The 54,263-nt window shown below is 72.1% G+C and carries 42 protein-coding genes, 1 tRNA gene and 1 pseudogene; 19 read left to right on the plus strand and 25 right to left on the minus strand.

Annotated elements, in window-relative coordinates; genetic code table 11:
* A partial coding sequence (gene repSA / locus ACWD5Q_RS26735) for a replication initiator protein RepSA (protein WP_451429591.1) occupies positions 1–1,235 on the plus strand: 1,235 nt, incomplete at its 5' end.
* Positions 1,232–1,429, plus strand: a complete 198-nt coding sequence (locus ACWD5Q_RS26740; RefSeq protein WP_215121325.1) for a helix-turn-helix transcriptional regulator — start codon at positions 1,232–1,234, stop codon at positions 1,427–1,429. The genes repSA and ACWD5Q_RS26740, both read left to right, overlap by 4 nt.
* Here the strand turns inward: ACWD5Q_RS26740 and ACWD5Q_RS26745 are convergent.
* Together ACWD5Q_RS26745 and ACWD5Q_RS26750 are read right to left on the minus strand one after the other, a co-directional pair.
* Positions 1,396–1,986: a hypothetical protein gene (locus ACWD5Q_RS26745; protein WP_451429592.1), complete on the minus strand. Its 591-nt coding sequence runs from the start codon at positions 1,984–1,986 to the stop codon at positions 1,396–1,398. The genes ACWD5Q_RS26740 and ACWD5Q_RS26745 overlap by 34 nt on opposite strands.
* Positions 1,987–3,002: 1,016 nt before the next feature.
* Positions 3,003–3,078 (minus strand) — tRNA-Arg (locus ACWD5Q_RS26750).
* Between the two features lie 306 nt (positions 3,079–3,384).
* On the opposite strand from ACWD5Q_RS26750, the gene ACWD5Q_RS26755 reads away from it, so the two are divergent.
* The 4 genes from ACWD5Q_RS26755 to ACWD5Q_RS26770 all read left to right on the plus strand — a co-directional run bounded on the left by ACWD5Q_RS26755 (position 3,385) and on the right by ACWD5Q_RS26770 (position 9,609).
* Complete coding sequence (locus tag ACWD5Q_RS26755; protein WP_451429593.1) at positions 3,385–4,992, plus strand: dynamin family protein; 1,608 nt, start codon at positions 3,385–3,387, stop codon at positions 4,990–4,992.
* Positions 4,993–4,997: 5 nt separating this feature from the next.
* Positions 4,998–7,166, plus strand: coding sequence for a GTP-binding protein (locus tag ACWD5Q_RS26760; RefSeq protein ID WP_451429594.1), 2,169 nt, complete (start codon positions 4,998–5,000; stop codon positions 7,164–7,166).
* A gap of 269 nt (positions 7,167–7,435) precedes the next feature.
* Complete coding sequence (locus tag ACWD5Q_RS26765) at positions 7,436–7,924, plus strand: single-stranded DNA-binding protein (RefSeq protein WP_451429595.1); 489 nt, start codon at positions 7,436–7,438, stop codon at positions 7,922–7,924.
* A gap of 275 nt (positions 7,925–8,199) precedes the next feature.
* Positions 8,200–9,609, plus strand: coding sequence for a Cys-Gln thioester bond-forming surface protein (locus ACWD5Q_RS26770; protein WP_451429596.1), 1,410 nt, complete (start codon positions 8,200–8,202; stop codon positions 9,607–9,609).
* A 183-nt stretch (positions 9,610–9,792) separates the two neighbouring features.
* Here the strand turns inward: ACWD5Q_RS26770 and ACWD5Q_RS26775 are convergent, their stop codons facing one another.
* Positions 9,793–11,304, minus strand: a complete 1,512-nt coding sequence (locus ACWD5Q_RS26775) for an FAD-binding oxidoreductase (RefSeq protein WP_451429597.1) — start codon at positions 11,302–11,304, stop codon at positions 9,793–9,795.
* A gap of 1,197 nt (positions 11,305–12,501) precedes the next feature.
* On the opposite strand from ACWD5Q_RS26775, the gene ACWD5Q_RS26780 reads away from it, so the two are divergent.
* Both ACWD5Q_RS26780 and ACWD5Q_RS26785 read left to right on the plus strand, forming a co-directional pair.
* Positions 12,502–12,666 carry a hypothetical protein gene (locus ACWD5Q_RS26780; protein ID WP_451429598.1) on the plus strand — a complete coding sequence of 55 codons (165 nt, stop codon included), beginning with the start codon at positions 12,502–12,504 and terminating at the stop codon, positions 12,664–12,666.
* 7 nt (positions 12,667–12,673) lie between these two features.
* Entirely contained in the window at positions 12,674–14,209 is a 1,536-nt protein-coding gene (locus ACWD5Q_RS26785) for a helix-turn-helix domain-containing protein (protein ID WP_451429599.1), read from the plus strand.
* A 68-nt stretch (positions 14,210–14,277) separates the two neighbouring features.
* On the opposite strand, the gene ACWD5Q_RS26790 is transcribed toward ACWD5Q_RS26785, so the two are convergent.
* On the minus strand, positions 14,278–15,747 hold the full coding sequence (locus tag ACWD5Q_RS26790; RefSeq protein ID WP_451429600.1) for an ATP-binding SpoIIE family protein phosphatase: 1,470 nt from the start codon (positions 15,745–15,747) through the stop codon (positions 14,278–14,280).
* 484 nt (positions 15,748–16,231) lie between these two features.
* Between ACWD5Q_RS26790 and ettA the strand changes: the two genes are divergently transcribed.
* Genes ettA through ACWD5Q_RS26805 form a run of 3 tightly spaced genes read left to right on the plus strand, consistent with a single transcriptional unit; the run spans position 16,232 to position 18,992 of the window.
* Positions 16,232–17,896 carry an energy-dependent translational throttle protein EttA gene (gene ettA / locus ACWD5Q_RS26795; RefSeq protein ID WP_451429601.1) on the plus strand — a complete coding sequence of 555 codons (1,665 nt, stop codon included), beginning with the start codon at positions 16,232–16,234 and terminating at the stop codon, positions 17,894–17,896.
* A 2-nt stretch (positions 17,897–17,898) separates the two neighbouring features.
* A complete protein-coding gene (locus ACWD5Q_RS26800; RefSeq protein ID WP_451429602.1) occupies positions 17,899–18,309 on the plus strand; it encodes an acyl-CoA thioesterase in 411 nt (136 codons plus the stop codon).
* Positions 18,306–18,992 (plus strand): hypothetical protein, encoded by a 687-nt coding sequence (locus ACWD5Q_RS26805; protein ID WP_451429603.1) that lies wholly within the window; start codon positions 18,306–18,308, stop codon positions 18,990–18,992. The genes ACWD5Q_RS26800 and ACWD5Q_RS26805 overlap by 4 nt, the downstream gene beginning before the upstream one ends.
* 60 nt (positions 18,993–19,052) lie before the next feature.
* Here ACWD5Q_RS26805 and ACWD5Q_RS26810 read toward each other — a convergent pair whose 3' ends face one another.
* On the minus strand, positions 19,053–19,466 hold the full coding sequence (locus ACWD5Q_RS26810) for a globin (protein ID WP_451429604.1): 414 nt from the start codon (positions 19,464–19,466) through the stop codon (positions 19,053–19,055).
* A gap of 164 nt (positions 19,467–19,630) precedes the next feature.
* Between ACWD5Q_RS26810 and ACWD5Q_RS26815 the strand changes: the two genes are divergently transcribed.
* The gene (locus ACWD5Q_RS26815; protein ID WP_451429605.1) at positions 19,631–20,611 is read left to right on the plus strand and encodes a methyltransferase domain-containing protein; all 981 of its coding nucleotides are present in this window, start codon (positions 19,631–19,633) and stop codon (positions 20,609–20,611) included.
* Positions 20,612–20,679: 68 nt separating this feature from the next.
* On the opposite strand, the gene ACWD5Q_RS26820 is transcribed toward ACWD5Q_RS26815, so the two are convergent.
* From ACWD5Q_RS26820 to ACWD5Q_RS26885, 14 genes are all read right to left on the minus strand, one after another.
* Complete coding sequence (locus ACWD5Q_RS26820; protein ID WP_451429606.1) at positions 20,680–22,317, minus strand: FHA domain-containing protein; 1,638 nt, start codon at positions 22,315–22,317, stop codon at positions 20,680–20,682.
* A 93-nt stretch (positions 22,318–22,410) separates the two neighbouring features.
* Positions 22,411–23,751 (minus strand): VWA domain-containing protein, encoded by a 1,341-nt coding sequence (locus ACWD5Q_RS26825; protein ID WP_451429607.1) that lies wholly within the window; start codon positions 23,749–23,751, stop codon positions 22,411–22,413.
* A 116-nt stretch (positions 23,752–23,867) separates the two neighbouring features.
* Complete coding sequence (locus ACWD5Q_RS26830) at positions 23,868–25,214, minus strand: PP2C family serine/threonine-protein phosphatase (protein ID WP_451429608.1); 1,347 nt, start codon at positions 25,212–25,214, stop codon at positions 23,868–23,870.
* Positions 25,215–25,217: 3 nt separating this feature from the next.
* Positions 25,218–27,866, minus strand: coding sequence for a tetratricopeptide repeat protein (locus ACWD5Q_RS26835; protein WP_451429609.1), 2,649 nt, complete (start codon positions 27,864–27,866; stop codon positions 25,218–25,220).
* A complete protein-coding gene (locus ACWD5Q_RS26840; RefSeq protein WP_451429610.1) occupies positions 27,863–29,185 on the minus strand; it encodes a hypothetical protein in 1,323 nt (440 codons plus the stop codon). The genes ACWD5Q_RS26835 and ACWD5Q_RS26840 overlap by 4 nt, the downstream gene beginning before the upstream one ends.
* 85 nt (positions 29,186–29,270) lie before the next feature.
* Entirely contained in the window at positions 29,271–30,275 is a 1,005-nt protein-coding gene (locus ACWD5Q_RS26845; protein ID WP_451429611.1) for a glutamate ABC transporter substrate-binding protein, read from the minus strand.
* A 14-nt stretch (positions 30,276–30,289) separates the two neighbouring features.
* On the minus strand, positions 30,290–31,699 hold the full coding sequence (locus ACWD5Q_RS26850) for a hypothetical protein (RefSeq protein WP_451429612.1): 1,410 nt from the start codon (positions 31,697–31,699) through the stop codon (positions 30,290–30,292).
* 223 nt (positions 31,700–31,922) lie between these two features.
* Positions 31,923–32,915, minus strand: coding sequence for an N-acetylglucosamine kinase (locus tag ACWD5Q_RS26855; RefSeq protein ID WP_451429613.1), 993 nt, complete (start codon positions 32,913–32,915; stop codon positions 31,923–31,925).
* Positions 32,906–34,171, minus strand: a complete 1,266-nt coding sequence (locus ACWD5Q_RS26860; RefSeq protein ID WP_451429614.1) for a 6-phospho-beta-glucosidase — start codon at positions 34,169–34,171, stop codon at positions 32,906–32,908. The genes ACWD5Q_RS26855 and ACWD5Q_RS26860 overlap by 10 nt, the downstream gene beginning before the upstream one ends.
* Before the next feature lie 4 nt (positions 34,172–34,175).
* Entirely contained in the window at positions 34,176–35,069 is an 894-nt protein-coding gene (locus ACWD5Q_RS26865; RefSeq protein ID WP_451429615.1) for a carbohydrate ABC transporter permease, read from the minus strand.
* Positions 35,070–35,071: 2 nt separating this feature from the next.
* Positions 35,072–36,013, minus strand: coding sequence for a carbohydrate ABC transporter permease (locus ACWD5Q_RS26870; protein WP_451429616.1), 942 nt, complete (start codon positions 36,011–36,013; stop codon positions 35,072–35,074).
* A 2-nt stretch (positions 36,014–36,015) separates the two neighbouring features.
* Positions 36,016–37,347: an ABC transporter substrate-binding protein gene (locus ACWD5Q_RS26875; protein ID WP_451429617.1), complete on the minus strand. Its 1,332-nt coding sequence runs from the start codon at positions 37,345–37,347 to the stop codon at positions 36,016–36,018.
* A 76-nt stretch (positions 37,348–37,423) separates the two neighbouring features.
* Positions 37,424–38,635: an ROK family transcriptional regulator gene (locus ACWD5Q_RS26880; protein ID WP_451429618.1), complete on the minus strand. Its 1,212-nt coding sequence runs from the start codon at positions 38,633–38,635 to the stop codon at positions 37,424–37,426.
* A gap of 352 nt (positions 38,636–38,987) precedes the next feature.
* Positions 38,988–40,085 carry a mechanosensitive ion channel family protein gene (locus ACWD5Q_RS26885; RefSeq protein WP_451429619.1) on the minus strand — a complete coding sequence of 366 codons (1,098 nt, stop codon included), beginning with the start codon at positions 40,083–40,085 and terminating at the stop codon, positions 38,988–38,990.
* A gap of 329 nt (positions 40,086–40,414) precedes the next feature.
* Here ACWD5Q_RS26885 and ACWD5Q_RS26890 point away from each other — a divergent pair, with 329 nt between their 5' ends.
* The gene (locus ACWD5Q_RS26890) at positions 40,415–40,951 is read left to right on the plus strand and encodes an HNH endonuclease (RefSeq protein ID WP_451429620.1); all 537 of its coding nucleotides are present in this window, start codon (positions 40,415–40,417) and stop codon (positions 40,949–40,951) included.
* 161 nt (positions 40,952–41,112) lie between these two features.
* Here ACWD5Q_RS26890 and ACWD5Q_RS26895 read toward each other — a convergent pair whose 3' ends face one another.
* The 3 genes from ACWD5Q_RS26895 to ACWD5Q_RS26905 are packed head-to-tail and all read right to left on the minus strand — an operon-like array spanning position 41,113 to position 43,672.
* Complete coding sequence (locus ACWD5Q_RS26895) at positions 41,113–42,459, minus strand: ABC transporter permease (protein ID WP_451429621.1); 1,347 nt, start codon at positions 42,457–42,459, stop codon at positions 41,113–41,115.
* Positions 42,456–43,142, minus strand: a complete 687-nt coding sequence (locus tag ACWD5Q_RS26900) for an ABC transporter ATP-binding protein (RefSeq protein WP_451429622.1) — start codon at positions 43,140–43,142, stop codon at positions 42,456–42,458. The genes ACWD5Q_RS26895 and ACWD5Q_RS26900 overlap by 4 nt, the downstream gene beginning before the upstream one ends.
* Positions 43,139–43,672: a PadR family transcriptional regulator gene (locus ACWD5Q_RS26905; RefSeq protein WP_451429623.1), complete on the minus strand. Its 534-nt coding sequence runs from the start codon at positions 43,670–43,672 to the stop codon at positions 43,139–43,141. Before ACWD5Q_RS26905 ends, ACWD5Q_RS26900 begins: the two co-directional genes overlap by 4 nt.
* A gap of 203 nt (positions 43,673–43,875) precedes the next feature.
* Here ACWD5Q_RS26905 and ACWD5Q_RS26910 point away from each other — a divergent pair, with 203 nt between their 5' ends.
* The 4 genes from ACWD5Q_RS26910 to ACWD5Q_RS26925 all read left to right on the plus strand — a co-directional run bounded on the left by ACWD5Q_RS26910 (position 43,876) and on the right by ACWD5Q_RS26925 (position 48,290).
* Positions 43,876–44,112, plus strand: coding sequence for a hypothetical protein (locus tag ACWD5Q_RS26910; RefSeq protein WP_451429624.1), 237 nt, complete (start codon positions 43,876–43,878; stop codon positions 44,110–44,112).
* Positions 44,113–46,275, plus strand: coding sequence for a 4-alpha-glucanotransferase (gene malQ / locus ACWD5Q_RS26915; RefSeq protein ID WP_451429625.1), 2,163 nt, complete (start codon positions 44,113–44,115; stop codon positions 46,273–46,275). It abuts the gene before it with no gap.
* Between the two features lie 81 nt (positions 46,276–46,356).
* Positions 46,357–46,596, plus strand: coding sequence for a hypothetical protein (locus tag ACWD5Q_RS26920; protein WP_451429626.1), 240 nt, complete (start codon positions 46,357–46,359; stop codon positions 46,594–46,596).
* A gap of 221 nt (positions 46,597–46,817) precedes the next feature.
* Positions 46,818–48,290, plus strand: coding sequence for an FAD-dependent monooxygenase (locus ACWD5Q_RS26925; protein ID WP_451429627.1), 1,473 nt, complete (start codon positions 46,818–46,820; stop codon positions 48,288–48,290).
* Here the strand turns inward: ACWD5Q_RS26925 and ACWD5Q_RS26930 are convergent.
* Positions 48,268–48,783 (minus strand): MarR family winged helix-turn-helix transcriptional regulator, encoded by a 516-nt coding sequence (locus ACWD5Q_RS26930; protein ID WP_451429628.1) that lies wholly within the window; start codon positions 48,781–48,783, stop codon positions 48,268–48,270. The two genes, ACWD5Q_RS26925 and ACWD5Q_RS26930, sit on opposite strands and share 23 nt — an antisense overlap.
* A gap of 164 nt (positions 48,784–48,947) precedes the next feature.
* On the opposite strand from ACWD5Q_RS26930, the gene ACWD5Q_RS26935 reads away from it, so the two are divergent.
* Positions 48,948–49,910 (plus strand): EamA family transporter, encoded by a 963-nt coding sequence (locus ACWD5Q_RS26935; protein ID WP_451429629.1) that lies wholly within the window; start codon positions 48,948–48,950, stop codon positions 49,908–49,910.
* A 124-nt stretch (positions 49,911–50,034) separates the two neighbouring features.
* On the opposite strand, the gene pepN is transcribed toward ACWD5Q_RS26935, so the two are convergent.
* Together pepN and ACWD5Q_RS26945 are read right to left on the minus strand one after the other, a co-directional pair.
* A complete protein-coding gene (gene pepN, locus ACWD5Q_RS26940) occupies positions 50,035–52,623 on the minus strand; it encodes an aminopeptidase N (RefSeq protein ID WP_451429630.1) in 2,589 nt (862 codons plus the stop codon).
* Positions 52,624–52,805: 182 nt separating this feature from the next.
* Entirely contained in the window at positions 52,806–53,822 is a 1,017-nt protein-coding gene (locus ACWD5Q_RS26945) for an aspartate-semialdehyde dehydrogenase (RefSeq protein ID WP_451429631.1), read from the minus strand.
* Between the two features lie 184 nt (positions 53,823–54,006).
* Here ACWD5Q_RS26945 and ACWD5Q_RS26950 point away from each other — a divergent pair.
* A pseudogene (locus tag ACWD5Q_RS26950) lies at positions 54,007–54,161 on the plus strand (RNA polymerase subunit sigma-70); the annotation flags it as partial.
* Positions 54,162–54,263: the final 102 nt, after the last annotated feature.

Here is a 54,263-nt window from a genome sequence, read left to right on the forward strand (position 1 = left end):
GCCCAACAAGGAAAACGCCCTGCCTGCGACCAAGAAGCCGCAGGCGAGAGCCATCTACGCCCCTTGACAGGCCCGGCCCTCATGGGTGCGGAAACCGCCGCGCCTCCCGCTGCCCGTCCTGCGCCTGGACCTACGCGGGCGACACCTATCACCTGATCCGCGCCGGCCTGGCCGGGGACGACCGCCGAGACGTCCCCTCCACCGTCCGCGATCACCCCCGTGTCTTCGCCACCCTCACGGCCCCCTCGTTCGGCCCGGTCCACAACCGCCCCGATCAGAGCACCTGCCGCTGCGGCACCCCGCACGCGCCCGATGCTCCAGAGCTGGGCAGCGCCCTGGACCCGGACAGCTACGACTACGCGGGCGCCGTGCTGTTCAACAACCACGCCGGACAGCTCTGGCAGCGCTTCACCATCCGACTCCGACGGGAACTCGCCGCCCGCGCCGGCCTGTCCCGTCGGGAACTCGCCGCACACTTTCGCGTCTCATATGGCAAGGTCGCCGAGTTCCAGAAGCGCGGGGCCGTGCACTTCCATGCCGTCGTACGCCTCGACGGCCCGGAGGGGCCCGGGACGCCACCGCCCGCGTGGGCGACGGTCGACCTCCTCACGGACGCGCTACGCGCCGCCGCCGCGCACTCGTACACATCCGTCTCGGTCCCGGCAGCGGGTGACCAGCCGACTCGGACCTTCCGCTGGGGCCAGCAACTCGATGTCCGCCCGGTCAAGGCCTTCGGTGACGGCTCCGACATCACCGAACAGGCCGTCGCCTCGTACGTGGCCAAGTACGCCACCAAGGCCGGGGAAAACACCGGCACCCTGGACCGCCGCATTGGCGAACTCGCCGAACTCGACCGCCATCAGGTCCCCGACCATACCCGGCGGCTCATCACCGCGTGCCGCGACCTCGACAGCCTGTACCCAGATCGGCGCCTCTGGGCCTGGGGGCACATGCTCGGCTTCCGCGGGCACTTCTCGTCCAAGTCGCGCACTTACTCCACCACTCTCGGCGCCCTCCGCCAGGAACGCGCCGACTACCGCGCCGCCCAAGAGGCATCCGTCCTCGGCCTCGACGACCGCGAGCCGGACACCGTCCTCGTGCTGGCGGACTGGCAATACGCCGGCCACGGCCATACGCCGGGCGAAGCCGCCCTCGCCGCGACGATCGCCCGCGACCTCCAGACCAACCGCGAGACGGCTCGCGAAGCCCTCCTGACCGAAGGGAGCACGGAATGACCACGGCCATCCGGTCACGCACCATGCTCACGCTTGCGGAGGTCTGCGAGGAACTGGCCGTCTCGCGCTCGACCTTCTACGACTGGCGGGCCAAGCGTCGTGCGCCGCGCTGCATCAAGCTCCCGAACGGCGACCTCAGGATCCGGCGGAGCGATCTCGATCACTGGCTCGACGACCGCGAGGACGCCGCCTGATGGAGACGACGTACGACGTGAAGATCTACAAGATCCTCGCTTACAAGGGCGCCCGGAAGAACACGTACACCGTGCGCTGGGTGGTCGCGGGGAAGCGCTGGCGCGAGCCCTTCGACACCGTCGCGCTCGCTGAAGGCTTCCGCTCCGAACTCATCCAGGCCACAGGCAAGGGCGAAGCCTTCGTCGTCGCCACCGGCCTTCCGGTGTCCCATCGTTCCAAGGCGGCTGCCATGAGCTGGTACAAGTTCGCCGTCGAGTACGTGGATGCCCGTTGGCCTCAACTCGGCGGCAACAGCCGCAAGAACATCGCCAAGACCCTGACCGCGACCACCATCGCGCTGTTGCGAGCCAATCCCACCCAGTTCGGACCTGCTGCCGTGCGGACGGCTCTTCGTGAATGGGCGTTCAACACCAACCGACGCCCGGACGCGCCCCGAGATGTGGTGGCCATCCTCAAGTGGGTGGAGCGGAACTCCCTTCCCGTCTCGGCCTGGGAGGACCCGCAGAAGGTCGACCAGGTTCTGCAGGCCATCGACACGCGCCTCGACGGCAAGCAAGCGGCGGCCTGGTCCCGGAAGCGCAACCGCCGGATCCTCAACGTCGCTATGAAGTACGCGATCCGGCGGCGCATCCTGCGGGCCAACCCCCTTCCCAAGGGCAAGGAGTCGACGGCTGTCACGAAGACCACGAACGCCGTGGACAAGCGGTCCTTGCTGAATCCCGAACAGGCGGCGGCGATCCTCGACTGGATATGGCGCCGGCCGCGCGGTGGCAAGCGGCTCCGTGCCTTCTTCGCCACGCTGTACTACTGCGGGCCGCGGCCCGAGGAAGCCGTGGCCATGCGCGTGGCGGACGTGACGCTGCCCGAGCCCGACGCCGACGACCAGTGGTGCGAGCTGCTGATCCACACGGCGACCCCGGAGGTCGGGAAGCAGTGGACCGACACGGGGGAGATCCACGAACAGCGTGACCTCAAGGGCCGCGCGGAGGGCGAGACACGCACAGTGCCTGGGCATCCGGCCCTGACACGCATCCTGCGGCAGCACATCGCGGACGAACTGCTCCAGCCGGGTGACCTGCTCTTCCAGGGTGAGTCCGGTGGCATCCTCGCCGGTTCCGTCATCCGTCGGGCGTGGCGCAGCGCGCGTAAGGCCGTGCTACCTCCGCACGTCTTCGATTCGCCCACCGGGCGGCGCGTGTACGACAACCGGAACACGCGCCTCACCAAGTGGCTCAACGACGGAATTCCGCCCGCCCAGGTGGCGGAATGGGCCGGGAACAGCGTCGCCGTGCTCCTCGCCACCTACGCCCGCTGGATCGACGGGCAGCTGCCGGACTTGAAGCGACGGCTGGAAGCCGCGGGCGATCTCCCGGAGGTCAAGGTGCCGGGCACGACTGATCTCCGGCCGAGAACTTCGACACGTATTCGACACGGCCACCCGCGAAAACCCGGTGACAGCCGGACAGCCCCGGAATCTTCCCTTGATCGCCGGGGGAGTGCCCGGGGCCTCACTGTGTTGGGCTGCACCCGCTCTGACCAGCAAAAAAGCCCTCCCGTGGGGAGGGCTCTCAGTGGCGCCCCCGGCAGGACTCGAACCTGCGGCCAAGCGCTTAGAAGGCGCCTGCTCTATCCACTGAGCTACGGGGGCCGGTGTGGTGGCCTGTCGTGGTTCCCGGTGTGGGCCGATCCGTGACCATACCGGGGACAAGGATAGGACTCCCGGCCCCTTGCCCCTGGTGCTTCCCCTCCGTGGCTCGATGTGGAGGTTCGGTGAAGCGGTCCTGATAATCGCAGGCAGGTACGAATCGCGCATCGCTTTTGACGTCTCACGCCCCGGGTGTTGTGCACTCGTTATGCCTGCGCCCCAGTCGTCCCGTCCGCCCCATGTGTCCTGTCGGCGCGCAGACATCTCCATATGCTTCAGAAAGCCTCCAAAATTGGGCATTCTTCGCATGTGGTGACCTTGGACGTACGGCCTCAGCTGCTCGACGCACTTTCCGCCCTGCGCGACCGTGTCGCCGCCGCACGCTTCCCGCTGCCCCTGGCGGGGGCTCCACGGGCGCGTGCCAACCGCGACGAGCTTCTTGCACAGCTCGACGACTATGTGGTGCCCCGGCTGAGAGAGCCTGAAGCGCCGCTTCTGGCCGTCGTCGGCGGATCGACCGGCGCCGGAAAGTCGACCCTCGTCAACTCCCTCGTGGGCCGCAGGGTCAGCGAGGCGGGCGTGCTGCGGCCCACCACCCGCACGCCGGTACTCGTCTGCCACCCCGAGGACCACCACTGGTTCAGCGGGATGCGCGTCCTGCCCGACCTCGCGCGCGTGTGGGTGCCCCATCAGGACGGCAGCGACGATCTTCACCCCCTCGTCGGGCGCGAGGAGCGGGTCCTGCGCATCGAGACCGCCGACACGCTGCCGCGCGGGCTCGCCCTCCTCGACGCGCCCGACATCGACTCCCTGGTCGCCGAGAACCGCGTCCTCGCCTCCGAGCTGATCTGCGCCGCCGACATCTGGATCCTGGTCACCACCGCCGCCCGGTACGCCGACGCCGTGCCCTGGCATCTGCTGCGGACCGCCAAGGAACAGCGGGCGACCTTCGTCACCGTGCTGGACCGGGTGCCTCACCAGTTCGTGTCCGAGGTGTCACGGCAGTACGGTGCCCTGCTCACCAAGGCCGGGCTCGGCGACGTCCCCCGCTTCACCGTGCCCGAGCTGCCCGAGTCCGCGTGGGGCGGGGGGCTGCTGCCCGCCACGGCCGTCGCACCGCTGCTCGCCTGGCTCACGTACCAGGTACAGGATCCGGCCGCCCGCGAGGCGTCCATGGCGCGTACGGCGTACGGCGTTCTCGACTCGCTGAGGTCCCGGATGCCCGAGCTGGCCGGGGCGGCAGCCGCCCAGTACGCCGCCGCCCTGCGGCTGACGGCCGCCGTCGACACCGCGTACGACAGCGAGTACGCGCGCGTGCGGAGCCGGCTGGAGGCTGGAGCCGTCCTCGCCGGCGACGCGCTGACGCGGTGGCGTGGCTACCCCCGGGACTGCACCCCAGGGGAACTGCTGGGCGCCCTCGTGGAGAGCCTGGGCGCCCTGCTGCTGTGCGCCGTCACGGCCGCCGACGAACGCATCGACGAGGCCTGGCGGAGCGAGCCGGCCGCGGACGCTCCCGGGCTGACCCACCGTGATCCGGCCCTGGACGGCGCCGAGCACCGGATCGGAATGACCGTACGGCGCTGGCGGCGTGTGCTCGAGGAGTACGCCGAGGAGTCGGTGCGCGACCTCGACCGGAGCGGTGCCGCGGACGCCGAGGCGGTGGCCGCGCTCGTCGCCACGGAGCTGCTCGGCGGTCGCCGTGCCGAGGGTGCGGGGGAGGCGCTCGCCGAGCGGATCGGGGCCCAGGCGGCCCTCCGGCTGCGCGACCGCGCCGCGCGACTGCTCTCCGAGTATCTGGACCGGGCGCTGCGCGCGGAACGCGAGCGCCGTATCGCTCCGCTCGACGCCCTCGACGTCCAGATCGACCCTCAGGCCGAACTCATCGCCGCGCTGTCCGTACTGCAGAAGGAGAGGTGACCGCGGTGACTGCTGTCACTGACCGCACGGATCACGTCGAGCACCCGGAGGAGCCGGGGGGCCCTGAGCGCCCCGCGCGTGCCGAGCGGCCGGAGCGTGCCGAGCGATCCGAGGGGCGCGGCTCGGAAGCCGATGACCAGCCGTCGGGCCACGCGTCGATCCCGTCGTCGGACCGGCAGACGGACCGGCCGTCGGACCGGTTCTCCGAGGGGGCGGGCGTCGTGGCCGGGGAGCAGCCGCGCGGGGAGGGCGTATCCGGGCGTCCCGGCGGGGGCCGCGGCGGGCGTGCGGAGACGGCCGGGCGCGGGGACGGGGATGAGGACGCGGGGACCGGGACCCGGGGCGGGACCCCGGCTCCGGCTGCCCGCCCCCAGGAGAAGGTCCCGCACGCGCGCGTGGAGGACGACGCCCGCCACGCGCGCGTACGGCGCGACGACCCGGCGGAGCGCTCCGAATCCGAGGCGGTCTGGGACGACGGGCTGATCGCCAGGCGCGTGCCCGAGACGGGGCCCTGTGTGCCGCAGGCGGCCACGGTCGTGGAGCCCCGCGGTACGACCGAACGAGAGCCCGCGCCGCTCGCGTACGACGGAGCCCTGCGGTCACGGCTGGACGCGCTGCGCGAACTGGTGGCGCTGTCGCGGACCCGGCTGGACGGCGGCACACTCGCCGAGGCGGGCCGCGTCCTCGACGAGGCGGCCACGCGCCGCAGGCTCTCCGGGGAGCACACCGTGGTCGCCCTCGCGGGCGCCACCGGCAGCGGCAAGTCGACGCTCTTCAACGCGCTCGCCGGGGTGAACCTGTCGGAGACCGGGGTACGCCGGCCCACCACGGCCGCGCCGGTTGTGTGCGGCTGGAGCGACGGCGCGTCCGCCCTCGTCGACCGGCTCGGCGTTCCCGGGCGGCTGCGCCGACGACCCCCGCAGAGCCCCGACGGCGACGCGCAGCTACGCGGACTCGTCCTGGTCGATCTGCCCGACCACGACTCCGCGGCCGTGGAGCACCGGGAGCAGGTCGACCGGGTCCTGGCGCTCGTCGACGCGGTCATCTGGGTGGTCGACCCCGAGAAGTACGCCGACGCGGTCCTCCATGAGCGCTATCTGCGGCCCCTCGCGGGGCACGCCGAGGTCATGTTCGTCGTTCTCAACCAGGTCGACCGGCTGCCCGGGGAGGCCGCCGAGCAGGTCCTCGACGATCTGCGACGGCTGCTCGACGGGGACGGGATCGCGCTGGGCGAGTACGGCGAGCCGGGCGCGAGCGTGCTCGCGGTCTCCGCGCTCACCGGGGAGGGCGTGGGGGAACTGCGGGAGATGCTCGGGCAGTTCGTCGCCGAGCGGGGGGCGGCCGCGCGCCGTGTCTCCGCGGACGTGGACGCGGCCGCCGCCCGGCTGCGGACGGTCTACGCGACCGGCCGCGGTATCGGGCTCAGCGAGGAGGCGCGCGAGGAGTTCGCCGGGCGGCTCGCGGACGCGGTCGGCGCGAGGGCCGCGGGTGAGGCCGCCCAGCGCGCGTGGCTGCGCAACGCGGGCCGCGCGTGCGGCACGCCCTGGCTGCGGTTGTGGCGGTGGTCCCGGGCGCGGCGCCAGTCCGCCGCGGGAGGGCCGTCGCTGCCCGCGACGACGGGCGAGGAGGCGACCGCGCGGCAGAGCGTCGAGCAGGCGGTGCGGACGGTGGCGGACCGGGCCGCGGCCGGACTGCCCGCCCCCTGGGCCCAGGCGGTGCGGGAGGCCGCGGTACGCGGTGCGCAGGGGCTGCCCGAGGCGCTGGACCAGCTCACCGTGAGCGGCGCCGAGCCGCCGGGACGGCCGCCCCGGCCTGGCTGGTGGCCGGCCGCCGTGATGGCCCAGACGGTGATGACGCTCCTTCAACTCCTCGGAGTGCTGTGGCTGCTCGGGCAGCTCGTGGGGTTCATGACGCCGCACCTCGCGGCCCCTGTGCTGCTGGTCGCGGCGGGTGTCGTGGGAGGTCCCGTCATCGAGTGGAGCTGCAGGATGGCGGCGCGCGGACCGGCCCGCAGATACGGACTCGAGGCGGAGCGGCGGCTGAGAGAGGCGGCGGCCGGATGCGGGCGGGCCCAGGTGCTGGATCCGCTGGCGGCGGAGCTGCTGCGGTACCGGGAGGTGCGGGAGCAGTACGTGAAGGTCGTGGGGGCCGGCGCGGTGGCGCGACTGGGCTGAGGGCTGGGCTGAGCGGCCCCGGGACCCACAGGGCGGAGGTGCTCGTTCGGGTGGCGGGGTTTTCCACAACCGGGGGACGGTCCACAGCGCGCAGCGGACTCGGGCCCGGCGAGGCAGTCTGATCTCGCGGCGACTGCGGCGGACGCGGTCACCGCGACGGCGGCGGCATGCCACAGGGCGTGACCGCCGCGCCAGACACAGCCGTACGGGACGGGCCCGTACGCGTTCGGTCCCGGTGCGGCAGGCCGGGACGAGGGAGGGGTTTTCGCATGAACGAGACGACGGTGTGCGTGGTCGGCAACGTGGCTACGCAGCCGGTCTACCGGGAGTCGTCGGCAGGTCCCACGGCCCGCTTCCGGCTGGCGGTGACGGCACGGTATCTGGACCGCGAGAAGAACGCCTGGACGGACGGGCACACGAACTTCTTCACGGTGTGGGCCCGGCGCTCACTGGCCACGAACGTCGCCGCGTCGGTGTCCGTCGGTGATCCGCTGGTCGTTCAGGGGCGGCTCAAGGTGCGCACCGAGCAGCGGGACGGACAGGGCTGGCTGTCGGCGGACCTCGACGCGGCGGCCATCGGCCACGACTTGTCGCGCGGCACCTCGGCCTTTCGGCGGTCCTCGAAGCCCGAGGCGCGGACCGGGCCGGCGGCGCCGCCGGAGCCCGCCTGGGAGACCGATCCGCCGAGTCGACCCGAGGGAGCGGAGCCATCCGGGCAGATCTCCCAACCCCAGTCACAGCCAGCAGGAGTGACGTAACGTCAGTTCGCCTATGTCCCGCGCTGACTGGACTGCCGTCATTCGTCGGATAGATCGCCGGATACCCGAACAGTCCTCATGGATTTGTCGATACGCGCAGCTCACTGACGGGGCAGGCGATAACGATTCCGAGTCGGATCGGTTGCCGGACGCCATGACCGGGGAGAGGGGTGTGCCGCGTCCTTAGGATGCCGGGCATAGCTCCAGGGGCTTTCGATTCTGCTGGCGGGACCCCACCCCCCCACGTCCATGGGTCCCGCTCGAAGGGGAATTCTGTGTTTTCTTCGCTCTCTGCGCCGTCCGCGCGCAGGCGAGGGGCCGCCCGCCTCGCCGCCGCGGTGCTGGTGTCCGGACTCGTCTCGGGTGGTCTGCTGGCCACCGCGGGGGTGGCGGCTGCCGACGGGGAGCCGCAGAGCGAAGGAGGCGCGACAGCGACCCTGGGCGCACTGAAGACGTACGGAGCCGCCGTCGTCCACGACGGCGGCCAGGACGAGCAGGTGTCGGCGGGACTGTTCGAGATGTCCGTCGACAACGGCGGCACCCTGCAGACCTACTGCATCGATCTCCACAACCCGGCGCAGAAGGAGGCCAAGTACCACGAGACGTCCTGGAGCGGCACGTCCCTGAGCGGCAACAAGAACGCCGGCAAGATCCGCTGGATCCTGGGCAACTCCTACCCGCAGATCAACGACCTGGCCGCGCTGGCGGCCGAGGCCGGAGCCAAGGGACTCACCGAGCAGGACGCCGCGGCGGGCACCCAGGTGGCGATCTGGCGCTACTCGGACGGGGCCGACGTGGACGCGGTCGACCCGCAGGCGGAGAAGCTCGCGGACTACCTGGAGAAGCACGCGCGGAACCTTCCGGAGCCCGCCGCCTCCCTGTCCCTCGACCCGCCCGCGGTCCCGGGCCGTCCCGGCGAGCGGCTCGGCCCGGTGACGGTGCACACGAACGCGGACAGCGTGACCGTGACACCGCCGTCGAACGCCACGGCCGGCGCAGTGAAGGTCGTCGACAAGGACGGCAAGGCGGTCACGTCCGCGGCCGACGGCAGCCGGATCTACTTCCAGGTGCCCAAGAAGGCGCAGGACGGTTCGGCCGAGCTGACGGTGCAGGCGTCGACCACCGTGCCGGTCGGCCGGGCCTTCGCCTCCGACACCCGCAGCCAGACTCAGATACTCGCCGGATCCAGCGAGTCGACCGTCTCGGCGACGGCCACGGCGACCTGGGCGGCCAAGGGCGCGATACCCGCGCTGTCGGCCGGGAAGAACTGCGCCGAGGGCGGCGTGGACATCACCGCGGTCAACAAGGGCGACACGGCGTTCACGTTCGAGCTGATGGGGGCGGAGCACACCATCCCGGCGGGACGGACCCAGACGGTGACGATCCCGTTACAGGAGGACCAGGCGTACGACTTCACGATCAAGGGGCCGGGCGGCTACCAGAAGTGGTTCAAGGGCGTCCTCGACTGCAAGACCGAGAGCAGCGCGGGCGGCGGCCTGAGGACGCAGACGCTCGGTGAGCCCAGTCCCGCGACGGCGGGCGGTACGGCGGCCACGGACACCAACCTCGCCGAGACGGGCACCACCAGCGCGACCCCCTTCATCGCGGGCACGGCCATAGCCCTGGTCGTCATCGGCGGCGCGGCCCTGGTCCTGATCCGCAAGAAGACCCCCACCCAGGACTGACCGGCGGACACCGCCGGGTCAGCGGCGGGTTCGGCGCTGTCCTGCCTTGCGTGAGGCCCACGGTTGCAAGCCGCGTGTAGCCTCGCCGCGGCCGTCAGTGCCCCCGAAAAGGGGCACCCGGAATGCGGGCGGCCCCGCCCGTATTCCGGGCAGGGCCGACAAGTGCCTCCGGGCCGACGCAGGTTACCCGCGTTCGCGTGAGCGTGACGCCGGCGGAATGCTCTGCTCGTACTGGAACACGTTGTGGGGGTCGTACTGCGCCTTGATCGTGCGCAGCCGGTCGAAGTTCGATCCCCAGTAGGCGGTTTCCCACTCCTGCATTCCGATGTTCGGCACGTTGACGTAGGCGCCGTTCACGTAGGGCCGCAGCTCCTGGCTGAACTCGGCGATCCAGGCCTGTGCCACCGGGGTGAGCGGGTCGTAGACGCCTGGTTGTCCCGTACGGGTCCCCCAGCCGGCGCCGGGCTCGGAGTAGAAGAGCGCGTCGCGATGCGGGAACGCAGTGCCGCCGCGGGGGCTCCTCCTCACCGCCCCACCGAAGGCCTGGGTGAAGAAATTGCTGTCGTCCGTGGGGGCGTCCCGCATGAATGAGGCGACCACGCCGATCGCCTTCTTCGAGAACGGCTTGGTGGTGAACTGAGAGAAGAACTTCCAGTTCGCGGGTTCTTTCTGGGTCGGAACCTGGAATCTCGTGTAGACGTCGCCCCAGTTGCCGACCTGTACCGAGACCCGGGGGCTGCCGACCGACAGGATCGGGGCCAGCAACTGCCGTGCCTGAGCGGGTGATCCTTCCGCGAGAACCGCGAACAGCAGGATCTGGTTTCTGTGGATCTCGAGCTGGGTTCCGAGCCGGTTGTCGGCGACCGGCGCCGTACGCTGCCATGTGTCGAAGACCCCCGGCAGATCCCCGAGACCGTCCCACACCACCTGCACATAGGTGACGCTCTTCAGCGGAGCCACTGTGTAGGTGAGTGACGTGACGATGCCGAAATTGCCGTTTCCCGCCCCGCGGAGCGCCCAGAGCAGGTCCGAGTCGTGGTGCAGATCCGCCTTGATCACCTGGGCGCACTCGGTACCCGACGCGACGACGACCTCCGCCCCCACGAGGCTGTCGCAGGCCATGCCGAGCCAGCGGGTGAGGAAGCCGAATCCGCCGCCGAGCGTCGCACCGGACAGGCCTACGCTGCCCTCGGTTCCGGTCGTCACCGCGAGGTCCTGCTTGGCGAGCGTGGTCACCGCTTCCAACTGGTTGAGCCCGGCGCCGACTGTCGCGATACGCGAGGCGGTGTCGATGTGGACCGACTTCAACTCGCTGATGTCGATCACGATGCCGTTGTCCACGTTCGACCAGCCCTCAAGGCTGTGGCGGCCGCTCCGCACGCGCAGCGCGACGTCATTCTGCCGCGCCCAGGTGAGGGCGTTGACGACGTCCTGGGTGTTCTGGGCGAAGACGATGACCAGCGGATAGTGAGCGAAGAGCTCGTCCCAGCCGAGGCTCGCATCTGCGTAGGCGGGGTCTTTGGGGCGGACGATCCGGCCGGTCAGGTTCGCCGGCGGGCACTTCCCGCCGTCATGCCCGTCGCTCGCGGCGCTCGCGAACGGGGCCTCTGCGGCCGTAACGCCCGGGACGACGGCCGCGCCGGCGCCGGCAGCCGCCGTCGCCTTGAGCAGGCCGCGACGAGAAAAATCGTGCATGGTCCGTATCCTCTCGACCGGAATACGCCAGTATTGTGGCTACGGAATATCTCGTCTGCCGGCCGGCGCGTTCAATCCATTGTGGACGTTTCCTGCGGCCCGCAGGGTAACAGGGGTAACCCGTGATGGTGTTTCCCGACACGCTTATTGGAGCGATGCCGGCAGGTTGAGGAATGGCATATAAGGGCGGTCGTGAATTGGTCCGGCCGTGTGGATGCGGCGGGGTTTGATGTCTATGGGTTCGACACGGTGGTCATTCTTCCTGCCGTGTCTTCGGCGACCGGGGTTCGTGTGTGCGGCCATTCCCTTCGCCCGGCCCGCACGCGAAAAAACTCTCGAATTATTTCCATCTTTTTCAGTCTGAATCCGCCGCGGTCTTCGGTCCGGCGGCGAAGACGCCCGCCCCCCCCTGATCGTCGCGGGGTTCACCTCCGGCGGCGATGCTGCTCGCGGTGGGTGTGTGCGCGATGACCGGCGCGGGTCGCAACTCCCTGACGGCGATGGGCGAAGGGGCGCGCCATTGCGAGCGGGTGCCGGACACGGGGCAGCCGTCGTCCTGCAGCCCGGCACACCGGCTCCGGTGGAAGTCCTGGCGCCGTAGCGACGCCAGGACCTGGTGAAGACGCGCGGCAACGTGTCTTCGGGAATCTCCGGATCACTGTTTTACCCGCAGGACATCGGAGAACGACCGCACCGGCCCGGGGGGCGGATGCGGTTGCAGGTTCAAAGATCGGGTATCGCATGCCGTCTGGTCAATACAGGGACGGAGCTGCGGAAATCGTACCTGTCGTCGCGGCTCTGAGCTGGAATGAAGCGAGCCGGCCGATGGCTCGAACCTGCACCATCGGGTGGGACAGCACTGCGGATTCCTTCCCGAGGCACAGGACACCACGTCACAAAGGTGGGATGCATCTGCGGGAAATTTGCTCCCTTTGATGCTCTGACCAGCAAACATGGCGTCTCGGCCGGTGGGCGTGGCCTGGGCGGCCAAAGGGACGCATCTGCGGAATGGCCGCTTTCGGGTTAGCCCTGCGGCGGCCGATGCTGCAACATCACTTGCCACGACGGGCGGCGGCAACCGCCACGCACAGCAACGTCGTTGACCCGCAGGACACAGAGAACGAAAGTGAAAGCACGTTGAATCTGCCTTGTACCACGTCTGTTCCACGGCCCCGTCCGGTGTCAGGACCGGAGGCCGTGGTCCTGATCGTCATCATCATCGTCGCAGCCGCTCTGGTCGCCGTCGGCCTCCCGGCCGCCAGCGTCGCGCTTCTGCTCACCGAGGCAGGAGCGCTCGGTGTCCTGCTGATCCGGCAGTTGCGTGGAACCGTAGACGACGAGCCGGCGCCCACGGAGGCCTGACAGCCCCATGGGCCGCCGTGAGAACCCGATCGGCCAGTGCAGCAGGACCCTGTACTCCCTCGCGGCCTGGCTTCGTGCCGGCCGCGAGGCGGCAGGACTGACATACGAGCAACTCGCCGAGCACACCGAGTTCAGCGCCGACACACTGGCACGCGCTGCGTCCGGACGCAGCGTGCCCAAAAACCTGGACGTGGTTCTCGCCTACGCTCGGGCCTGCGGCCTGTCCGCCAAAGAGGCCGAGAAACTCTGGAGACTCGCCCGCCGCGACGCGGCCCAAGCACTCGGTGTCGTGAAAGGACGCCGCGGCGGAGTGCACATCAGCGTCGTCAAGGACTTCGCCGATCTTCACTCCGCCATCGTCGAACTCTACGAGGGCGCCGGCAGCCCTCCGTTACGCAGCCTGGACACACGTATCGGCGGCCTGGGCCGCCTGCCTCGCAGCACAGCCGGCCGGGTCCTGAAGGGCCGCTCCACACCGAGCCGGCACTTCGTCCTCGCCTTCGCCGAGGCCTTCGGTGTCCGCGCATCGGACCGGCCGGAATGGGGGAAGGCATGGGACCGCGCCGACCGGGACCGGCGCAGTACCCGCAACCGTCTCCGCCGCCAGGGACAGACCAGCCTCCTGGGCCGCCTGACCACCCACGGCCCCGTCACCCCCCGCGACCTGCAACTGCTCATGAGCGACCTGGAGTCCTCCGCGCGCCGGGAACCGGGCCTCAAACTCCTGGTCCACATCCCCGACGCCCAGGACAACGCCACTCGTATGACCCGGGAACTCCTCGTCGACCAGGCGCAGCGCGAGGGGCTTCTGGCCTGCCCCCAGTGCGGCCGGCCCTCCTTCGGCTATGACGACTCCACCGGTTGGCACGCCACTCGCTGCACCGACTGCAGTACTGCTCCCCTCACGTCCGCTTTCCCTCCTCAGCCGCAGGCCGCTCTCCAGGACACCCCGACGCTGTCCCTGCGCGTTCCGCCGCTGCCGCGCCGGATCCCCGGGCGCGCGTGGCCCCGTCCCGCCGACCCGGCCTCGTCCGCACCCCAGACCGCCGTCGATCTGGCGACGATCACGGACCTCACTCCGGCACCGGATTGGCGTTGCCGTACCTGCCACGGATCTCACGAGGCCGACGACGGTTGCCGTCCGTCACCGGATACCGGCGACACCATTCCGGACAACCGCGCGAGGACCGCCGCCGGCCCCGCCCGTCCGGCCGGTACGGCCGACACGGACACGGACACGGCACGCCACCAGCCCTCTCCCAGGCAGCGGGCGCTCGGCGACTTCTTCGCCTCCAGTCGCAGCCCCCACAGCGACACGGCTCCCGGCGCACGGTCCACCACCACCACGCCGACCACGAGGATCCGTATCAACATCCCGGGCACCAGGCCCGTCCCGCCAGTCGTCGTACGCCGGACGACCGGCCCCGGACGACAGCCGGAGTCCGCGCTGTCGGTGGCACCTGACACCGCGGACGCTCAGGGCCGTGATCCAGCCGGAGCCGAGAGTCCGCAGGCCAACGTCGCTCCCCAGCCGCTCGAGTGATCAGTGAGCCGTCACGTCCCCTCCGGCGGGGCGCCGCCCCCCGGAGGGCTTCGGGCAGTCCAGCCCGGTCACGCAGCCGGTACCAGTACGGGGGCGACGGGAACCGGTGAGGCTGACTGCTCGGCCCAGACGATCTTCCCGCTGGGGGTGAAGCGGGTTCCCCACCGCTCGGCGAACTGGGCGACGAGGAAGATTCCGCGGCCGCCTTCGTCCGTGTCCGCTGCGTAGCGCAGGTGCGGGGAGGTGCTACTGCCGTCGCTGACCTCCACCACCAGGGTCGTATCGCACACAAGGCGCAGGTGGATAGGGGGTGCCCCGTAGCGGATGGCGTTGGTGACCAGCTCGCTGAGGATCAGTTCGGTAGTGAATGCGGTCTCCTCCAGGTCCCAGTCGGCCAGCTTCGCGAGCACCTCGGTACGCACGGTGGACACCGCGGCAGGAAAGGGCGGGATGTCCCATTCGGCGATCCGATCACGCGGAAGCGCCCGGGTTCGGGCGATCAGGAGGGCGACGTCATCGGCTGGATGCGCGGGTAGCACCGCCTCCAGGATCGTGTTGCAGGTCTCCTCCGGGGTGAGTCCCGCGCCGGAGAGCGTGTCGCACAGCAGCTTCAGGCCGGTCCCGATGTCGTGATGACGGCTCTCGACGAGCCCGTTCGTGTAGAACACGAGCTGCGTGTCCTCCGGCAGCTTCCGCTCGACGGCCTGAAAACGCAGCAGGCCGCCTACGCCGAGCGGGGGGCCTGCGGGCAGGTCGAGAAGCTCTACGCGGCCGTCGGGATAGACGACGGCGGGCGGAAAGTGACCGGCTCTTGCCATGGTGCAGCTACAGGAGATCGGGTCGTAGATCGCGTACAGGCACGTAGCCGCGACATTCACGTCCTGACTGGCGCCCTCCTCCGTATCCATCTGATTGACCAGGTCGTCGAGGCGGGCCAGCAGCTCGTCGGGCGGCAGGTCAAGGGTGGAGAAATTGCGGACCGCGGTGCGCAGCCGCCCCATGGTGACCGCGGAGCGCAGGCCGTGGCCGACCACGTCCCCGACCACCAGGGCGGTGCGGAATCCTGGGAGAGGGATCACGTCGAACCAGTCCCCGCCGACCTCGGCCTCGGCGGGCACGTAGCGGAACGCCGCCTGGACGGCGCCGGTGTCCGGCAGCGTACGGGGCAGCAGGCTGCGCTGCAGCGTGGTGGCGATGGCGTGCTCGCGGGTGTAGTGGCGAGCGAGCTGAGAGACCGCGAGGCCGACGACGAGCAGCAGCACGGCGGTGAGGGTGTCGTCCAGGTTGTTTATGCGGGTGAAGCTTTCGTACGGGGTGGTGAAGAAGAAGACGAACCACGCGGCGGTGGACAGGGCCGAGAGGGCCGCGGCCCAGCGGGGGCCGAGGGCGGCCATCGCCGCGACGACCAACATCAGGATCAGGGCCACGTTGGTCTGCGACAGGGTGCCTCGGACGAACAGCAGGAGCGCGCAGACGGCGAGCGGGACTGCCAGCGCCGCAAGGAGCGTGGTCAGCCCCTTGACGAGACCATGAGGCATGCCATACCTCCCTTCTCTCCGGTGTAACAGCGCTCACGTGGCGCGGCCAGTCGATACGGGGCCCGCGGGCACGGCCACGACGACCGGCTGTCCGACTGCGCTACGACCGCCCCCACCGGGACGAGCAACCATGGGCGTTCAGGCACAGTCACTGCGGGTCAGCGTCCGCGGCAGGGCCGGACGGACAGGTACTCGAATCGACCAGTCCGGATCAGGCGGTGCGGCTCGCGCTTCTCGGCCCATTCGCAGGTGGCGAAGTTGTCGATCAGGGCGGCCCGGCCTGTCCGGTTGGCGGATCGCTGTGCCGTCCGAGGCCCCCGAAGCCGGCCAACGGCGACCGGCAGTGGCGGACGAGCCGGAGCCGCCGACAGTGAAGCCCCAGGTCAGCGCCCCCAGACCTGACGGGTTTCCGCCCAGGGGTGGCGGTCAGGCAAGATGGGGTGTATCTGCCCACTGCCAGATTCAAGCTGCCGGACGGTTTCTCTTGGCTGAGTACATTTACACCATGCGCAAGGCGCGCAAAGCGCACGGCGACAAGGTGATTCTCGACGACGTCACCCTGAGCTTCCTGCCGGGGGCGAAGATCGGCGTCGTCGGCCCGAACGGCGCGGGCAAGTCGACCGTCCTCAAGATCATGGCGGGTCTTGAGCAGCCGTCCAACGGTGACGCGTTCCTCACGCCCGGCTACAGCGTCGGCATCCTGCTCCAGGAGCCCCCGCTGAACGAGGAGAAGACCGTCCTGGAGAACGTCCAGGAGGGTGTCGCCGAGATCAAGGGCAAGCTCGACCGGTTCAACGAGATCGCCGAGCAGATGGCGGTCGAGTACACCGACGCGCTGATGGAGGAGATGGGCAAGCTCCAGGAGGACCTCGACCACGCCAACGCGTGGGACCTGGACTCCCAGCTGGAGCAGGCCATGGACGCCCTGGGCTGCCCGCCCGGCGACTGGCCCGTCACCAACCTCTCCGGCGGTGAGCGCCGCCGCGTCGCGCTCTGCAAGCTCCTGCTGGAGCAGCCCGACCTGCTGCTGCTCGACGAGCCCACCAACCACCTCGACGCCGAGTCGGTGAACTGGCTGGAGCAGCACCTGGCCAAGTACGAGGGCACCGTCGTGGCGGTCACCCACGACCGGTACTTCCTGGACAACGTCGCCGGATGGATCTGCGAGGTCGACCGCGGCCGCCTCCACGGCTACGAGGGCAACTACTCCAAGTACCTGGAGACCAAGGCCACCCGTCTGAAGGTCGAGGGCCAGAAGGACGCCAAGCGGCAGAAGCGCCTCAAGGAAGAGCTGGAGTGGGTCCGCTCCAACGCCAAGGGGCGGCAGGCCAAGTCCAAGGCGCGTCTGGCCCGCTACGAGGAGATGGCCGCCGAGGCCGACAAGATGCGGAAGCTGGACTTCGAGGAGATCCAGATTCCGCCGGGCCCGCGTCTGGGCAACGTCGTGGTCGAGGTGGACAAGCTCAACAAGGCCTTCGGCGAGAAGGTCCTCGTCGACGGCCTCAGCTTCACCCTGCCGCGCAACGGCATCGTCGGTGTCATCGGTCCGAACGGCGCGGGCAAGACCACGCTGTTCAAGATGATCCAGGGGCTGGAGCAGCCCGACTCCGGTTCGATCAAGGTCGGCGAGACCGTCAAGATCTCGTACGTCGACCAGAGCCGCGAGAACATCGACCCGAAGAAGACGCTGTGGGAGGTCGTGTCCGACGGCCTCGACTACATCAACGTCGGACAGGTCGAGATGCCGTCGCGGGCGTATGTGTCCGCGTTCGGTTTCAAGGGCCCGGACCAGCAGAAGCCGGCCGGGGTGCTCTCCGGCGGTGAGCGCAACCGCCTCAACCTCGCGCTCACCCTGAAGCAGGGCGGCAACCTGCTGCTCCTCGACGAGCCCACCAACGACCTGGACGTCGAGACGCTGTCCTCACTGGAGAACGCGCTTCTGGAGTTCCCCGGCTGTGCCGTCGTCGTCTCCCACGACCGGTGGTTCCTGGACCGCGTCGTCACGCACATCCTCGCCTACGAGGGCGAGTCCAAGTGGTTCTGGTTCGAGGGCAACTTCGAGTCGTACGAGAAGAACAAGGTCGAGCGGCTCGGCCCGGACGCGGCCCGTCCGCACCGTGCCACCTACAAGAAGCTGACCCGGGGCTGATCTTGCGGCACATCTACCGCTGCCCGCTGCGCTGGGCGGACATGGATGCGTACGGCCACGTCAACAACGTGGTGTTCCTCCGCTATCTGGAGGAGGCCCGTATCGACTTCCTGTTCCGCCCGGACAAGGATTTCCAGCAGGGGTCCGTGGTGGCGCGCCATGAGATCGACTACAAGCGGCAGCTCGTCCACCGGCACGCGCCGGTGGACGTCGAGCTGTGGGTCACGGAGATCAGGGCCGCGTCCTTCACCCTCGCCTACGAGGTCAAGGACCCGGACCAGATCTACGTCCGGGCCTCCACCGTGATCGTGCCGTTCGACTTCGAACGGCAGCGGCCGCGCCGGATCACCGCGGAGGAACGCGCGTTCCTGCTGGAGTACCAGGACGACGAGGGGGAGGCCGTCGCCGCATGACGGTCCTCCACCTCGCCGACGACGGGGAGGCGGCGGATCTCGCCGCCTTCCTGGGCAGGCTGCTGCACTACGACCGCGGTGCCGCGGTGCGTCTGCAGGCGACCGGGACGACGCTGGCCGTGTTCGGGCGGCCACCGTCGTTCGAGGTGCTCGCGGTCCGTGCGGTGCGGCTCGCCAAGCCGTACGAGAACGGGCTGGACGACGGGCTCGACGTGACCGTCTCGGCCGGGGAGTTCCTGGAGTCCGTCGACGAGCAGGCGGCCACGGTCGCCGTGCCCGCCGCCGTCACCGGACCCCCGTGGGCCGGGGTCCTGCCGCCGCGCAGCGGCTGGCAGCCGGTGCCCGGACTGCCGGGGCCCGACGCGCTGCGCGCGACCGTGGCCGCGGCGGTGGCCGAATTCCGTTCGCGTACGGAGGAGTTGGCGCCCGAGCAGCGCACACGCGCCGCGCTCGACCGGGTCGGCCGGGAGATCTGGTCCCGCACGGTGCAGGACACGGGGCTCCCGGTGCGGGCCGTGCACGCGGCGCAGTCACTCGGCTTTCTGCGGCCCGCGCCACGGGTACCGGGCGACGAGCCGTCGGCCCTGTTCTCGTCGGGCGCGTGGCTCAGGCTGCGCACGCCGTACGGGTCGATCGCCGTACGCCGGGCGGGACTGGGCGCCCTGGACGTCAGCGTCCGCTGACGGGACGGAACGGGGGCGCGTGGCGCGCCCCCGGGCCGGAGAGCGCGGACGCCCGGAGCGTCACTCCGGGGTGTTCACCATGGACGCCGCCGCGTACGTCAGGTAGTTCCACAGCGTGGTCTCGTGCTCCTCGGACAGGCCGAGTTCGTCGACGGCCACGCGCATGTGCCGCAGCCAGGCGTCGTGGGCGGCCTGGTTCACGGTGAACGGGACATGCCGCATGCGCAGACGGGGGTGGCCGCGGTTCTGGCTGTAGGTGTTCGGGCCGCCCCAGTACTGCATCAGGAACAGCGCGAGGCGCTCCTCGGCCGGGCCGAGGTCCTCCTCCGGGTACATGGGCCGCAGGATCGGGTCCTCGGCCACGCCCTCGTAGAAACGATGGACGAGGCGGCGGAAGGTCTCCTCCCCGCCGACCTGCTCGTAGAAGGTCTGCTCCTGAAGCGTGCCGCGCCGAATCTCTCTCACACGCTCCATGGTCTCAGACGCGGCGGCCGAGGTCTGCGGGCTCAGGTCCTGCGCACGACCGGGCCACTGGGCTTCGGGCTTCCGGGCGACCGCGCCTCGCGGCCGTGCCGCCTCGCCGCTTCCGGCGCAAGGCGTGTTCGCTTCCGGGGTGGCCTTCGCAGCACAGTGGAGACATGGCCGCGTACGCCCTCGATCACGCCCTGCAGGACCTCGCCGCCTCGGCGCGGGCGGCGCTCGTGCGGGAGATCGACGCGAGCGGAGCCTGGGCCGCCGATCCCGCCTGGCGGGAGGCGTTCGCGGCGGTGCCGCGCCATCTCTTCGTGCCCTACTACTACACCGGTGTCATCGGCGGCTACGAGCGCCGAAGCTGCGACGAGTCCGACCCGGGGCTCCGGGAGCAGTGGCTGCGCGGGGCGTACGAGGACGTGCCGCTGGCCACCCGGGTACGCGGCGGGGAGCTGCTCTCCTCCAGCAGCCAGCCCTCCCTGATGGCGCAGATGCTGGCCGAGCTGGCGGTCGAGGACGGGAACGCCGTCCTGGAGATCGGCGCCGGCACCGGGTACAACGCGGCGCTGCTCTGCCACCGCCTCGGTGACGGCTTCGTCACCACCGTCGACCTCGACCCGGAGATCACCAGCGCCGCCCGACGGCAACTGGCGGCCGCGGGGTACCACCCGGCGGTGGTCACGGGCGACGGCGCGCGCGGCGTACCGGAGCGCGCCCCCTTCGACCGGATCATCGCCACCTGCGCGCTGCACACGATCCCGGGCGCCTGGCTCGCGCAGTGCCGCCCGGGTGCGCGCATCCTCGCGCCCCTCGCGACCGGGCTGATCGCTCTGCGGGTGCGCGACATCGGGCACGCCGAGGGACGCTTTCTGCCCACGCCCGCCTACTTCGTGCCGCTGCGCGGCGGCACCCCGTCCGAGCCGGAGCCGCAGGACCTGGGCGGACTGCCGCGCCGGGCCCGCGGTCACGAGCTGTTCCGGTTCCTGCTGGCGCTGACGCGGCACTGCCTCACCCCGTACGAGGCGTACGCGCTGTGGGAGCGGGAACGGCACCCCGCACGGGACCGGTTCGGGATCACGATCAGCGGCGACCGCTCCTGGGCCTGGCTGGACGACCCGGAGGGGCCGTCCACCTGGCCGCTGCCCTGAGGGCCGACGGGACGGGGCCGCGTACGAGGACGTCGCACTGCCCCGTACGCGTACGCGGACCGTGGTGCTCAGCCCCGGCGGATCGTGATCGTCGTCCACGCGCCCACGTGCACCCGGTCCCCGTCCTGGAGGGGCACCGGCACGAAGGGCTGGATGGGCTCCTCGCCGCCGTTGACCGTGGTGCCGTTCGTGGAGTTCTGGTCCACGACCGCCCAGGAGCCGTCCGGCTGCTGGACCAGGATCGCGTGCTGGTGCGAGACGCCCGGGTCCTCCGGCGGCACCGACAGGTCGACGTCGGGGGTGTCGCCGGTGGAGTGGCGGCGACGGCCGATGGTGACCTGGCTGCCGGTGAGGGTGCGCTGCTGCTCCGGGGAGTACGCCGGCAGGTTCAGGCCCGCGGCCTCGGGGCCGGAGCGCTGCATCATCGCCATGAAGTACTCGCGGTCCGGACCGATGGTGGCGGTCCAGGTCACCGGCCCCTGCTCGTAGGGGCTGGGCGGGGCGGCCTGGGCGGAGCCGGCCTGCGGGTAGCCGTAGCCACCGCCCGGAACGCCGGCGGGCCCGGGGCCGCCGGGCCCGCCGGGGCGGCCGGGTGCCGGGGCGGACGAGGGCGGGGAGATCAACCAGTCGTCGTCACCGCCGCCGAAGGACGGGCCGCCGGACTGCGGCGGGGCGGGCGGCGGGAAGCCGCCCTGCGTCGGCGGCGGGGGGGCGGGCGGACCGGGCCGCTGGAACGCGGTGGGCGCACCGCTCTGCGGATACGCCCCCGGGCCACCGGGTCCGCCTGGGTTACCAGGTCCGCCGGGTCCGCCGGGTCCGTTCGGGCCGCCGGGACCGCTCGGGCCGCCGGGCCTGCTCGGACCACCAAAATCGCCGGGTCCGTTCGGGCCGCCCGGGCCGCCGGGTCCGCCCGGACCAGCGAAACCGCCGGGCCCGCTCGGGCCACCAAAACCACCGGGCCCACCCGGCCCACCGGATGTGGGCGCAGGCGGCGGAACCGGACGTGACGGATCCGCACCGAACGGGGACGGCCGCGAGGCGTCGTTTCCGAAGCCGGGCGGGCGGGAGGAATCGTTTCCGAAGCCGGACGGGCGGGAGGAATCGTTTCCGAAGACAGGTGGGCGGGAGGAATCGTTTCCGAAGCCGGACGGGCGCGAGGTGTCGTTTCCGAAGCCGGACGGGCGCGAGGTGTCGTTTCCGAAACCGGACGGGCGTGACGTGTCCGGGCCGAAACCCGTCGGCCCGGACGGCTCGCTGCCGAACGGCGGGCCCGACGGTATCGGTTCCGCGGGCCGGTTCACCTGCGAGGGCCGGGACCGCTCGTAGTCGAACGGGTCGGCCCCGGGTCCGGTCTGCCCGCCCTGCTGGAAGCGCAGCGCGGCGTTCGGGGCCGGCGGGCGCGGTGCGGCGGGGGTGTACGAGGTCGCCGTGTTGGTCAGGAAGTTCCACCGGCACTCCTCGCAGAAGGGCGCGCCGCCCTCGCGGGGCGTGCGGCACTGCGGGCAGAACTCCGGCTCGGCGGACGCCGGGCGTCCCCCGGGCCGGCCGCCCGCGCCCTGGGGCGGCGGGGGCGAACCCGGCGGCGGATAGCCGTAACCGGCGGCGGGCGGCGGTGGAGGCGGGGGTACGGCACCGGCCATACGGTGACCGCAGACCTCGCACCAGTCGTCGGAACCCGACTGGTGTCCGTTCGGGCAGGTCGGCATGTCGGCGCTTCCCCCTCTCCTTCTCCGGTCACCGGGACCGGCGTGGTTCTCCGGCCCAGGGGGGCCGGGCTCGCTGCTGTCGGGACGTACGGGTCACTTCTTTACACGAACAGTCTTTGTGGACCGGGTCTCGAGCGTCATCTCGTCGGCCTCCGCGACCTTCGTCTTCAGTCGCACAGTACCTGTCGCGGCGTCGACCACGTCCACCACCTTCGCAAGCAGTTTCGCAGTATCCGCGTTCCCCGACGCCCTGGCGAGTTGAACCGCCCTGCCCAGCTTGGCCGTTGCGCCATCGATATCGCCTGCTTTGCGCAGGTCTATTCCCTGCTGGATGGCTTGCGCCAGTTCGGCCTGTCCGGTGTAGTGGGCGACTTGGGGGTTGATCGACGTGGACGCCGCCATGTCGTCGGTCCACACGGCCCGTACGAGCCCCTGGGCCCCGAGGTTCTCCGTGCTGCCGTCGCTCCGCGGGATCACCAGGGACACCCGGGCGGCCAGCATCTCCCGGCCGATGTCCGCGGCCGGGACCCGGACGCACACGTGGTAGTCGCGGGACTCGTCGCCCCAGGACCCCGTGGGGTAGTCCCCGGCGCGCGGTCCCGCCTCCGTGCGGCGGCCGGTCAGGTCCTCGACCGTGGGCGCAACCTGCTTGACGAACGTGATCTCCGTGCCGACCGGCGTCCACAGCCGCAGCGAGACATCCGCGACCTCCTTGCCCATGGCCGACTCCATCATCCGCGTGAAGTCGGCGGCCAGAGCGGCCGGATCGGCGACGATGTCGGCGGTGCCGAGCAGCGCGGAGGCGATCTGGGTGACCTCCTTCACCTCCCAGTCGGTGCCCACTCCCCGCGCGTCACAGGTGAAACGGCCGGCGCAGGCGTCCAGCGCGGCCTTCAGGTCCTCGGGTGACTCGTGCTCGTTGCGGCCGTCGGTGAGCAGGATGCCGTGGCGTAGGGAGACGTCCGCCGAGGACAGCAGCCGGTCGGCCAGCCGCAGCCAGGTGCCGATCGCGGTGCCGCCGCCCGCACCGAGCGCGCGCAGCGCCTGCTTGGCCCTCTCGCGGGTGGTCGCGTCGGCGACGGCGAGCCGCCCGCCGCCCGGATAGACCTCCTTGGCCACATGGGTGCCGCCGATCACCGTGAAGTGCACGCCGTCGCGCAGGGTGTCGACGGCCGCGGCAGTCGCGTCGCGCGCGTTGCGCATCTTGGTCGGCGGGTAGTCCATGGATCCCGAGCAGTCGACCATGACCGCCACGGCCGCGCTCGGGCCCTGCCCCGCCGCGTACGGGCGGGGCGCCGTGACCGCGTTCGTGCCGCCGCCGGTCGCCGACACCGTCACGACGGCGTTGACCTCGCGGCCGCCCTCCGGCAGGTACTCGTTCTGGTAGACGTCCAGCGAGAACTGCGGCACGTTCGACTTCGAGAAATTGGCCATGCCTACTCTGATCCCCCTTGAGAACCCCACCGGCGCGGGGCGATGACTGGTTGCGGACCGGTCCCCTCCGGTCCTGCGGCCGGTCCGGCCGGCCGTGGGGGTGTCCGGGACACCCGTCAGGCGGATCCTGCCCCCTGCGGCGGGGCAGGGAACGGGAGCACCGCCACTGTTACGTTGTCGTGGCCCCCGCCGTCCAGGGCGTGGCCCAGCAGCACCCGGGCGGCGTGCAGCGGCCGGAACTCCGCGTCGGCCGGCACCACCTCGGCCATCTCCTCGGCGGTCTCCGCGTAGTTCCACAGGCCGTCCGTGCACACCACCACCACACCCGGCCGGTCCGGCTGGAAGGACGCGGTGTGCGGCTCCAGTTCGTACGCGTCCGCGCCGAGCCAGCCCGTGATCGCGTGGGCGCGTTCGTCGGCGTACGCCTGGGCCTCGCTCATCAGGCCCGCGGCGACCATCTGGGCGGCCCACGAGTCGTCCTCGGTGAGCCGGGCCGGGGGAGCGGTGCGGTCCGCCGGGACCCAGTAGGCGCGGCTGTCGCCGACCCAGCCGACGACGAGCAGGCCCGCGGTGACCACGGCGCTGACGAGGGTGCAGGCGGGGGCGTTCTGGTGCGGGGTGTGCTCCCGGGCCGTCTCCGGCTCCGCGACCAGCGCGTTGACGGCGTGCGAGGCGGCGACGATGGCGTCGTGCATGGCCTGCTGGAGGTGGGTGCCGCACGGCAGGGACGCGAGAAGCGCCTCGTTCGCCGCCCGGGAGGCGGCGAGGGAGGCGTCGTCGGGGCGGGTCGCCGAGGACACGCCGTCGCAGACGACCGCGACGACGGCGGGCGAGCCGTCGGGCAGCACGGTCTGGGAGAGCGCGAACGCGTCCTCGTTGCGGTGGTGGCGCAGACCGCGGTCGCTGACCGCGGCGGCCGGGCCCGACTCCTGCTCCATATGGTCCCGTTCGCGTGGCTGGGCGTGGCCGCAGTGCTCGCAGTAGCCGTCGCCGTCCACGCTGCCCGTGCGGCAGGCCACGCAGACCGCCGGCTCGGCGGCAGGGGCCGCGAGGTCCGCCGGGGCCGCGGTGCGCGGATCGACCGGCTGGGGCGCCGCGAGGGGGTAGTCGTCCGGCTCCGACGGGCGGTCGAGCCGGACGCCCCGGGAGGCGCCCTGGGCCGGGTCCGTCGCGGGCAGGTGCGAGCCGCCGGAGTCGGTGCCCGCGAGGTCCGTCGGCAGGTGCACCGGGGCGGCCGTCTCCGGGCCGCCCGCCGGCGGGGCGACGGGCCAGTTCACCCGGGCGGCCTCCGTGGCAGGGTGAGGCACCGAGCCGTTCATGGTCAGGGTCGGGGTGTCCGACGGCGGGGCGGGTACCGCCGACAGGTCGTACCCGCAGGCGCCGCAGTAGCGGTCGCCCGACTCGAGGGGCTCCTCACAACTGGGGCACCTCGAAAGGGCCGTCGGCTGGGGCATCTGGGACATCGATCACACCCACGTCCGGGGGCGGTAACGGTTGGCACGTTCCACCAGGTCGATCCTCTCCTCGCCGCCCTGCGCGAGCCTGGCCAGCGTTCGGTACGAGCGCTCCAGGCCGAAGCGGAGGCCGCGCTCGTCGAGGTCACTGCCGAGGAGCGCCGCGCCGTCCGCCGCGGACGGCGTGGAGCCCCGGCTACCGGAGAGTACCCAGTCCAGGGCGCAGCCGAGGACCTCTGTGGACAACTCCTCGCGGCGGACGGCGTCCAGGCCGTACGCCTCCAGCGCCTGGACCTGCGCCGCGGCGGCCACGAGGTCGTCCAGGAAAGCCGGGTCGGGCCCTTGGTTCGTCCGCTGCCGCAGCCTGGCCCGTACGGCGGCGACGCGGGCCGCGGTGTAGTGGATGGACGCCTCCGGCACGGACTCCAGGGTGTGCACGGCGCCGTGCCGGTCGCCGCGGACGAGCTGGACGCGGGCCAGGCCGAACGCCGAGCTGACATGACTGGGATCGGTGGTCCACACGAGCCCGTAGTAGTGGGCCGCGTTGTCGAGCTGGCCGAGGACCTCCGCGCACAGACCGAGGGCCAGCTTGGGGGAGGGCTCGCCGGGGAAGGCGTCGTAGACCGCCTCGAAGGAGAGCGCGGCGGCCTCGCGGTCGCCGGTGGCCAGCGCGGTGACACCGTGGTACCAGATCACCCGCCAGTCGTCGGGGTGGTCCGCCTCCAGGGCCGCGAGCACCTGCCCGGCGCTGTCCGTCCGGCCCATCTCCAGGCGGGCCCGCAGCTCACGCAGGAGCAGCTCCGGGGAGGCCGCGGGCGCGGCGTGCAGCGCGGCGATCAGCTCCGCGGGCGCGGCGGCCATGAGGCCGGCCAGGAAACCGGCGTTGGGGTCGCCGGGATCGACCAGCGGCACCGGCAGGGCGAGCGCGGCGGCGGCGGTGTCGACGGCCTTGACGACGACCGGGGTGCCGGCGGCCGTGCCCGCGTCCCCCCTCGCCCCGGCCGCCTCGGGGCTCCCGACCGGGCCGGGAGAAGCGGAAGGAACGGCAGCGCGAGGGGAGGCGACGGCGGCGGCCTGCGCCCCGGCGGTCCCCGAGGCCGCGAACGCACCCCCGGCCGCGCTCCCCGGGCGCACGGCCCCGGCGCCCGTGCCGCCGCGGCGCCGCGAGGGCACCACCCTCGCCCCGAGCCGTGACACATCCCCGTCCAGCCGCGGGACCAACTCCGTGTCCGTGACCTTGAGTTCCTGCCCGAACAGCGTCGACAGGGCGGGCCGGGGCCGGCCCGTCCGGAGGGCGACGACCTCCCGCAGCACCCCGGTCAGCTGGTCCGACATCTCCTGCGCGGAGGCGAACCGGCGGGCGGGGTCGGGGTCGGTGGCGCGGACCAGCAGCCGGTAGAAGGACTCGTACCGGCGGAAGACCTCGACGGTGCCGGGGTCGGGCAGCGCGTCCACGTGGACGGTGGTGTAGCCGGGGAAGTCGAAGGTGAGCACCGCGAGCGCCCGCGCGACCGTGTAGAGGTCGCTCGCCACCGAGGGGCCGGCCTCCGCGACCTCGGGCGCCTGGTAGCCCACCGTGCCGTAGATGGCCGACTCGTCGTCGTCCATCCTGCGCACCGCGCCCATGTCGATCAGCTTGAACCGGTCCTCGGTCTGGATCGCGTTGTCGACCTTGAAGTCGCAGTACAGGAGGTTGCGGCTGTGCAGATGGCCGAGCGCCTCCAGTGCCTCGATGCCGTAGGCGCACGCCTGCTCCACCGGCAGCGGATCGCGCCGTCCGTCCGGTGCGCGGCGCTCGTTGGCGATCTCCTTCAGCGACTTGCCGCCGATGTACTCCATGACGATGTAGCCGTCGAGCGAGCCGGTGCGCTGGTCGAGGTGCTCCACGAAGTTGTAGATGCGCACGATGTTGGCGTGCTCGATCTCCGCCAGGAACCGCCGCTCGGAGATCGCGGCGGCCATCGCGTCCTGGTCGCCGGTGTCCAGCAGGCCCTTGAGGACGACCCACCGGTCGGAGACCGCGCGGTCCACCGCCAGGTAGATCCAGCCGAGCCCGCCGTGCGCGAGGCAGCCCGCGACCTCGTACTGGCCGTGCACGATGTCCCCGGCGTGCAGCTTCGGCACGAACGAGTACGGGTGACCGCACTTCGTGCAGAACCCTTCCGTGCGCCCTGCCCGGTCGCCGCGGGCACGCCCCACCGGAGCCCCGCAGTCGGAGCGCGAGCAGAACCGCTTGCGCTCGGGCACCTCCGGGTTCTGCAGCACCATCGCCCGGGGGTCGGGCCGCGGCACGTCCGGGATCTGCACCAGGCCGAGACCGAGCCGGCCGCGCCCGGAACTCGCGCCCGTGGAACCGGAGCTGCGCACCGACACCGACCGGCCGGTGGAGCTGCCCGTCAGCCGCCCCGACACCGAGCGCCGGGACTGCGACGACCGCGACGACCGGGACGACGTACGGGAGCCGGGCCGCGAGGCGCCGCTGCCCGGACTCCGGGAGTCCCGGCCGCCCACGGTCACGCCCGTGGCCGGCGCGCCGACCGTCCCCTTCGCCGAGACGACCGGTGCCAGACCGCATGTGTCGCAGTACAGCTCGCCGCCGCCCACGTCCTCGTAGGAGCCCTCGCAGCCGGGCCGCTGGCAGGTCCGTCCTGCCTGGCTCATGCTTCCCCCCTCCGGTCCGCCGGTTCGCCCTGCCGGGGCGAGCGCTGGCCGAGCAGCTCGGCGGCGGCCTGCTGGTAGCGCAGCACCGCCTGCTCGGCGACCCGGAGGTCGCAGGGCGCGCTCCACAGCATGCGGCGGGCCGAGTCGTAGCGTTCGATCAGCAACGGGTCCTCCGCGAGCCCGTGCCGGGCGACCTTCGCCTTGTACGCGTCGAGCCGGCCGCGCAGCTCGGCGCGGACCGCGAGGGGCGCGGTGACCGCCGTCAACGACTCGCGGGCGCGCAGCAGTTCGTCCTCCGCCCGCTGCTCCAGGGCCTCCAGGAGCGGTGAGAGGCGGTGCCACTGGGCGTGCCTGCGGTACTCGGCGGCGGTCGCCAACTGCTCCTGCAGCGCGGTCGGCGGGCCGCTGACCACGGGCACCTCCGACGCGGCGATCTTCGCGAGGACCTCACCGCGCGCGGTGCGCGCCTCGGCGAGCGTGCGGTCCGCGCGGCTGAGCACGTCCCGCAGCCTGACCAGCCGCGCCTCGGCGTCCTGACGGACCGTCAGCACTGCGTCGATCTCCCGGCGTACGTCCTCCAGGGCGCGCGCCTCGCGGTCGTAGGTCGTGGTGTCCGGCCGGCCGCCGCCGGGGGCCGAGCTGCCCTGCGCGGGAGTCCAGTACGCCAGCGGATCGGAGATCACCTGCTCGCGCAGACGCGTCAGCGTGCGTGTGATCCGCTCCAGGTCGTCGCCCGCCGGGTGCTCGCCGGGGCGCACCCCGACGGAGTGCGCGAGCCGGCGGGTGCGCTGCAACTCCGCGGCCAGCAGGTCGATCCGGGCGGGCAGCGCCGACCACACCGCGTCGGCGGCGACGACGATGTCGAGCGAGGAGGCGTACAGCTCGTTCATCCGGTCCACGAGCTGGGCCAGGGTGAACTGCTCGCTCAGCCTGCCGGTGCCCGCCACCGTCGGCGCGTGAGCCGTCGCCGTGGCGCTGCCCGGGACGGTGACGCTCGCGCCGCGCAGCAGCTCGCTCAGCTCCGCCAGGTCCTCGCGGCTGGACCAGCGTCGGCGGGCTCGGGTGTCGCGCGCGCTGCGCAGGGCGTCCGTGTAGGCGTCGAAGTACGCCCAGAGCAGGGTGATCGACGCCTCCGCCGACGTCCAGCGCTCCTGGGTGACGCCGGTCAGCCCGGCGCCTTCGAGGAGTCTGCGGCCCGCGTGGTCCTGCAATGCGAGGAGCGAGGTCTCTATGGCCTCGTGCTCCGCGCCGAGCCGCGCCAGCGCACGGTCCACCTCGTCCCGGTCCATCACCGGCCCGGTGGGTCCCGTGACGCCCATCGATCACCTCTCGCTCTCCTCGTGCCCGCGCGGTATCCGGTGCGCTCGGGTCAACTCTCCAGTGGTACCAGGTCGGTCGGGTCGGTCAGGAGGACGGTGGCCGCGACGCCGCCGAGTCGGGTCCCAGCGTCGGGGACAGCCATCTGGTGTACGAGGCCTGCCAGCCGGTCGCGAAGTAGCCCACGAGCACCTGGTTGACCCGCCGCACCAGGTCCTTGGCCTCTCTGTTCATCGCCACTCCGTAGTACTCGGTCGTGAAGGGCTTCCCCTTGAGTTCGACGGTCGGGTCCTGGGCCGCCTGGCTCGCGGCCAGCGCGCTGTCGGTGACGACCGCGTCGACCTGGCCCAGTTGGAGTCTGACCAGGCAGTCCAGTTGGCTGGGGACCATGGTGGAGATGTCGGCGGACGCGGGGAGCCGGCCGGACCTCCTGTCCTCGGTCAGCCGGGTGCCGGCCGTGGAGCCCTCCGCGGAGCAGATCCTCTTGCCCGCGAGGGACTTGTCGTAGCCGGTGATCCCGGACTCCTTCGGCGCCAGGACCTGCTGGCCGGTGACGAAGTACGGGTCGGAGAAGCGGACTTCGCCCAGCCGGTCACAGGTGATCGTCATCGTGCGCACCACCATGTCCACCTGCCTACTCTGGACCGCGGGGATGCGCTGATTGGTGGGAATGGCGTGGAAGCGGACGGCGTTCGGGCTGCCCAGGATCCGGCGGGCGATCTCGCGGGCGAGGTCGATGTCGAACCCTTCCAGGTCGCCGCCCCGGGTGTTGGGGTCGCGATAGCCCCAGCGGTAGCTGTTCTGGTCGACGCCCACCGACAGATAGCCGCGCCGCTTGATGTCCCGGACCGTGGGGCCCGTGTCGTCACCGGACGGCGGCAGGCTCATCCGCTCGGGGTGCCCGCCGCAGTCGTCCGCCTTGGCCTGGGTGGCCTCGGCGAGGCCCGGGCCGCCGGTGCCCGGGGAGCCGTCCCGGCTCACGCGGGCGAGCGGCAGTGACAGCGCGAACGTCAGAGCGAGGACGCAGGCGAAGACCATCGCGCCCACCCCGCCCCAGCCTTTCAGGCTCGCCCTCAGGCGGCGTGCGGTCATCGCCGCTCCCCCTCTCACCGGTACTCCGAAAGCCTGCGCCCGATGCCCAGCACCGCGCCCGCCGCGCCCAGCACGGCGAGGACCGCCGCGCCCAGCGGGAGCCCGGTCATCGCGCCCCGGCCGTCGCCCGCCGCCTGCTCGAACTCGCTCTTCTCATGATCCAGCGCCTTCGCCAGGCTCGCATCCACGAGGTCGAAGCACTCACCCGTCGGCTGGTCCGCCCTCGAGCCGATGATCTTGTCCAGGGCCGCCTGGTAGTTGCCGTCGTCGTCGGCGGCCCGTGCCTGCGCGTGGCGCTGCTGCCAGACCTTCATCGTGCCGGTGGCGGCCGTCACGGGCTGTCGGCCCGCCGGGTCGTCGGCGAGGGCCCCGGCCGCGGCGAGGGTGGCGGAGAGCGTCTTCATGTCCTGCTGGAACGCGTAGTCGTAGGCGTCCTCGATCTTCCCGCCCGGGAGCTTCTTCGTCTCGGCGCCGCGGCTGACCAGCGTCAGGTTCTCGTTGCCGCGCGCGTTCAGGGAGGCGATGCGCGCGTCGTGCAGCACGGTCAGCGAGCGCACCCCGTGATCGTAGGAGGAGACGAGCCCGGCGCGGGCCACGCTGTGGCCGGCCACCAGCCACAGCAGGACGATCGCGGCGGCGGCGGTGGAGGCGACCAGGCCCTGGTTCAGCACCCGGTTCGTGCGCAGGTAGTGGCGCCGCTGGGCCCAGCCGAGGGCGGCCAGCGCGAGCACGCCGAGGACGATGGCGAACCAGGGGTACGGGGTCGCGTCCGCGTAGTCGGAGCGCAGCCGCTGGTTCTCCTTGGTGTACAGGTCCTGTGCGGCCGGCAGCATCTGCTGCTGCATCACCTCGTCGGCCGCCCGCAGATAGGCGCCGCCCACCGGGAAGCCCTGGCGGTTGTTGGCGCGGGCCCGCTCGATGAGGCCCTTGTACTGCGGGAGCAGCTTGTTGAGCTTGGCGATGGTGTCCGTGGCGGGGGAGCCGGGCTCGGTGCCGGCCGCCGCCGTGACGAGCCCGGCGGCGGCGGTCTCGATGTCCCTCTCGTACCGCCTGGTGGTCGCGGCGGGCTCCTGACCGCCCGTCAGGAAGCCGCTGGAGGCGGTGGTGTTGGCGTCCGCGAGGGAGCGGTAGATGTCGGCGGCCGAGGCGCTCAGCGGCTGGCTGCTGTGGAGCACGTCGTCGGCGGCGTTCGCGCGGTCCGTCATCTGCCAGGCGGTGACGGCGCCGAAGGCGACGACGAGGACGGCGAGGACGGCGCCGATGACGCGCAGCCGGCCGGGCTCGGTGGTCGCGGCGGCCCGCAGCCGGTCGACGCCCTCGGCGAAGGCCGCGCGCCGCGGGGCGGGTGCCGGCGCCGCGGCCGGCGGGACGGGTGGCGCGGAGGGCGTCACCGGTGGCGCGCCGACCTTCTGCGGATGTGTCACGTGACCTCCCCCATGGTCATCCGTCGGTCACCTCCGCCCGGGGCGCGGGAACGGGCGCAGGTGCACGGCGGCAAGTATCGCCGTCGGAACCGGCATCCGCACAGCTCTTTATGCGATCTTGTTTCTGGATCGCAGCGTGTGTACGGAACGCCGGGCTCGCGGGGCCGGCCGGACCACCCCCTCATGAATACGCGACGCGCGGGCGTTCGGTTCCCTGGGCCGGTCAGACGCCCGCCCCGTCCGCCCGGATTCCGTAGTACGCCCGCACGCGCGCGTGGGCCTCCTGCGGGGCCTGTTCGTGGTCCAGGCCGAGGAGGACGGCGCCGAGCACCGGGCGGGCCGTGACCACCTGCGGGACCGCCTTGGGGGCCCGGGCGGCCAGCAGTTCCCCGACCCGGTCGTCGAGTTGGGGATGGCGGGCGGCCAGGATGCTGCCGCCGAGCAGGACCGGAGCCTCCTCGTCGAGCAGGTCCAGCCGGGTCAGCGCCACCGTGGCCATCGCGACGACCTCCTCCGCGAGCCGGTCGACGATCGCGCGGGCCACCGGATCGCCGTCCCCGGCCGTGGCGAACAGCACCGGCGTCAGCTCGTGGCGCCGGTCGTGCGCGATGTGCTCCAGATGGAGCGCCTCGATGAGCGCGTACATGGAACCGAGCCCGAAGTGCGCGGGCAGGGTGCGGGCCAGGGCCGTGGGGCCGCCCCGCCCGTCCTCCGCGCGCGCCGCCCACCACAGGGCCTCCTCCGCGAGGCCCCAGCCGCCGCCCCAGTCGCCGGAGATACGGCCGATCGCGGGGAAGCGGGCGGTGCGCCCGTCGGGACGCATGCCGACGCAGTTGATGCCCGCGCCGCACACGACCGCCACCCCCCGGGGCTCGGCGACACCGGCCCGCAGGATGGCGAAGGTGTCGTTGCGCACCTCGACGGTCCTGCCCCACGACCGTGCGCGCAGCGCCGCCGCCAACTGTTCCTCCTCCACCGGGAGGTCGGCGTTGGCGAGACAGGCCGAGACATGGCCGGCCGAGGTGACACCGGCCTCGGCGAAGGCCCGGGCCACGGCGTCGGCCAGGGTGTTCACGGCCGTCTCCACGCCCACGGCCGGGGGCCTGAACCCATCGCCCCGCGCGGTGCCGAGCACCTCGCCGTCGGCGGCCACGACGGCTACGTCGGTCTTGCTGTTGCCCGCGTCGAGGGCGAGGACACTTGCGGTCAGGCCCACGCGAGGTGCTCCCGGTTGTGCGCGATCAGCAGGTCGGTGAGGGCGTCGGCGTAGGCGTACTGGCCGATGAGGGGGTGGGCGAGCAGCGCCCGGAAGACGCGGTCCCGGCCGCCGCGCAGGGCCGCCTCCAGGGCCAGCTCCTCGTACGCGGTCACGTGCGCCATCAGCCCCGCGTACAGCGGGTCCACCTCGGGCACCGGCAGGGGGGCCGGTCCGTGCGGTCCGACGGCGGCCTGCACCTCGATCACCGCGTCGTCCGGCAGGAAGGGCAGCGTGCCGTTGTTGTACGCGTTCACCACCTGGTACGGCGAGCCCCCGCCGGCCAGCAGGGACGCGGCGAGGTCCACGGCCGCCTCCGAGTAGTAGGCGCCGCCCCGCTTGGCCAGCAGCGCCGGCTTCTCCTCGAGCGAGGGGTCCGCGTACATCCGCAGCAGCTCCCGTTCCATGGCGGCGACCTCCGCGGCCCGGGACGGCTTGGTGCGCAGCTCGCGTACGACCTCGTCGTGCGCGTAGTAGTAGCGCAGGTAGTACGACGGGACCACGCCGAGACGGTCGACGACGGAGCGCGGCAGGCGCAGATCGTCGGCGACCTCGTCACCGTGCTCGGCGAGCAGCTTGGGCAGCACGTTCTCGCCCTCGGGGCCGCCGAGACGCACACCTGTCTCCCAGGTGAGGTGGTTGAGCCCCACATGGTCGAGGTGGACATCGGCGGGCGTGACGCCGAGCAGGGCGGCGAACTTCCGCTGGAAGCCGATCGCCACGTTGCACAGCCCGACCGCCCGGTGGCCCTCCTGGAGGAGGGCGCGGGTGACGATGCCCACCGGGTTGGTGAAGTCGATGATCCAGGCCCCGGGGTTGGTACGGCGGACGCGTTCGGCGATGTCGAGGACCACCGGCACCGTGCGCAGCGCCTTGGCGAGGCCGCCCGCGCCGGTCGTCTCCTGGCCGACGCAGCCGCACTCCAGCGGCCAGGTCTCGTCCTGCTCCCGCGCGGCCTGGCCGCCGACGCGCAGTTGGAGCAGCACGGCGTCGGCGCCCTCGACCGCCCGGTCCAGGTCCTGCGTCGTGACGACGCGGCCCGGGTGCCCCTGCTTGGCGAAGATGCGCCGGGCCAGCCCGCCCACCAGCTCCACGCGTTCGGCGGCCGGGTCGACGAGGACCAGCTCCTCGACGGGGAGGGTGTCCCTCAGCCGCGCGAATCCGTCGACGAGTTCGGGTGTGTAGGTCGACCCTCCGCCGACCACGGTGAGCTTCAATGTTCTAGCCCTTCACTCCGGTGAGCGTGACACCCTCGACGAACGCCTTCTGGGCGAAGAAGAACACGAGGATCACGGGGGCCATGACCAGCACGGTGGCGGCCATGGTGAGGTTCCAGTCGGTGTGGTGCGCGCCCTTGAACGACTCCAGGCCGTAACTGAGCGTCCATGCGGCCGGGTTCTCCGACGCGTAGATCTGCGGGCCGAAGTAGTCGTTCCAGGCGTAGAAGAACTGGAAGAGCGCGACGGCGGCGATGCCCGGCCGTGCCATGGGCAGGACCACCCTCAGCAGGGTCCGCAGGTCTCCGCAGCCGTCGACCCGCGCCGCGTCCAGGTACTCGTTCGGGATGGTCATCAGGAACTGGCGCAGCAGGAAGATGGAGAACGCGTCGCCGAACGCCATCGGGATGATCAGCGGCCACAGGGTGCCGGACAGATCGAGCTGTTTGGCCCAGAACAGGTACATCGGGATGATGACCACCTGCGGCGGCAGCATCATCATCGAGATCACCAGCATCAGGGACAGATTACGGCCGCGGAAGCGGAACTTGGCGAGGGCGTAGGCGACCGGGACCGACGACACGACGGTCAGGGCGGTGCCGAGCCCCGCGTAGATCAGCGTGTTCTTCCACCAGGTGAGGAAGCCGGGGGTGGCGAAGACCTTCCGGTAGTTGCCCCACTCCCAGGTGTGCGGGATCAGATCGCGGCTGAGCGCCTGGCTGTCGCTCATCAGCGAGGTCAGGAACACGAACACGAAGGGCAGCGTGAAGAAGAGGGCGGCGGCCACGCCGAGGGAGTGGACCGCGATCCACTCCAGCAGCGCCCTGCGGCGGGCGGTGCGTGCGGCGGGCGCGGCGGCGTCTCTCAACTCCACCGGTGTGTCGAGTACTTGGGTCATGGTCAGTCACCTGCCAGATTGAGGCCGCCCCGGCGTCGCATCAGGAACGCGGTGAACGCCATCGACAGGGCGAAGAGCACGAGCGCGACCACACAGGCGGAGCCGTAGTCGAAGCGCTGGAAGCCGAGGTTGTAGACGAGCTGGGGCAGGGTGAGCGTGGACTTGTCGGGATAACCCGGCTCGAACTGGGTGCCGGCGCCCTGGATGACACCCGAGGCGACCTTCCCCGCGATCAGCGGTTGCGTGTAGTACTGCATGGCCTGGATCACTCCGGTGACCACGGCGAACATCACGATCGGGGAGATGTTCGGCAGGGTGACGTAGCGGAAGCGCTGCCACGCCGACGCGCCGTCCAGCTCGGCCGCCTCGTACTGCTCCCTGGGCACGTCCAGCAGCGCGGCCATGAAGATCACCATCAGGTCGCCGATGCCCCACAGGGCGAGCAGGGTGAGGGCGGGCTTGGACCAGGCGGGGTCGTTGAACCAGCCCGGTGCCGGAATGCCGATCGTGTCGAGGATCGAGTTGACCGGTCCGGTACCGGGGTTGAGGAGGAAGGCGAAGGCCATCGTGGCGGCCACGGGCGGGGCGAGGTAGGGCAGGTAGAAGAGGGTGCGGAAGACGCCCGTAGCCGTCTTGATCTTGGTGATGAGCAGGCCCACGCCGAGTCCGAAGACGACCCGCAGGCTGACCGCGACGACGACGAGCCACAGGGTGTTGCGCAGCGCCGGCCAGAACAGGGGGTAGTTCTCGAAGACATACGCCCAGTTCTTCGTCCCGCTCCAGGCCGGCGGCCGGAAGCCGTCGTAGTGCATGAAGGAGAAGTAGACCGTCGAGATCAGCGGATACGCGAAGAAGACCGCGAAGCCGATCAGCCACGGCGACATGAAGGCGGCCGTGCGCAGGGCCGACCGGCGGCGTTTGGACGCGAGGGTGAGGGTGCTCATCGTCACTTCGCCTGCGCGATGTCCGTGTCGATCTGCCGGGCCGTGCTCGCCAGGCCCGCCTTGAGGTCCTTGGCCTTGCCGCTCTCGTAGTCGTAGCCGAACTGCTGGATGGTCACGAGGTACTGGCCGCCGTTGAGCGACGCGGGGGTCGTGGTCGAGTCCGGGTTCGCCGCGATGTCCAGGAACGTCTTGAAGCGCGGGTCGTACTTCAGCGCGGGGGACTTCAGCGCGGCGAGGGTGGAGGGCACGTTGTGGATGCCGTTGGCGAAGCCGACCACCGCGTCCGTGTCCGTGGTCATGTACTTCACCAGCTCCCAGGCCGCGTTCTGCTTCTTGCCGGCGGCGGCGATGCCGGCGATGGTGCCGGTGATGTAGCCCTTGCCGTACTGGGCGGCCTGGTCGTCGGGCACGGGCAGCGGAGCCACCCCGATCTCGAAGTCCGGCTTGGCGTCCAGGGCCATGCCCAGGCGCCACTCACCGTCGAGCTGCATGGCGACCTGACCGGTGTGGAACGGGTGCTTGGGGCCCCATTCGTCACCGAGCTCGGAGCGGTACTTCTCCAGCTTCTGGAAGCCGCCCAGTTCGTCCACGAGCTTCTTCTGGAGGGTGAAACCGGCCGTGAAGGCCGGGTCCTTGGCGAGGTTCGACTTGCCGCTGGAGTCGAAGTAGGTGGGGGAGAACTGCGCGAAGTAGTGCTCGGTGGTGGTCTCCCAGCCGTGGTAGTCGGGCATGAAGCCGAGCTGCCGGTAGCCGTCGCCGTCGGGGATCGTCAGCTTCTTCGCGTCCGCCGCGAACTCGGACCAGGTCCGGGGCGGGGCGGTGATGCCCGCCTTCTTGAAGGCGGTCTTGTTGTAGTAGAGCCCGTAGGCGTCGCCCAGCAGCGGCACCGTGCAGCGGTTGCCGTCGAACTGGGTGTACTCGTTCATCGCCTTCGGGAAGGTCTTCTCCGGGTCGATGCCCGACTTCTTGAAGAAGGGGTTCAGGTCGACGAGGGCCCCGGACGAGCAGAACTTGCCCACGTTGTTCGTGGTGAAGGAGGAGATGACGTCGGGCGCCTGGTCGCCGCCGGTGCGCAGCGCCTGGTTGATCTTGTCGTCGGTCATGTTGGCGACGACGTTGACGTGGATGTTGGGGTGCGCCTTCTCGAACCCCGCGACCAGCGCGTTGACGGCCTTGGTCTCGGAGGGCGCGCTCCAGGCGTGCCAGAAGTTGAGGGTGGTTTCCTTGGACGCGTCGTCGTTCGCGCCGGAGGAAGCCTGGCCGGTACAGGCGGTGGTGAGCAGGGCGACGGACGCGGTAAGGGCAAAAGCCGTCTTTCGGATCACTTTGGGCATGGCTGAGTCTCCCTGGGGGCGGGCGGGGGTGTGGTGCGACCGGGGGCGGGTGCCGGTCCGGGTGGGGCGAGGGTGCTCAGCGCGAGGTGTCGAAGACCTCGTCGCGGGTGGTCGCGAGCGCGCTCTCCAGCGCGCCGCGCAGGACGGGATGGCGGCGTACGTCGCCGACGGCGAGGCGCGGCCGGGACGCGGCCAGCTCCTCCAGTTCGGCCTGGAGCAGGGCCCGCAGCGGCTCGCCCCCCGCGGTGAGCGAGGCGCCGCTGAGGACGACGAGTTCGGGGTCGAGGACGGAGACGAGCGCGGCCAGACCCGTGGCGAGCCGGGTCGCGTACAGCTGAAGCAGGCGCCGGTGGGGGCCCGAGGCATGGTCGGCGCCCAGGGCGACGAGGGTGGCCGCGACCTCGGGGTAGGGGCCCGAGGGCACCTCCTCGATGCCCAGTTCGCGGGCCAGCCCGGGCAGGGCCTGGGAGCCGGCCAGCTCCTGGTAGCCGCCGCTGCCTGCCCGGGTCACCTGGCGGACCAGGGGCGCGCCGGGCACCGGCAGGAAGCCGACCTCGCCGGCGCCGCCCGTCCAGCCGCGGTGCAGCCGTCCGCCGAGCACGAGGGCGGCGCCGAGACCGCCCTCGTTCCACAGCAGGACGAAGTCGTCGTGGCCCCTGGCTGCGCCCAGCCGCTGCTCGGCGAGGGCGACGAGGTTGACGTCGTTCTCGTACTCGACCGGCATCGGAAGGGCGGCGGCGAGTTCGTCGAGCAGTGTGGGGGAGTGCCAGCCGGGCAGGTGGGAGGCGTAGCGGAGGCGGCCGGTGGTGGGGTCGAAGGCGCCGGGGGTGCCGATGACGACCCGGTACACATCGGAGACGGTGAGCCCGGCGGCCTTCACGGCGCCGCCGAGGGCGTCGGTGACCTGCTGGACGACGGGCTGCGCCGGGCGGCGGCCGGGGGTCGGCAGCTCGAACTCGCCGACCGTCCTGCCGGTGACGTCGGCGACGGCGGCGAGGATGCGCTCGGGGGTGACGTCGAGGCCGGCGACGTAGGCGGCGGCCGGGTTCACCACGTAGAGCTGGGCGTTCGGGCCCGGGCGGCCCTCGCTCGTGCCGGTCATCAGCACGAGCCCGGCGGCTTCGAGACGGGCGAGGAGCTGGGAGGCGGTGGGTTTCGACAGGCCGGTGAGCTTGCCGATGCGGGTGCGGCTGAGCGGACCGTGCTCCAGGAGGAGGTCGAGGGCGGCGCGGTCGTTCATGGCGCGCAGCACGCGCGGGGTGCCCGGCGTACCGGCGGATCCTGCCATGTGTGTCGCCACCTGCCTTTCAACGGGCCAGCTTTGCAGCGGGACCGCCGGGAAGTCCACCGGGTGATCGTCGACGGGGCCCGTCCATGGCCGGGAGGCCCTCGGAAGATCACTGTTAGGAAAGTTTCCAATTGGTGAGAGGAAAGTAGGCCCGGTGTCGCGGGGGCGTCAATACCGGCCACGGGTGGCAACCAAGTCGTTACCTCGGCGGCAGACGGCAGACGGCAGGCGGCAGGCGGCAGGCGGGGTGACGCGGCACTCGGGCCCCGCCCGGTCACTCCGCTCCGCCGCAACGCCAAGAGGCGGCCCCCGGAGCATCCGGGAGCCGCCTCGTCTCCTGCGACCGCTACGTCTACTTCGCCGGCGGCCGGACCGGCGGGATCGGAGCCGCCGCCTCCGCCTGGGGCGAGGCGGTGTTCGCGTACGCCGACGGGGGTGCCATCGCGGCCGTCGGGTCGGCCGGGGCCGTCTCCTCCGCCGCCAGGGCGGTGTCGCCGCCCACGATGCGGATGTCCGCCTCGTCGAAGGCCTGCTTGACGCGCCAGCGCAGCTCGCGCTCCACCGACAGCGCCTTGCCCGGCATCGTCTTCGCGCTGAGCCGGACCACCATCGACTCCAGCAGCACGCTGTCCAGACCGAGCACCTCGATCGGGCCCCACAACAGCTCGTTCCAGGGCTCGTCCTTGCTCATCCGCTCGGCCGCCTGGCCGAGGGTCGACTTCACCCGGTCCAGGTCCTCGCTCGCGCGGACGGTCACGTCCACCCCGGCCGTCGCCCAGCCCTGCGAGAGGTTGCCGACGCGCTTGACCTCGCCGTTGCGGACGTACCAGATCTCGCCGCTGTCGCCGCGCAGCTTCGTCACGCGCAGGCCGACCTCGATCACCTCTCCGGAGGCCACACCCGCGTCGATGACATCGCCGACGCCGTACTGGTCCTCGAGGATCATGAACACGCCGGACAGGAAGTCCGTCACCAGGTTGCGCGCGCCGAAACCGATCGCCACACCCGCGACACCGGCGGAGGCGAGCAGCGGCGCCAGATTGATCTGGAAGGACGACAGGACCATCAGCGCCGCCGTGCCCAGGATGAGGAACGACGCCACCGAGCGCAGCACCGAGCCGATCGCCTGCGAGCGCTGCCTGCGGCGCTCCACGTTGACCAGTAGACCGCCGAACGCCGTGCCGTCCACCGCCTCGGCGGTACGGCCCATGCGCTCGATCAGCTTGGTGATCGCGCGCCGCACCACCACTCTCAGCACCGCGGCGATCACCAGGATCAGCACGACCCTGAGGCCGATCGCGAGCCACGTGGACCAGTTCTGCTCGACCCAGCTCGCGGCGTTCGTCGCGCTCTCCTGGGCGTCCTGGAGCGTGGGCACCGCCGGAGCCGTCGTCTGCGAGGGGGACGGGGACGGCGTGGCGCCGATGGCCGATAGGGCGGGCAGGGACACGACAGGGACCTCCAAATGCTGTGCAGTCCGCCCCCGGAGCCCGTGCGCGAGATCACGGAAAGGTCACCGAAGGGCAGGAGCACCACACTAACGGTGCATCGTGTGGGGATTCGGCCCATGTGCCGGGGAGAGACGGTGCTCACCCGGGAAAGTAACGGTGCCCACCCGGGGAAGTAAGGGGGCGCACGACGGGGGATGCTCCCGGTGTGGTCGAAAACACTCCCAGCCCGTTACCGGGAGATGGTGGCGCTTCCACCAGGCATGAGGGGAGACTGGCTGCAGATCGCTCCGGCGCGAGCCACGCGCCGCCGGCGTACAAGGAGGCATCCGTGCCGCACGTCCTGGTCCTCAACGCGTCGTACGAGCCACTCGGCGTCGTACCGCTCCGCCGCGCGCTCGTCCTCGTCCTCGAGAACAAGGCCGTATGCCTCGAGGAGTCCGGCGCCTATATGCACAGCGCAACCGTTACTGTCCCCGCACCCAGCGTGGTCCGGCTGAAGCGATTCGTGCGGGTTCCCTACCGGGGGCCCGTTCCTCTTACCCGTCGTGCGCTCTTCGCCCGCGACGGCGGCCGGTGCATGTACTGCGGTGGCGTCGCAACCAGCGTCGACCACGTCATTCCGCGCAGCCGCGGTGGTCAGCACGTCTGGGACAACGTGGTGGCGTCCTGTCGCCGCTGCAACCATGTCAAGGCCGACCGGCATCTCTTCGAGATCGGCTGGCGGCTCCGTCACAAACCGGCTCCACCCACCGGCCTGGCCTGGCGCATCATCGGCACCGGGCATAGGGACCCGCGCTGGCTGCCCTATCTGCAGCCGTTCGGCGCGGACGACGCCTTGGCCCGGATCGACGGCATTTCCGCCTGACGGTCCGGGCTTCTGCGTTTCCCGGGGCGAGCGGCACCGCCGCTCGCCCCGGACAACCGGCGGCCGGCCGCACCTCGCAGGCCACCCGACGCCGTCGCTTGGGCCCCGGGAGTCCCCGGTGCTCCCGGGGCCGGACGCGCTCTTCGGGGGCCGGTGCGGTGTCAGGCGTGCCGCAGCTCGGCCGGGCCGAGGGAGCGGCGCAGCAGGGGCAGGGACGTCGCCGCCGCCAGCAGGCAGGCCGCGTAGACCACGAACGGGACCAGCAGCGGGAGCAGCGGCACCGACGTGCCGCCCGTGTCGGCCAGGAGCGCGTACCAGACGGCGATGCCCATGCCCCCGAGGCCCGCCAGGGCCACCGAGGGCGCGAGCGGCAGGGCGGTCTCCAGGAGCAGCGCCCGGGCCAGTACGGCGGCCGGCACGCCGGCGGCGGCCTGCGCGGCGAGCCCCCGGCGGCGGGTGGCCAGCGACTCGGCCGTGCCCACGGCCAGACCGGAGAGCGCGATCACCAGGGCGAGCAGCAGCGCGGCCCCGGTCAGCTCGATGCCGGTGGTGTAGAAGGAGACGTCCATGGCCAGCGACCGCGCGCCGCGCAGCCGCAGGGTGTCCAGCAGCACCTGCCGTACGCCCGTGAAGCCGGTCCCGACGATGGTCACCAGCAGGACGGCCGCGTGGGCGCGGGCGGCGGCCCAGGGGTCCTCGCGCAGCCGTTCGGCCGCGATCAGCACCGCCGGGTCGCCGGTCCGCTCCGCGAGCCGCCGGCCGACGCGCCGGGAGGAGACACCGCTCAGCCAGACGACGCCCGCCCCCGTACCGATCACCACGGACAGCACCAGCGGCGGGGCCGTGTCGAAACCGCCGAAGGGGGACGGCGCCACAAGGATCCCGGCGATCAGGAGACCCGAGGCCGCGAGCGGGAGGAGCGGTCCGGGGCCCCGTCCGGCGCGCGGGCGCACCCGGCGCACCCGGCCCAGCGGCTCCGCGACCACCCGCCGCAGCGCCACCACGCTCACCAGCGCGCCCAGTACCGGCACGGCCGTGGCGACCAGGGCGCACGCCACCCACAGCAGGGCCGGCGCGTGCGGCCACAGCCGCAGCAGGAGCGGTACGGCCAGGACCGTGGCGGCGGCCGAGCCGGCCAGAGCGGCGAGGCCCGCCTCCAGCGCGGCGATCCGCCGCACCTGGCCGGGCGCGGCCCCGGCCAGCCGCAGCCGGGCCAGCCGCCGGTCACGGTGCACGGCGCCGATCCGGGCGCACTGCGCGAGGAACCCCAGCACGGGCACGAGCAGCAGGAGCAGGGTGAGGACGATGCCCGCGCGCTCGCCCGGCTGGTTCAGCAGTCCGTCCGCCAGCGCTATCCGGTGCTGCCCCCGCAGCGCGGCCACCGCGGCGGCGGCCAGCCCCAGCCCCGTGGCGAGCCCGGCGCCCAGCGCGGTCAGCAGCACCCGCCACCCCTCGCGCCGGTCGGAACCGCGGGTCAGCAGCCAGGCCAGGCGCAGCTCGCCGCTCATCGCGCCACCTCCGCGGCCTCGGCCGCCACGACGCCGTCCCGCAGCGTCACCTCACGGTCCGCGTACGCCGCCACCTGGGCGTCGTGCGTGATCAGCAGCACGGCCGTGTCCGAGGTGCGGGCCGTGTGCGCGAGCGCGGTCATCACCTGCTCCCCGGCCAGCGAGTCCAGGGCACCGGTGGGCTCGTCCGCGAAGACCACCTTCGGTCCGGTCACGAGGGCCCGCGCGAGAGCCACGCACTGGGCCTGCCCTCCGCTCATCTCGCCGGGCCGCAGATCCTGCTGCCCGAGCACACCGAACCGCTCCAGCCAGGCACCGGCCCGCTCCCGCGCTTCCCGGCGCGCCGTGCCCGCGATCAGCAGCGGCAGCGCCACGTTGTCGACCGCGGTCAGCTCGGGGATGAGCTGCCCGAACTGGAACACCACCCCGAACTCCGTCCGCCGCAGCTCGCTCAGCCGGGTCTCCGCAAGCTCGTCGAGGCGCCGGCCCGCGTACTCGACCGTGCCCGAGTCGGGGCGGACGATCCCCGCGAGACAGTGCAGCAGCGTGGACTTGCCGCTGCCGCTCGCGCCGGTCACGGCGAGGATCTCGCCCGCGTGCAGCTCGAGGGAGGCGCCGCGCAGCGCCGGGGTGGAGCCGTACGCCTTGCGCAGTTGACGGCCGGTCAGGAGGGGTGGGGTCATGCGGTGTCGACCTCCGCGGTCAAGGGGGTGAGCCGGGCCGCCGTGGTGGTCATCCAGCGGAGGTCGGCGTCGAGGTGGTTGAGGGCGTAGTCGGCCGAGAGCACGGTCGCGAGGTCGGCGCCCGGCGCGGTCTTCACCGCGGTCAGCTCCCGCATCCGCGCCTTGTGCGCGGCGCGTTGCGCCGTGAGATACCCGGCCGGGTCCGCCGAGGCGAGGATCGCCACGACGACCTTGGCGAAGATCTCGTTCGTGACGAACGGCGCGGGGGGAGCGATCTCCCCCGCCCAGCGGGCCAGTTCGCGTGCGCCGGCGTCCGTGGAGCGGTACAGCGTGCGCTCCGGGCCGCCGTCGGAACCGGTTCCCTCGACCTCGGCCAAGCCGTCGCGGACCAGGCGCTGCAGGGTCGTGTAGACCTGCCCGTACGCCAGCGGCCGCGCCTGCGGGAACCGCTCGTCGTGCCGCCGCTTGAGGTCGTAGCCATGGCTCGGCCCCGCGGCGAGCAGCCCCAGCAGGATGTGACGGGTGCTCATGGGGATCAGTATGCACTCGATACATGTACTGAGTGAATAGTGGCGTGAGGGCATTCCGGCCCGAGGAGCGTGCGCGGACCCCGGACAACCGGGTACGGTCTGTGACGAAACGCATGATGTCCGTCCTCGTACGTCTGCGGGCGCGTCCGCTGGGTAGCCAGTTCTCACCCGCATCCGTCGTACGACGACAAGGAGGCCCCCCCGTGGCCGTACCGGTCCACCCGTCGCTTCCGGCTCTGTCCCCCCGCGACGTCGAACGCGACGACCCCGGCGTCCCGCTGTGCGCCCTCAGCGCGGAGGTCGCCTCCGCCGAGGCGCCGCTCACCAGCGAACCGCCGCTGCCCGACGCCGAACCGCTCACCAGCGAACCCCCGCTCGCCGACGCCACGCCGCTGACCAGCGAGCCCTCGGCCGCCGGTGCGGACCCCACGAGGTTCTAGATGCCGCCGGCCGACCCCGCGCGCGACGGGACGCCGCTGGCCCGGCTCGCCGCGCTGCACGGCGTCGCCACCTCCTACCGGCCCGCCCCGGACCGTACGGCCCGGGCGTCGGACACCGCGGTCATCGCCGCCCTCGCGGCGCTCGGCGTCGACGCGAGCACCCCGGACGCCGTACGCCACGCCCTCGCCGCCCGCGAGAGCGAACTGTGCGAGCGGCTGCTGCCGCCGACCGTGGTCGGCTGGGGCGGACGCCCGCCCGCCGCCCTCGCCGGACTCCCGGAGGGCACCCGTCTGAGGATCGAGACCGAGCAGGGGGAGAGCCGCGACGCGGCCGGCCACCTCCCGCCCGGCGTCCACGCCCTGCGGGTGACCACACCCGACGGACGCACCGCCGAGGCCCATCTCGTCGCCGCGCCCGACCGGCTGCCCGCACCGCCCGGCCGCTCCCACGGACTGCTCGTCCAGCTCTACTCCCTGCTCTCCCGCCGCTCCTGGGGCATGGGCGACCTCGGCGACCTCACCGAACTGACCGCATGGGCGGGCCGGACACTCGGCGCCGGATTCGTCCAGGTCAACCCGTTGCACGCGGCCGTGCCCGGCCCGCCCACGGACCCCTCCCCCTACCGCCCCTCCTCGCGCCGCTACCCGGACCCCGTGCATCTGCGTGTCGAGGACGTCCCCGAATTCCCCTACGTCGAGGACCGGACCCGGGTGCGGGCGCTGCTGGAGCGGGCCGCGCGGCTGCGGGAGTCCGTCCTCGACAAGGGCGCGCTGATCGACCGCGACGCCGTGTGGGACCTCAAGCGCGAGGCCCTCGCACTCGTGCACGCCGTGCCCCTGGGACCCGGACGGCGGGCCGCGTACGCCGACTTCCTCGCCGAGGAGGGCGAGGCGCTGGAGGACTACGCCACCTGGTGCGCGCTCGCCGAGGTGCACGGCTCCGACCGGCAGGCCTGGCCCGCCCGGCTGCGCGATCCGCGCTCACCGGAGACCGCCCGCGCCCGCGCCGAGCTGATGGACCGCGTCGACTTCCACACCTGGCTCGTCTGGCTGACCGACGCCCAGCTCGCCACCGCCCAGCGCACCGCGCGCGACGCCGGGATGGCCGTGGGACTGATCCACGACCTCGCCGTCGGCGTGCACCCGGGCGGCGCCGACGCCTGGGCGCAGCAGGACCACCTCGCGGCCGGCATCTCGGTGGGCGCCCCGCCGGACGCCTTCAACCCGCGCGGCCAGGACTGGGGTCTGCCGCCCTGGCGCCCCGACCGTCTCGCCGCCTTCGGGTACGCCCCCTACCGCCGGCTTCTGCGCGCCCTCCTCCGGCACGCGGGCGCCCTGCGCATCGACCATGTCATGGGCCTGTTCCGGCTGTGGTGGGTGCCGCAGGGACAGCCGCCCACGGAGGGGACCTACGTCCGCTACGACGCCGAGGCCATGCTCGCCGTCCTGGTCCTGGAGGCGGCGCGCGCCGGGGCGCTGGTCATCGGGGAGGATCTCGGGACGGTGGAGCCGGGCGTGCGGGAGGCGCTGCACGAGCGCGGGGTGCTCGGCACCTCCGTCCTGTGGTTCGAACGGGACTGGGAGGGCACCGGGCAGCCGCTGCCGCCCGAACGCTGGCGGGCGGACTGCCTGGCCACCGCCACCACCCACGACCTGCCGCCGACCGCCGCCCGGCTCACCGGCGAACACGTGGAACTGCGCGACCGGCTCGGTCTGCTGACCCGCCCGCTGGACCAGGAACGCGCCGCGGCGAGTGCCGACGCCCGCGCATGGCTCGCCCTGCTGACCCGGCTCGGGCTGCTGACGGGGGCGAGCGGCGGGGGCCCCACGGCCTCGGAGGAACTCGAGATCCAGGCCGTCTACCGGTTCCTGCTGCGCACACCCGCCCGGCTGATCGGGGTCTGGCTGCCGGACGCGGTGGGCGACCGCCGTCCGCAGAACCTGCCGGGCACCTGGGACGAGTACCCCAACTGGCGCCTGCCGACGGCGGACGCCGAGGGGCGCCCGATGACCCTGGAGGAACTGGCGGCCTCACCGCGGCTGCACGCGCTGATGGACGTGGTGCGGCAGGGGGGCACCGCACGGGGCGGGGCCGGCACCGGCGCGCACGGCGACCTGGGACCGGCGGGGCGGGCAGGGGCCGAGGACGGGGCACGGGGGTGATGGACGGGCAGACGGTGCCTGCCGGTGCACAAGCCGACCCCCGGGCGCGCGGCCGGTTCGGGGGTTCGCTACTTTTGCACCGTGGACAAGAAGAACGCCTTGCGCGCCGGCGCCCTGGCCGCCGGTACGACGCTGATGATGCTGCTCATGTCGTCCCCCGCGCTCGCGGTGACGCGCGACGACGGCGATGACCCCGGCAAGGGCCTGAGCGTGGCCGAAACGCTGGGGCTGTTCGTCGCGACGCCGATCGTGCTGTTCTTGATCATCGCGGGCCTGGTCATGGTCACCGACAAGACCCGCAAGCAGGCGAAGCAGGGCTGAGGTCCGCCGGGCCGCCGCGGGGTCCCGTCCCGGGGTCCGTCGGCCGTCCGGCCTTTTCACACGTCTCGTCGAGGGAGTCCGCGCGCCGCTGCGCGGGCTCCCTCGACGTGTTAGAAGTGGGGCATCGGGCACCGACCGGTCCGGTACGGACACGCCCTCGTCGGCCCGCGGAGGCCGGCCGACGCTCGTCGGCCGACGACCGCGGGCACCAGGAGGTCGCCATGGCAGGCACGACCCGCACCACCGCTTCCGGCGACGGCACCCCCACCGGTGTCATCGTCGTCGGCGCCGGTCCCACCGGCCTCCTCCTCGCGGGTGACCTCGCCGCCGACGGCGTCCCCGTCACCCTGGTCGAGAAGCGGCCCCACAAGATCAGCAACCTCTCCCGGGCGTTCGGCGTGCACGCCCGCACCCTGGAGCAGCTCGACGCCCGCGGCCTCGCCGACGAACTGGAGGCGCGCGGAGAGGTCCTCTCCGCGTTCCGGCTCTTCAGCGGTCTGACCATCCGGCTCGACCGCCTCCCCTCCCGCTTCAACCACGTCCTCGTCCTCCCGCAGTACGAGGTGGAGAAGGTGCTCGAGCGGCGCGCGGCGGAGGCCGGGGTGCGGTTCGTGTACGACACCGAGGCCGTCGGACTGGCCCAGGACGCCGACGGGGTGACCGTCCGGGTCCGCGGGGCCGGGGGCGAGCCCGGGGAGATGCGCGCCGCGTACGCCGTCGGCACCGACGGCCTGCACAGTGCCGTCCGCCGGGCGATCGGCCTGCCCTTTCCCGGCCGGTCCGAGATCCGGTCCCTCGTCCTCGCGGACGTCCTGCTCGACGAGAAGCCCGAGCAGGTGATCACCGCCAACGCCGTCGGCGAGGCCTTCGCCTTCATCGTGCCCTTCGGCGACGGCTACTACCGGGTCATCGGCTGGCTCCGCGGCCACAACGTCCCCGACACCGCGCCGCTCGGTCTCGACGAGGTCCGGGAGATCGTCCGTGTCGCGCTCGGCCACGACTACGGCATGCGCGACGCCCGCTGGATGTCCCGCTTCCACAGCGACGAGCGGCAGGCGCCCGTCTACCGCGTCGGCCGTGTGCTGCTCGCCGGGGACGCCGCGCACGTCCACAGCCCGGCCGGCGGCCAGGGCATGAACACCGGCCTCCAGGACGCCGCGAACCTCTCCTGGAAGCTCGCCGCCGTCCTGCGCGGCCACGCCGGCCCTGCCCTCCTCGACACCTACCAGTCCGAGCGCCACCCGGTGGGCAGGTCCGTGCTGCGCAGCAGCGGCGGGCTCATCCGGATGGCGATGGCCCGGCACCCCTGGACCCTGGCCCTGCGCGCCGTGCTGGTCGGCTTCTTGAACCACGTCGGCCCGGTGCGGCGGCGCGCGGTCGGTCAGGTCACCGGCATCGGATACCGCTATGCCGCCCCGCGCGGCGCCCATCCGCTGACCGGCAGGCGCGCCCCGGACATCGCGCTGACCACCGGACGGCTCTACGAGGCCCTGCGCGGCGGCCGGTTCGTGCTGATCACCCCGGACGGCGTCGAGGCGGACGGCAGGCAGGACCGGCTCACGGTGGAGCACTGGGCGAGCGGACGCCGTACGGCCGTGCTCGTGCGGCCCGACGGATACATCGCCTGGGCGGCCGAGGCGCCCGACGCCGAGCGGATCGAGGAGGCGCTGGTCAGCTGGACGGGCCCGAGCTGACGGTACCGGTGAGCAACTGACGCAGCAGGTCGGCCAGTTGGCCGGCCTGCTGGGCGTTCAGGGGGTCCAGGGCCGCCGTCTGGACGGCCAGGCCCGCGCCCACCGCCTCGTCGATCAGCCGGAGCCCCTCCTCCGTGAGCGTCACCCGCAGGCCGCGCCGGTCGTGCGGGTCGGGGGAGCGGCGCAGCAGCCCGGCCGCTTCCAGCTTGTCCAGGCGGCCGGTCATCCCGCCGGTGGTGAGCATCAGGGTGGCCGACAACTGGCGCGGCGAGAGCGTGTAGGGCTCGCCGGAGCGGCGCAGGGCCGCCAGGACGTCGAACTCCCCGCGGGAGATGCCGTAGCGGGCGTACGCCTTCTCCATCCGGTCGCCCATCGCCCGCGACAGCCGGAAGATCCGCCCGAAGACCTCCATCGCGGCGGTGTCGAGATCCGGCCGCACGGCCGCCCACTGACCGATGATCGCGTCGACGGGGTCCTCGGGGGTCTGGTTCATGCGGAGAGTATCCGCCTCGCCCGGGTCGCTCGCAAGAAAGCGGATCGGCGTTAAGTCAGTCATGACAGAGTGGCTTGACGCTGATTAGCTTAGAGCTAAGCTAATCAGTGTTGAGTCAAGTGATGCCGAGTCGGCCCACCGGGGCCGCACCAGAAGGGGGACTCATGAAGCGGTACGCCACGGTCCTGCTCACCGCCCTCGCGCCCGTCTCCTGGGGCACGACCTACGCCGTCACCACCGAGTTCCTGCCGGACGGGCGCCCGCTGTTCACCGGCCTGATGCGCGCGCTGCCCGCCGGACTGCTGCTGCTCGCGCTCGGGCGGGTCCTGCCGCGCGGCGCCTGGTGGTGGAAGGCGGCGGTGCTGGGCGCGCTCAACATCGGCGCCTTCTTCCCGCTGCTGTTCCTGTCCGCGTACCGATTGCCCGGCGGGATGGCGGCCGTCGTCGGATCGGTCGGGCCGCTGCTGGTGGCCGGGCTCTCGGCGCCGCTGCTCGGGGAGCGGCCGACCGTGCGCACGCTGCTGACGGGCGCCGCCGCGGCCCTCGGGGTCAGCCTCGTCGTCCTGAAGGCGGCCGGCGCGCTCGACGCGGTCGGGGTGCTCGCGGCGCTCGCCGCCACCGCCTCCATGTCCGCCGGTACCGTGCTCACCAAGCGCTGGGGCCGCCCGGACGGCGTCGGCCCGCTCGCCCTCACCGGCTGGCAGCTGACCGCGGGCGGGCTGCTGATCGCACCGATCGCGCTGCTCGCCGAGGGGGCACCGCCCGCCCTCGACGGGCCGGCCCTCGGCGGCTACCTCTACCTCGCGCTCGCGAACACCGCGGTGGCGTACTGGCTGTGGTTCCGGGGCATCGGACGCCTCACCGCCACCCAGGTCACCTTCCTCGGCCCGCTGTCCCCGCTGACCGCCGCCGCCCTGGGCTGGGCGGCCCTCGGCCAGGCCCTCACCCCTGACCAGCTCGCGGGCATGGCCCTGGCGTTCGGGGCGACGGTCCTCGGCCAGCTCGGGCCGCGCGCGAGGGCCACCGGCCCGCGTCGCCCGGAAGAGGGGCGCGCCACGGACGGCAGCAGCCCCCGCGGACGCCGGCTGAGCCCGTACGAGAGCGACCGGGCACGTCAAGCCCGCTGAGCCCGTACGAGTGCGATCGGGCACGTCAAGCCCACTGAGAGCCCGTACCGGCGCGACCGGGCACGGCAGAGGGCGCCCGGCACACGCCGGACGCCCTCACCCGGGGACGACGGGGCGGCAGCCGCTACGCCCGGCCGGCGGCCGCGTCCGCGGCCTGGGCCCTGAGCGCCCGCTCGACGCCCGCGCGCGACTCCATGCTCAGACGGCGCAGCGCCGGGGGCGGCTCGGCGGCGGCCAGCCAGGCGTCGGTCTTCGCCAGCGTCTCCTCGGACACCTGGACCGACGGGTAGAACCCGACCACGATCTGCTGGGCGATCTCGTGCGAGCGGGAGTCCCAGATGTCCTTGACCACCTCGAAGTACCGGTCCGTGTACGGGGCGAGCAGGTCGCGCTGGTCCGTCTGGACGAAGCCCCCGATCACCGCCTCCTGCACGGCGTTGGGCAGCTTGTCGGACTCGACGACCGACGCCCACGCCTCCGCCTTGGCCTCGGCGGTCGGACGGGCGGCCCGGGCGGTGGCCGCGTGCCGCTCACCCGCCGCCGTCTTGTCCCGCGCCAGCTCGCCCGCGATCTCCGGCTCGTCGAAACGGCCCACGGCCGCGAGCCGCTCCACGAACGCCCAGCGCAGCTCGGTGTCGACGACCAGTCCCTCGACCGTCTGCGAACCGTCCAGCAACGCCTCCAGCAGGTCCAGCTGCTCCGGCGTACGGGCGGTCGCCGCGAAGGCGCGCGCCCACGCGAGCTGGTGGTCGCTGCCCGGCTCGGCGGACCGCAGATGGGCCAGGGTCGCGTCCGTCCACCGGGTCAGCAGCGCCTCGCGCGCGGACGGGTCGGCGTACAGGTCGATCGCCAGCTTCACCTGGCGGTGCAGCGACTGCACCACGCCGATGTCCGACTCCTTGGCGATACCGGACAGCACCAGCGAGAGGTAGTCACGGGCCGCCAGCTCCGCGTCCCGCGTCATGTCCCAGGCCGAGGCCCAGCACAGGGCGCGCGGCAGCGACGAGTCGAAGTCGCCCAGGTGCTCGGTGACGAAGGCGAGCGACGTCTCGTCCAGCCGGACCTTGGCGTACGACAGGTCGTCGTCGTTGAGCAGGATCACGTCCGGGCGGCGCCGGCCGGCGAGCTGCGGTACGGCGGTCAGCTCGCCGTCCACGTCCAGCTCGATCCGGCCGTCCGCGGCGCGCAGCAGCTTGCCGCTGCCGGCGTCGAGGTCGTACAGGCCGACGGCGATGCGGTGCGGACGCAGGGTCGGCTCGCCCTTGGCGCCGGCCGGGAGCGCCGGGGCCTCCTGGCGGATGGCGAAGGAGGTGATGACCCCGTCCGCGTCCGTCTCGATCTCGGGACGGAGGACGTTGATGCCCGCCGTCTCCAGCCACTTCCGCGACCAGGTCTTCAGGTCCCGCCCGGAGGTCTCCTCCAGGGCGCCCAGCAGATCGGACAGGCGCGTGTTGCCGTACGCGTGCTGCTTGAAATAGGCCTGCACGCCCGTGAAGAACGCGTCCATGCCGACGTAGGCGACGAGCTGCTTGAGGACCGACGCGCCCTTGGCGTACGTGATGCCGTCGAAGTTGACGAGGACGTCGTCCAGGTCGTTGATCTCGGCCATGATCGGGTGGGTGGACGGAAGCTGGTCCTGCCGGTACGCCCAGGTCTTCATGGAGTTCGCGAACGTCGTCCAGGAGTGCGGCCAGCGGCTCTGCGGGTGGTACGCCATGCAGGCGGCCTCGGCGTAGGTGGCGAACGACTCGTTCAGCCACAGGTCGTTCCACCACTCCATGGTCACGAGGTCGCCGAACCACATATGGGCCAGCTCGTGCAGGATCGTGGCGGCCCGGGACTCGTACGCCGCGTCCGTCACCTTCGAACGGAACACGTACTGGTCGCGGAAGGTGACCGCGCCCGCGTTCTCCATCGCGCCCGCGTTGAACTCCGGCACGAAGAGCTGGTCGTACTTCTGGAACGGGTACGCGTAGTCGAACTTCTCCTGGAACCAGTCGAAGCCCTGACGGGTCACCTCGAAGATCGCGTCGGAGTCCAGGAACTCGGCGAGGGACGGGCGGCAGTAGATGCCGAGCGGGACGGTCCGCCCGTCCTTCTCGTAGACGCTGTGCACGGAGTGGTACGGGCCCACGATCAGCGCGGTGATGTACGTCGAGATCCGCGGCGTCGCCTCGAAGACCCAGACGTCGTCCTTGGGCTCCGGGGTGGGCGAGTTGGAGATGACGGTCCAGCCGGTGGGCGCCTTCACGGTGAACTGGAAGGTGGCCTTGAGGTCGGGCTGCTCGAACGAGGCGAACACGCGCCGCGCGTCGGGCACCTCGAACTGGGTGTAGAGGTAGGCCTGCTCGTCGACGGGGTCGACGAAACGGTGCAGGCCCTCACCGGTGTTGGTGTAGGCGCAGTCGGCGACCACGCGCAGGACGTTGCGGCCGTGAAGGAGGCCGGGCAGGGCGATCCTCGAGTCCTTGAAGACCTCGGCCGGGTCCAGGGCGTCGCCGTTGAGGGTCACCTCGTGGACCGTCGGGGCCACCAGGTCGATGAACGACTCCGCGTCGTTCTCCTCGGAGTCGAAGCGCACGGTGGTCACGGACCGGTAGGTGCCGCCCTCGCCCTGCGCGCCGGAGAGGTCGAGATCGATCTCGTACGAGTCAACGGTGAGCAGCTTCGCCCGCTGCTGCGCCTCTTCGCGAGTCAGGTTTGTGCCAGGCACGCGGTCATCTCCTCGTTATGTGTGGGTTGCGCCATCCTTCCACGTCACCACGGTGTTGGGCGATGACACGGGGCGGGCGCCACGGGCACCACGGGGAGCCGACCGGCCGTGGACCGCGGGGCCGGGGACGGCGAGGGGCGCGCACCGGCGGCGGTGCGCGCCCCTCGCGGCAGGAAAGCCGTCTACTCGCTCAGCTCCGCCGCCACCAGCTCCGCGATCTGCACGGCGTTCAGCGCCGCGCCCTTGCGGAGGTTGTCGTTGGAGATGAACAGCGCCAGGCCGTTGTCCACCGTCTCGTCGCCGCGGATGCGGCCCACGTACGACGGGTCCTGGCCTGCCGCCTGCAGCGGGGTCGGGATGTCGGAGAGGGCCACGCCCGGCGCGCCGGCCAGCAGCTCGGTGGCGCGCTCCACCGGCAGCGGACGCGCGAAGCGGGCGTTGACCTGGAGGGAGTGACCGGTGAAGACCGGGACGCGGACGCAGGTGCCGGAGACCTTCAGCCCGGGGATCTCCAGGATCTTGCGGGACTCGTTGCGGAGCTTGTGCTCCTCGTCCGTCTCGTTCAGGCCGTCGTCGACGAGGTTGCCGGCGAGGGGCACCACGTTGAAGGCGATCGGGCGCCGGTAGACGTGCGGCTCGGGGAAGTCGACCGCCTGGCCGTCATGGGTCAGCCTGTCGGCGTCGGCGACCACCTTCTGGGCCTGGCCGTGCAGCTCCTCGACGCCCGCGAGGCCCGAACCGGACACGGCCTGGTAGGTGGCGACGACGAGTGCCTGAAGGCCCGCCTCCTCGTGCAGCGGCTTCAGCACCGGCATCGCGGCCATCGTCGTGCAGTTCGGGTTGGCGATGATGCCCTTCGGGCGGTTCGCCACCGCGTGCGGGTTGACCTCGGAGACGACCAGCGGCACGTCCGGGTCCATACGCCAGGCAGAGGAGTTGTCGATCACGACGGCGCCCTGTGCGGCGACCTTCCCGGCCAGCGCCTTCGAGGTCGCGCCGCCCGCGGAGAACAGCACGATGTCCAGGCCGCTGTAGTCGGCCGTCGCCGCGTCCTCCACGGTCACGCCGTCGAGCACCGTCCCCGCGGAGCGGGCCGACGCGAACAGGCGCAGCTGCGTGACCGGGAAGTTCCGCTCCGTGAGGATCCTGCGCATGACCGTGCCGACCTGACCGGTGGCTCCGACGATTCCTACCTTCACGGCGACTCCTTGCGTGCGTGATCTTCGTCCGTACGACGCCTGCCGCGCAGGCGTACAGCGCTTGCTGTCCTGTGTCCGCACGACGGCGTACGGCGGGGTCCGGCGGACCCGTGGGCGTGGGGTCCGGTGACCCATCATGCGTATCACCCGGACCGGATGCCCACTCCTTTGCCCGAGGGGTGGGATGGCATGCCTCACGTCTCGGACCGGGCGGGAGGACCCCCTCGATGCCGCACTGGTACACAGGGTACGTGCTGTGCCGGCGCTCGGCGGTGTACCGCAGTCCGAGCTTCAGGACGGGTGCAGCAGGTCAGGCTGCGGCTCCTGGAACGGACGGCGGTGCGGGTTGGGGACCAGGGCGGCGGCGACCAGGCCCGGGATCATCACCAGGAACACGATGAAGATCTTCGGGAACGCGGCGATCAGCGGGGTGCGCTGGGC

This window comes from Streptomyces sp. NPDC002513, from assembly GCF_053595355.1.

Excerpts from the sequence above, each read along its gene's own strand:
- ACWD5Q_RS26935 (WP_451429629.1), top strand. The coding sequence starts at position 48,948 with ATGAAGCGGTACGCCACGGTCCTGCTCACCGCCCTCGCGCCCGTCTCC.
- ACWD5Q_RS26880 (WP_451429618.1), bottom strand. The coding sequence starts at position 38,635 with ATGGCAGGATCCGCCGGTACGCCGGGCACCCCGCGCGTGCTGCGCGCC.
- ACWD5Q_RS26835 (WP_451429609.1), bottom strand. The coding sequence starts at position 27,866 with ATGAGCCAGGCAGGACGGACCTGCCAGCGGCCCGGCTGCGAGGGCTCC.
- malQ (WP_451429625.1), top strand. The coding sequence starts at position 44,113 with ATGCCGCCGGCCGACCCCGCGCGCGACGGGACGCCGCTGGCCCGGCTC.
- ACWD5Q_RS26785 (WP_451429599.1), top strand. The coding sequence starts at position 12,674 with ATGGGCCGCCGTGAGAACCCGATCGGCCAGTGCAGCAGGACCCTGTAC.
- ACWD5Q_RS26865 (WP_451429615.1), bottom strand. The coding sequence starts at position 35,069 with ATGACCCAAGTACTCGACACACCGGTGGAGTTGAGAGACGCCGCCGCG.
- ACWD5Q_RS26820 (WP_451429606.1), bottom strand. The coding sequence starts at position 22,317 with ATGCCGACCTGCCCGAACGGACACCAGTCGGGTTCCGACGACTGGTGC.
- ACWD5Q_RS26930 (WP_451429628.1), bottom strand. The coding sequence starts at position 48,783 with ATGAACCAGACCCCCGAGGACCCCGTCGACGCGATCATCGGTCAGTGG.
- ACWD5Q_RS26805 (WP_451429603.1), top strand. The coding sequence starts at position 18,306 with ATGACGGTCCTCCACCTCGCCGACGACGGGGAGGCGGCGGATCTCGCC.
- ACWD5Q_RS26775 (WP_451429597.1), bottom strand. The coding sequence starts at position 11,304 with ATGCACGATTTTTCTCGTCGCGGCCTGCTCAAGGCGACGGCGGCTGCC.
- ACWD5Q_RS26790 (WP_451429600.1), bottom strand. The coding sequence starts at position 15,747 with ATGCCTCATGGTCTCGTCAAGGGGCTGACCACGCTCCTTGCGGCGCTG.
- ACWD5Q_RS26840 (WP_451429610.1), bottom strand. The coding sequence starts at position 29,185 with ATGGGCGTCACGGGACCCACCGGGCCGGTGATGGACCGGGACGAGGTG.
- ACWD5Q_RS26810 (WP_451429604.1), bottom strand. The coding sequence starts at position 19,466 with ATGGAGCGTGTGAGAGAGATTCGGCGCGGCACGCTTCAGGAGCAGACC.
- ACWD5Q_RS26825 (WP_451429607.1), bottom strand. The coding sequence starts at position 23,751 with ATGGCCAATTTCTCGAAGTCGAACGTGCCGCAGTTCTCGCTGGACGTC.
- ACWD5Q_RS26900 (WP_451429622.1), bottom strand. The coding sequence starts at position 43,142 with ATGACCCCACCCCTCCTGACCGGCCGTCAACTGCGCAAGGCGTACGGC.
- ACWD5Q_RS26875 (WP_451429617.1), bottom strand. The coding sequence starts at position 37,347 with ATGCCCAAAGTGATCCGAAAGACGGCTTTTGCCCTTACCGCGTCCGTC.
- ACWD5Q_RS26870 (WP_451429616.1), bottom strand. The coding sequence starts at position 36,013 with ATGAGCACCCTCACCCTCGCGTCCAAACGCCGCCGGTCGGCCCTGCGC.
- ACWD5Q_RS26830 (WP_451429608.1), bottom strand. The coding sequence starts at position 25,214 with ATGTCCCAGATGCCCCAGCCGACGGCCCTTTCGAGGTGCCCCAGTTGT.
- ACWD5Q_RS26740 (WP_215121325.1), top strand. The coding sequence starts at position 1,232 with ATGACCACGGCCATCCGGTCACGCACCATGCTCACGCTTGCGGAGGTC.
- ACWD5Q_RS26895 (WP_451429621.1), bottom strand. The coding sequence starts at position 42,459 with ATGAGCGGCGAGCTGCGCCTGGCCTGGCTGCTGACCCGCGGTTCCGAC.
- ACWD5Q_RS26925 (WP_451429627.1), top strand. The coding sequence starts at position 46,818 with ATGGCAGGCACGACCCGCACCACCGCTTCCGGCGACGGCACCCCCACC.
- ACWD5Q_RS26845 (WP_451429611.1), bottom strand. The coding sequence starts at position 30,275 with ATGACCGCACGCCGCCTGAGGGCGAGCCTGAAAGGCTGGGGCGGGGTG.
- ACWD5Q_RS26765 (WP_451429595.1), top strand. The coding sequence starts at position 7,436 with ATGAACGAGACGACGGTGTGCGTGGTCGGCAACGTGGCTACGCAGCCG.
- ACWD5Q_RS26905 (WP_451429623.1), bottom strand. The coding sequence starts at position 43,672 with ATGAGCACCCGTCACATCCTGCTGGGGCTGCTCGCCGCGGGGCCGAGC.
- ACWD5Q_RS26815 (WP_451429605.1), top strand. The coding sequence starts at position 19,631 with ATGGCCGCGTACGCCCTCGATCACGCCCTGCAGGACCTCGCCGCCTCG.